47 protein-coding genes (2 of these 47 cut by a window edge) are annotated in these 57671 nt (G+C 54.6%); 37 read left to right on the top strand and 10 right to left on the bottom strand.

From position 1 onward, the window contains the following. Positions 1 to 2886 carry the 5' end (the start) of a beta strand repeat-containing protein gene (locus AC4IE8_RS09595; protein ID WP_490790895.1) on the bottom strand. 3021 nt of this gene lie to the left of the window's left edge, so only the first 2886 of its 5907 coding nucleotides appear in the window; the start codon lies at positions 2884 to 2886; its stop codon lies off the left edge, out of view. 356 nt (positions 2887 to 3242) lie between these two features. On the opposite strand from AC4IE8_RS09595, the gene xrtH reads away from it, so the two are divergent. From xrtH to AC4IE8_RS09555, 8 genes are all read left to right on the top strand, one after another. Continuing rightward, on the top strand, positions 3243 to 3755 hold the full coding sequence (gene xrtH, locus AC4IE8_RS09590; RefSeq protein ID WP_068994650.1) for an exosortase H: 513 nt from the start codon (positions 3243 to 3245) through the stop codon (positions 3753 to 3755). Beyond that, entirely contained in the window at positions 3742 to 4365 is a 624-nt protein-coding gene (locus tag AC4IE8_RS09585) for an exosortase H-associated membrane protein (RefSeq protein WP_083226198.1), read from the top strand. The genes xrtH and AC4IE8_RS09585 overlap by 14 nt, the downstream gene beginning before the upstream one ends. Before the next feature lie 97 nt (positions 4366 to 4462). Continuing rightward, complete coding sequence (locus tag AC4IE8_RS09580; RefSeq protein WP_490790894.1) at positions 4463 to 5545, top strand: TolB family protein; 1083 nt, start codon at positions 4463 to 4465, stop codon at positions 5543 to 5545. Positions 5546 to 5721: 176 nt separating this feature from the next. Further along, positions 5722 to 6072, top strand: coding sequence for a hypothetical protein (locus AC4IE8_RS09575; protein WP_490790893.1), 351 nt, complete (start codon positions 5722 to 5724; stop codon positions 6070 to 6072). 78 nt (positions 6073 to 6150) lie between these two features. Then, complete coding sequence (locus AC4IE8_RS09570) at positions 6151 to 7410, top strand: TolC family protein (protein WP_490790892.1); 1260 nt, start codon at positions 6151 to 6153, stop codon at positions 7408 to 7410. Continuing rightward, on the top strand, positions 7407 to 9020 hold the full coding sequence (locus tag AC4IE8_RS09565) for an efflux RND transporter periplasmic adaptor subunit (RefSeq protein ID WP_490790891.1): 1614 nt from the start codon (positions 7407 to 7409) through the stop codon (positions 9018 to 9020). Before AC4IE8_RS09570 ends, AC4IE8_RS09565 begins: the two co-directional genes overlap by 4 nt. A 30-nt stretch (positions 9021 to 9050) precedes the next feature. Further along, positions 9051 to 12251, top strand: a complete 3201-nt coding sequence (locus AC4IE8_RS09560; protein ID WP_490790890.1) for an efflux RND transporter permease subunit — start codon at positions 9051 to 9053, stop codon at positions 12249 to 12251. Positions 12252 to 12259: 8 nt separating this feature from the next. Then, a complete protein-coding gene (locus AC4IE8_RS09555; protein WP_490790889.1) occupies positions 12260 to 12592 on the top strand; it encodes a copper-binding protein in 333 nt (110 codons plus the stop codon). A gap of 95 nt (positions 12593 to 12687) precedes the next feature. Here the strand turns inward: AC4IE8_RS09555 and AC4IE8_RS09550 are convergent, their stop codons facing one another. The 4 genes from AC4IE8_RS09550 to AC4IE8_RS09535 form a co-directional block, all read right to left on the bottom strand. After that, on the bottom strand, positions 12688 to 15648 hold the full coding sequence (locus AC4IE8_RS09550; protein WP_490790888.1) for a bifunctional diguanylate cyclase/phosphodiesterase: 2961 nt from the start codon (positions 15646 to 15648) through the stop codon (positions 12688 to 12690). Positions 15649 to 15842: 194 nt separating this feature from the next. Continuing rightward, positions 15843 to 16367, bottom strand: coding sequence for a PAS domain-containing protein (locus AC4IE8_RS09545; protein WP_068994643.1), 525 nt, complete (start codon positions 16365 to 16367; stop codon positions 15843 to 15845). Between the two features lie 70 nt (positions 16368 to 16437). Next, a complete protein-coding gene (locus AC4IE8_RS09540) occupies positions 16438 to 17889 on the bottom strand; it encodes a methyl-accepting chemotaxis protein (RefSeq protein ID WP_490790887.1) in 1452 nt (483 codons plus the stop codon). Continuing rightward, the gene (locus AC4IE8_RS09535) at positions 17858 to 18385 is read right to left on the bottom strand and encodes a PAS domain-containing protein (protein ID WP_068994641.1); all 528 of its coding nucleotides are present in this window, start codon (positions 18383 to 18385) and stop codon (positions 17858 to 17860) included. Before AC4IE8_RS09535 ends, AC4IE8_RS09540 begins: the two co-directional genes overlap by 32 nt. A gap of 294 nt (positions 18386 to 18679) precedes the next feature. On the opposite strand from AC4IE8_RS09535, the gene AC4IE8_RS09530 reads away from it, so the two are divergent. Further along, positions 18680 to 20248 (top strand): methyl-accepting chemotaxis protein, encoded by a 1569-nt coding sequence (locus AC4IE8_RS09530; protein WP_068994640.1) that lies wholly within the window; start codon positions 18680 to 18682, stop codon positions 20246 to 20248. On the opposite strand, the gene AC4IE8_RS09525 is transcribed toward AC4IE8_RS09530, so the two are convergent. Beyond that, positions 20238 to 22145, bottom strand: coding sequence for a polysaccharide biosynthesis protein (locus AC4IE8_RS09525; RefSeq protein ID WP_490790886.1), 1908 nt, complete (start codon positions 22143 to 22145; stop codon positions 20238 to 20240). The two genes, AC4IE8_RS09530 and AC4IE8_RS09525, sit on opposite strands and share 11 nt — an antisense overlap. A gap of 627 nt (positions 22146 to 22772) precedes the next feature. On the opposite strand from AC4IE8_RS09525, the gene gspE reads away from it, so the two are divergent. The 16 genes from gspE to AC4IE8_RS09445 all read left to right on the top strand — a co-directional run bounded on the left by gspE (position 22773) and on the right by AC4IE8_RS09445 (position 39038). Further along, a complete protein-coding gene (gene gspE / locus AC4IE8_RS09520) occupies positions 22773 to 24500 on the top strand; it encodes a type II secretion system ATPase GspE (protein WP_490790885.1) in 1728 nt (575 codons plus the stop codon). Beyond that, entirely contained in the window at positions 24500 to 25714 is a 1215-nt protein-coding gene (locus AC4IE8_RS09515) for a type II secretion system F family protein (RefSeq protein ID WP_068994637.1), read from the top strand. Before gspE ends, AC4IE8_RS09515 begins: the two co-directional genes overlap by 1 nt. 113 nt (positions 25715 to 25827) lie before the next feature. Continuing rightward, positions 25828 to 26262 carry a type II secretion system major pseudopilin GspG gene (gspG, locus tag AC4IE8_RS09510; protein ID WP_490790884.1) on the top strand — a complete coding sequence of 145 codons (435 nt, stop codon included), beginning with the start codon at positions 25828 to 25830 and terminating at the stop codon, positions 26260 to 26262. Continuing rightward, the gene (locus AC4IE8_RS09505; RefSeq protein WP_068994636.1) at positions 26249 to 26716 is read left to right on the top strand and encodes a GspH/FimT family pseudopilin; all 468 of its coding nucleotides are present in this window, start codon (positions 26249 to 26251) and stop codon (positions 26714 to 26716) included. Before gspG ends, AC4IE8_RS09505 begins: the two co-directional genes overlap by 14 nt. Then, the gene (locus AC4IE8_RS09500; RefSeq protein WP_068994635.1) at positions 26706 to 27080 is read left to right on the top strand and encodes a type IV pilus modification PilV family protein; all 375 of its coding nucleotides are present in this window, start codon (positions 26706 to 26708) and stop codon (positions 27078 to 27080) included. Before AC4IE8_RS09505 ends, AC4IE8_RS09500 begins: the two co-directional genes overlap by 11 nt. Beyond that, positions 27055 to 27768 (top strand): prepilin-type N-terminal cleavage/methylation domain-containing protein, encoded by a 714-nt coding sequence (locus AC4IE8_RS09495; protein WP_068994634.1) that lies wholly within the window; start codon positions 27055 to 27057, stop codon positions 27766 to 27768. Before AC4IE8_RS09500 ends, AC4IE8_RS09495 begins: the two co-directional genes overlap by 26 nt. Then, positions 27765 to 28553, top strand: a complete 789-nt coding sequence (locus tag AC4IE8_RS09490) for a type II secretion system minor pseudopilin (protein ID WP_490790883.1) — start codon at positions 27765 to 27767, stop codon at positions 28551 to 28553. Before AC4IE8_RS09495 ends, AC4IE8_RS09490 begins: the two co-directional genes overlap by 4 nt. Before the next feature lie 12 nt (positions 28554 to 28565). Beyond that, a complete protein-coding gene (locus AC4IE8_RS09485; RefSeq protein ID WP_490790882.1) occupies positions 28566 to 29615 on the top strand; it encodes a PilN domain-containing protein in 1050 nt (349 codons plus the stop codon). Further along, entirely contained in the window at positions 29612 to 30187 is a 576-nt protein-coding gene (gene gspM, locus AC4IE8_RS09480) for a type II secretion system protein GspM (RefSeq protein WP_068994631.1), read from the top strand. The genes AC4IE8_RS09485 and gspM overlap by 4 nt, the downstream gene beginning before the upstream one ends. After that, positions 30184 to 30660, top strand: a complete 477-nt coding sequence (locus AC4IE8_RS09475) for a type II secretion system protein N (RefSeq protein ID WP_490790881.1) — start codon at positions 30184 to 30186, stop codon at positions 30658 to 30660. The genes gspM and AC4IE8_RS09475 overlap by 4 nt, the downstream gene beginning before the upstream one ends. Positions 30661 to 30687: 27 nt before the next feature. After that, a complete protein-coding gene (locus AC4IE8_RS09470) occupies positions 30688 to 32598 on the top strand; it encodes an ATP-binding cassette domain-containing protein (protein WP_490790880.1) in 1911 nt (636 codons plus the stop codon). Positions 32599 to 32750: 152 nt separating this feature from the next. Next, a complete protein-coding gene (gene rbp, locus AC4IE8_RS09465; RefSeq protein ID WP_068994628.1) occupies positions 32751 to 33026 on the top strand; it encodes an RNA-binding regulator in 276 nt (91 codons plus the stop codon). Between the two features lie 344 nt (positions 33027 to 33370). Next, positions 33371 to 33841, top strand: a complete 471-nt coding sequence (locus tag AC4IE8_RS09460; RefSeq protein ID WP_068994627.1) for a DUF2939 domain-containing protein — start codon at positions 33371 to 33373, stop codon at positions 33839 to 33841. A 315-nt stretch (positions 33842 to 34156) separates the two neighbouring features. Next, positions 34157 to 34954 (top strand): sensor domain-containing diguanylate cyclase, encoded by a 798-nt coding sequence (locus AC4IE8_RS09455; RefSeq protein WP_068994626.1) that lies wholly within the window; start codon positions 34157 to 34159, stop codon positions 34952 to 34954. 64 nt (positions 34955 to 35018) lie between these two features. Beyond that, positions 35019 to 37829, top strand: a complete 2811-nt coding sequence (locus AC4IE8_RS09450; RefSeq protein ID WP_490790879.1) for a class I adenylate cyclase domain-containing protein — start codon at positions 35019 to 35021, stop codon at positions 37827 to 37829. Positions 37830 to 38033: 204 nt separating this feature from the next. Then, positions 38034 to 39038 (top strand): SRPBCC family protein, encoded by a 1005-nt coding sequence (locus AC4IE8_RS09445; RefSeq protein ID WP_490790878.1) that lies wholly within the window; start codon positions 38034 to 38036, stop codon positions 39036 to 39038. A 144-nt stretch (positions 39039 to 39182) separates the two neighbouring features. On the opposite strand, the gene AC4IE8_RS09440 is transcribed toward AC4IE8_RS09445, so the two are convergent. From AC4IE8_RS09440 to AC4IE8_RS09425, 4 genes are all read right to left on the bottom strand, one after another. Continuing rightward, positions 39183 to 39878 (bottom strand): FKBP-type peptidyl-prolyl cis-trans isomerase, encoded by a 696-nt coding sequence (locus AC4IE8_RS09440; RefSeq protein ID WP_068994623.1) that lies wholly within the window; start codon positions 39876 to 39878, stop codon positions 39183 to 39185. A gap of 187 nt (positions 39879 to 40065) precedes the next feature. Continuing rightward, a complete protein-coding gene (locus AC4IE8_RS09435) occupies positions 40066 to 41025 on the bottom strand; it encodes a glycosyltransferase family 2 protein (protein ID WP_083226191.1) in 960 nt (319 codons plus the stop codon). Between the two features lies 1 nt (position 41026). Next, positions 41027 to 41455, bottom strand: a complete 429-nt coding sequence (locus AC4IE8_RS09430; protein WP_068994622.1) for a GtrA family protein — start codon at positions 41453 to 41455, stop codon at positions 41027 to 41029. Beyond that, entirely contained in the window at positions 41452 to 43224 is a 1773-nt protein-coding gene (locus AC4IE8_RS09425; protein ID WP_490790877.1) for a hypothetical protein, read from the bottom strand. Before AC4IE8_RS09425 ends, AC4IE8_RS09430 begins: the two co-directional genes overlap by 4 nt. A 297-nt stretch (positions 43225 to 43521) precedes the next feature. On the opposite strand from AC4IE8_RS09425, the gene AC4IE8_RS09420 reads away from it, so the two are divergent. The 12 genes from AC4IE8_RS09420 to AC4IE8_RS09365 form a co-directional block, all read left to right on the top strand. Next, positions 43522 to 44313: an ABC transporter permease gene (locus tag AC4IE8_RS09420; RefSeq protein ID WP_068994620.1), complete on the top strand. Its 792-nt coding sequence runs from the start codon at positions 43522 to 43524 to the stop codon at positions 44311 to 44313. Continuing rightward, positions 44310 to 45506, top strand: a complete 1197-nt coding sequence (locus AC4IE8_RS09415; protein ID WP_490790876.1) for an ABC transporter ATP-binding protein — start codon at positions 44310 to 44312, stop codon at positions 45504 to 45506. The genes AC4IE8_RS09420 and AC4IE8_RS09415 overlap by 4 nt, the downstream gene beginning before the upstream one ends. Positions 45507 to 45623: 117 nt before the next feature. Then, the gene (locus AC4IE8_RS09410; RefSeq protein WP_490790875.1) at positions 45624 to 46541 is read left to right on the top strand and encodes a lysophospholipid acyltransferase family protein; all 918 of its coding nucleotides are present in this window, start codon (positions 45624 to 45626) and stop codon (positions 46539 to 46541) included. A 98-nt stretch (positions 46542 to 46639) separates the two neighbouring features. After that, positions 46640 to 47050 (top strand): hypothetical protein, encoded by a 411-nt coding sequence (locus AC4IE8_RS09405; RefSeq protein ID WP_069003098.1) that lies wholly within the window; start codon positions 46640 to 46642, stop codon positions 47048 to 47050. 462 nt (positions 47051 to 47512) lie between these two features. Further along, positions 47513 to 49333, top strand: coding sequence for a hypothetical protein (locus AC4IE8_RS09400; RefSeq protein WP_490790874.1), 1821 nt, complete (start codon positions 47513 to 47515; stop codon positions 49331 to 49333). 247 nt (positions 49334 to 49580) lie between these two features. After that, positions 49581 to 50498, top strand: coding sequence for a peptidylprolyl isomerase (locus AC4IE8_RS09395; protein WP_490790873.1), 918 nt, complete (start codon positions 49581 to 49583; stop codon positions 50496 to 50498). 16 nt (positions 50499 to 50514) lie between these two features. Then, positions 50515 to 53502 (top strand): glycosyltransferase, encoded by a 2988-nt coding sequence (locus AC4IE8_RS09390; protein ID WP_069015338.1) that lies wholly within the window; start codon positions 50515 to 50517, stop codon positions 53500 to 53502. 5 nt (positions 53503 to 53507) lie between these two features. Continuing rightward, the gene (locus AC4IE8_RS09385) at positions 53508 to 53771 is read left to right on the top strand and encodes a DUF3144 domain-containing protein (protein WP_069003093.1); all 264 of its coding nucleotides are present in this window, start codon (positions 53508 to 53510) and stop codon (positions 53769 to 53771) included. Positions 53772 to 53843: 72 nt separating this feature from the next. Further along, positions 53844 to 54659: a glycosyltransferase family 2 protein gene (locus AC4IE8_RS09380; protein WP_069015339.1), complete on the top strand. Its 816-nt coding sequence runs from the start codon at positions 53844 to 53846 to the stop codon at positions 54657 to 54659. 16 nt (positions 54660 to 54675) lie between these two features. After that, positions 54676 to 55617 carry a class I SAM-dependent methyltransferase gene (locus tag AC4IE8_RS09375; protein WP_490790872.1) on the top strand — a complete coding sequence of 314 codons (942 nt, stop codon included), beginning with the start codon at positions 54676 to 54678 and terminating at the stop codon, positions 55615 to 55617. Between the two features lie 73 nt (positions 55618 to 55690). Next, positions 55691 to 57211 (top strand): flippase, encoded by a 1521-nt coding sequence (locus tag AC4IE8_RS09370; protein ID WP_490790871.1) that lies wholly within the window; start codon positions 55691 to 55693, stop codon positions 57209 to 57211. Next, positions 57208 to 57671, top strand: partial view of a glycosyltransferase family 4 protein gene (locus tag AC4IE8_RS09365; protein WP_490790870.1) — the 5' end (the start) only. 601 nt of this gene lie beyond the right edge of the window; only the first 464 of its 1065 coding nucleotides appear in the window; it begins with the start codon at positions 57208 to 57210; its stop codon lies off the right edge, out of view. Before AC4IE8_RS09370 ends, AC4IE8_RS09365 begins: the two co-directional genes overlap by 4 nt.

The following is a 57671-nucleotide window of genomic DNA, read 5'->3' as shown; positions in this document are numbered from 1 at the left end:
TACCGCGGTGACCGTTCCGCCAAGGCAGTTGGTGCTGGCGTCCGGTACCGGATAGACCACAATCCCTTCCGGAAAGATATCGGTGAAGGCCGCATCATGGATGGTGGCGCCAGAGCTGTTGATCACGTCGATGGTCAATAGAGAGGGCTGGCCACCGGTGACGATAATCGGATTGAAGGCCTTGTTGATGCCGATGTCGGCGGAGGCGGCGTTGAGGGTGGCGGTGACCGGTGTACTGTTGGAGGCCCCTTCAGCGCTGCTGATATTACCTGCAGGGATGGTGTTGCTCCAGGGGCCGGCTCCGCTGGTGGTAACATCGAAGGCGAAATCACAATTGGCGCCGGCCGGCAGAGTAACCCCCTGCAACTGGGCACTGGTTGCACCGGGATTGACCACCAGGGTGGTGGCGCCACCACAAGAGGTGCTGGCATTGGCCGGATTGGCGACGCTCAGGCCGGCGGAGAAGGTGCTGTCATCGATGGTGACATTGGACAATTCACCGGAAGAGAGATTGGCCACATTGATGGTGACCCGTGCGGTTCCGCCAGAGGTCACACTGGTGGGGTTGAAGCTCTTGCTGCCGGTGATCCCCGCACTGATGGTCAGGGTGTCGGAAACCGCAGATGGAATGGTCCCGCCACTGCTGCTGAAATTGATCGGATTGATGGTGTTCAGGTAGCTGCCCGGTGTATTACCGGTGACCTGAACCGTGATCGTACAGGTGGTCTGGACAGAACCATTGGGTCGAGGATTGACCGTGCCCCCGCTGAGGACGACCGAGGTATCCCCGGGAAAGGCCTGCAGCGTGCCGCCGCAGTTATTGGTGGCTGCCGGATTCGCCGCCAGTGTGAGCCCCGCTGGCAGGGTATCGGTGAGGTTGACAGCGGTCAACGCATTCAGTGTGCGATTGCGGATAAGCAATCTCAGGGTCGAGGTCTGACCCTGGGCAATGGGATCTTGCAGGAAGGACTTGGTGACGGCCACAGAATCCACCGTGGTGACATTGACCGCCGGGCTTGGTGAGGGGTTGACCACGTTGCCACCGGGACCATTGCCCGTGCCGCCGACACCGTTAACACCGTCCCAACTGGGAATCTGGTTGCTGAATACCAGTCCGGTGGAGGCGGTACCCGGCAGACGGGCGCGGAACACCAAGGTACAGGTTCCCGCTGTAGCGCCAACACCCGCCGGCACGGTACCGCCGGTCCACAGCAGTTCGGCGTCCCCATCCACACCGGTATAGACGCCACCGGCGCAGCTGTTGGATACGGGAATGCCGGCGGAGTCGTCCAGCACCATCTGGTTGCCACCTGAGTTAGGCAGGCTGTCGCGAAAGCTGACATTGGTCACATCCGCACCGGACCAGTTGTTGATGGTGACACTGAATTGAGTCCACTGCCCCGGTGCTACCTGATTGACACTGACCGTTTTGTCGATGGTCAGCTGCGCATTCACGTTGAGCACGTCACTGGCGGTGGGGCTGGCGTGACCGACAGGATTCACCACCGCATTCGCGGCTACGGTGTTGGTGTGGGCGCCATCGGTGGTGGAAGTCACATAGGCGGTGATTGTACATTTGCCGTTGGCTCCGGAGCGGGCACCCGCCACGGCGCCGCTCAGCAGAATGCCGGTGTCGCCCTGATCCAGCGGGTTACTGCCCGCATCGGTCAAGCTGCCATTGGCGGAGCCAGCCCCATCACAGACCACCGCTGGATCGGCCGGTGCCACGGTTGAGGTGTCGACGATCGACAGAGTGGTGGCCGTGAGGTCGTCGAGAAAACTGGTGATCGGCAGTGTGTTGTCGGTGCTGTTGTTGTTGATGACAAGGGTCAGCAGTGCGGGTTGCCCGGCTGGAATGGTATCCGGATTGAAGGTCTTGGAGACCGAAATCGGTGTGTTGACGGTTAGGTTGCGGTTGAATGCGGGGCTGGTCAGGCCTCGGGTGTTGCCGATAGCGCCCAGAGGCAGGGCATTGTCGAACAGCTGGCTGGTGCCGGCAATGGTGGGCACCACCACATCCACGCCGATGGTGCAGTTACCCGATTCACCGATGATACCGCCGGTCAGGGTTACCGTGTCTGTGCCGGGGGTTGCGGTAACCGCGCCATTGGATGCGCCGGTGCCGCTGCAGGCGATCGAGCTGTTGGCTGGTGTAGCCACCACCATGCCGGCAGGCAGGGAGTCGGTGAAGGTGGTCAGCGGCAGGGTTGCACCGGCATTGGGATTGCTCAACACAATACTCAGGGTGGTGGCATCCCCGGCGATGGCCGGCGACGGGCTGAAGGTCTTGTTGCCAGTGGGGTTGAGCAGGGTGCTGACGACCAGGGTGGCATTCGCAGGAGTCGCATTCGAGACTCGTACCCCATTTTCCAGGGCCGAGTAACCGGCGGTCACCGCATCGGGTCTGGCCGGTGGCACCAGCGCAGGAATATTATTGATGTAGGTGCCTGGTGTGGTGGAGGTGACAGAGAGCTCGAAAAAGCACTGGCCATCGGTCAGCCCCACCCGCGCCGGGATGGTGCCGTTGGTCAGCACGATGCTTGAGGTTCCGGGTGCGGCTGTGACTCCGGTAAAACCACAGGTGTTGGTGATGTTGGCCGGATTGGCGATGGTGATCTGGGGCAGCAACAGCGAAGTGACTTCTGCCTCGGTCAGGCTGACCAGAGCGTCGTTGGCAATCTCGATACGGTAAGTCGGCGTGTCACCCGGATTGATGGTCGCCGGACTGAACAGGTGGTTGATGGTGGTGGTAGCGAATGCCAGGCCCGGTAGCAGCAACAGACCGAGTGTCAGGTAGACTTTGACAGTATGGAGGCGGTGTCTGTTACGGGAGGTTCTGAGACTGGATACGGGGGCTTTGGCGAAACTCGGGATGTCGAAGTTCATTCAGGATACTCAATTTGAACATCCCTGCTTCAGGCCGTTGTTTAATATTGATGCTTGAGAGTGTCACAGTCCCTCGATTAACCGAACAAGCAGCGTTCTATTCGATCGATATTAAACATCGTATTGATGGTTTACAAAAGCTTAAAATTGTAAATTTTATTTTTGATTTCCAGTATCTGCGCGCTTGCGTTGATGTTTTGGTTGATCGAAACTGAGCAGATTGTCATTCAGTCCTTTAATTCGTTTGTTAAGCGGCCCGGTAAATGACAAGATCTGAACGCACAGCATGTTTCCTGTAAAACCGGCCCGCCATTTGAGAGACGTAATTGCCTTCCTTCGTTGAAGGTATTTGTAAGATGCTACGATTTGCACTGCTTTTTACCGCCATACTAATCGGCCTATTCACTCTGGAGCTGATGCCTTTCGGCCAGCAGTGGGTGGTGATTCCGTTCACCGCCTTTATTGCCAAGGTCAGCGCCTGGCTGGTTCAGCTGTTCGATCACGGGGTGCACGCCTACGGGATTGTTCTGCTGGACAAAGCGAGTGGTTTTGCGGTCTCCATAGAGGCGGGATGCAATGGTATCGAGGCGAGTATCGTACTGATTGCAGCCATGCTCGCCTTCCCGGCAAGCTGGCGGATGAAACTGATCGGTATCACCATCGGTATCCTGGCAATCCAGGCCATGAACCTGCTCAGGATTATCAGCCTTTTCTACCTGGGGCAGTGGAATCAGACTGCTTTCGAGTGGGCCCATCTCTACATCTGGCAGTCACTGATCATTCTCGATGTGCTGGTGGTGTTTCTGATCTGGTTGCGTTACCTGCCAAGAATGAAACCGCATAGTCGGCCTGAGCATGCTTCGGCTTAGCTCGATCAACCCGGTCGCCGCCTTCGTGCTGAAGGTGGTGTTCTGGCTGCCGGTCTGCCTGGCGGTTTGGTACTACCTGGCGCCGAGTCTGGTCTGGCCTGTCGGTCTGCTCAGTGATTGGATTCTGACCGCACTGTTTCCACAGATCTTCCAGGGGGTGGACCAGCAGGGGGACCGTCTCGACTTCGTCACTCTGCTGGCGATGCCGGCTGAGCTGTTGAGAGGTCAGCAACCCGGGGTCAGCGGTGATCTGGTCTTTACCGTTAATCCACTCCTCTACAGCTACGGTCTGCCCCTTTATACCGCGCTTTCGATTGCCTCGCCCGGAGATGCGAAGGATGAGGATTTAAAATGGAACAAGTGGCTGTGGGGTTTGCCGCTGCTGTTTCTGTTTCAGGTCTGGGGTGTCTGTTTCGATGGCCTGAAGACCTTGCTCTTCACCCTGGGGCCGGCGGTCTCGGCCCAGATGGCATTTACCCCCCTGGCGATGGATGGCGTCGCGCTTGGTTATCAGCTGGGCTATCTGATTTTGCCCTCCGTACTGCCGCTGGTAATCTGGGTGGTTCAATACCGGGCCTATCTGACCGAGATGGTCTGGGCCACAGACTGAATGGGCGGTTTATTCAACCTTTTCTCACCAGCAGGGTTAAATCCGATACACCGCCTAGCTCAACATGGAACTGTTCAACTGAAAAAAGGAATTTGCCATGCCAGGTATCAGATGGGCTTCACGACTCTTTCGTTTGTTACTCATTCTCACCGCCTGTGGTTGCGGGGATGGATCGGGATCTGACAACCAACAATTGAATCCCGGTCTTGTGGGAAAGTTTCTTGTGATGGATGGTAGTGCCGTCTCGTTAATGGATGCAGCGACTGGGCAATACACAGGTGTGCCGAACACTGGTCATGACTATTTCATTGATAAGTATCCCCAGGCAACCGACTTTGATGTGGTGTCTCTGCCCTATCACGGCGATAGATTTCTCGTCGTAGCCCGTGGTGAGACCTCGCTTGTCAGTGGGCAGACATTCCAGGGCCAGAGCCTGTTTGATCTGCAGTTGCCATTCCAGCTGGAAGGCGTCAGCCTCTCCCAGGATGGGCGCTATCTCTCTCTCATCAGAATCCTGGATGATGACTTTTTCAGCCGACAGCTGGAGATCTTGACCACCGATGGAGTCCCGTTAGGCCATACTGTTGTAGGGGCGGGTCGGATACACCTTCATCCTATGCACTGGCTGTCTGACTACAGGCTTGTCTACAGTGCCGAAACAAGCTTCCATATCACAAGCCCGCTATCCGCCGAGTTGGAATACTCCATTGACTTGAATGACTATGCGCAACTGGCTGACCCGGAGATGACCATCAGTGCCTGGGCAATCAGCCCTGATGAGACCCGTTTGGTATTTGCTTTAGAGCATGAAGAGTTCACCTGGAGCCCGCAACAGCTGCAGATCTACATCATGGACCTGGATGGCAGTAACCTGAACTTACTGGCAAGTGCCGCGCTGGGGGCGGAAGGACCTGTTGCCTTCAATCCGGAATGGTCACCCGATGGTAAATGGCTGTTTGCTGAAGTGGGAAACAATCTGATCTACAGAGCGGCTAAAATGACCCACCTCTATCTGATCCCGATCAACGAGTCCGGTAGGCCATTTCATCTGAGTGATGAGGATCAGGAGCGGTCACCGGAAGTCAGACCGTTGTGGCGATATGACTACCACGATGTTGAAGCTGATATCAGCTCCAGAGGAATGCTGTTCGATTATCTGTACTGGCTGCCTGAAAATTGAATCTATTATCCCGCTGACCCCGGTTAGGGGGGCAATGGGAAAACGGCATTAAGTTGATCAAATCAGGTCAGTCTGCTACAAATCATTGAACATACGGTAGAGTTTGCACTCTATTAGTGGAAGATCGTTTTTTGATGATGTTTACAACAACCTGATTGCACTTCCCTAGTCTCCTTATGGCTCAAAGACATAGCACAGTCAGCATCGTGATACTGGTCCTGCTCCTGATGCAGGCGCCACTGGTAATGGCCTGGTCGAAGGCCTGTGCCATGTCGACTGACATCCAGATGAGTTCGATGAGTGGGTCGATGGAGCACCACTGCCACGATATGGAGGTTGCTGTCGAGCTGGCTGACTGTGAGTCGATGCACTGTCTCTTCTGTGGTTTCACCGTGCAGTTGCAGATGCAACCGGTCACTTTTAGCGTCGCTCACATCCTCTATATCAGCGAGGGTCGTGTGCCGGCCCCACCGCGGCCTGAACAGCCCGTTGAATTACAACCTCCCAAAAACTCCCCGTTCGCTTAGGCCTGTTCGGGCCTGATTAAGGTTTCTGTCTGTTTCGGCCACGGTTTGGGCCGTTGATATGGCTATGGGAGTATTTTCATGCTTCGCCGACTGTTTGGAAGCGTCCGCTTTGTTGTTGGACGATATTTGCCGTTGTGGTTTTTAGCGGCAGGGCAGACCGCTGCGACTGAGCCGGTCAGTTCAGCCGCTTTTCAGAGTCTGCTGCTTCGTCTGCAGCACCATCCAGCCCTTAGGGTTTCGTTGGCGGAACGTGCCCATTGGCAGGCCAATGCGGACGGCTCTATGGGACTGCCCGATCCCAAATTCACCCTGGGCTTGAACAACCTTCCGGTGAATGAGCCGACAAACTTCGACCGCTATCTGCCGAGCAGCCGCAGCTTGGAGTTCATGCAGATGATACCCGGTTTAACCGGTCGGGAGACTCTCAGGGATAGCCACCTTGCGCGGGCGGATCTGGCCGATCTGCAGCGTCAGCTGGCGTTGGCCGAGTTGCAGTTGAGACTGGTCACCGCACTGGCGGAGCGGCGCAGAATCCACGCATCCAATGAAGCACTCGAGCAGCAGATGGAATTGTTGGCGGAGCGGGAGCGCTGGCTGAGGGGGGAGATGGCCTCAGGCGCGTCGGTCTACGGCCGTTTTGATGAACTGGATGTGAAGCGGGCGGTGATCGATGAGAAGAAGATCACCCTGGCGGGCGAGGCTGAGCGCTGGCAGGCTGAACTGAGGTCGTTGCTCGACCTGGTCCCACCCGACGGGGTTCTGCCGGAGATTCAACCGAGGAGCTGGACAGGTAATCCCCAATCACTCCTGAAGATCCGAATTGAGCTGGGCAGACTGGCCGTGGCCAGAGCCGAGGTGGCGGAACGGAACGCCGCTTTCGATTCGGATTACACGATCAGCGCCGCCTGGCAACAGCGGGAAGCAGGCGAGAATTTCGATGGGGATGACTGGTTCACCCTGAAATTCACCGCCAGCCTGCCGCTCTGGTCCGCGTCCAACCAGACCCCGAAACTGAAAGCCGCCGAGGCCAGGGTCACCAAACTGATGGCCCAGCAGGAGCAGCAGCTGCGGGAGCTCACCAGTGACTATCAAACTGCTCTCGCCAGCTATCGAACCGCCGACCAGTTACTGACGGCGATGGCGATGCGTCAACAGCGGCTCAAGGCATTGGAGGCCACTAACCGGCGTCGCTATGAGGCGGGGGATCTGGATCTGGACGGGGTAATCCGTCCAGCCCTGCAGCTGGCTGAAGTTGGGCTCGATCTGGCTCAGGCGAAGAAGCAGCGAACCATCGCCGCAGCGCGCATCAACGCGATGTTAGTGGAGGAGAACCCATGAGTTCCATCCGAATAAAAGCAATTTTCTCATTACTGCTGTTGATTCTTTTCAACAGTCAATTACGGGCAGAAGAGGTCACTCAATACACCTGTCCGATGCACCCCCACTACATTTCCACGGACATGGGCAGCTGCCCGATATGCGGTATGGATCTGGTCGCACTGGAAAGTGGCGGCGCCATGCAGTCGGCGGACACCGGGTCGGGGGAGCGGGCGGTGGTCAGCATAGCTCCGGAGACGATCCAGAACATGGGGGTGCGTTACGGCCGGGCAGAGATGACCTCATTTGGCAGCCGGGTACGGGCCTATGGGGTGGTGGCTGAGAATGAGCGATTACGCAGTGAAGTCTCCAGCCGGGTGGCCGGTTGGGTGGAGCGGCTGTCGGTGACGGCAGTCGGCGATCCGATCAAGCGGGGTGATCTGCTATACCAGTTGTTCAGTCCTGATCTGGTAGCCGCCCAGCGGGACTATGTCAGCGCCCTGCAGGGTGGCAATCAACAACGTATCCGTTCCGCCGCCGTCCGGCTTGAAGCTTTGGGAGTATCCAAAGGATTTATTAAAACTCTGCGCAAGCAGGGCAAGTTGGTCGATCGGGTACCGTTTTATGCGGTAAGCGGCGGTACTTTGAGCGAGCTGCAGGTCAGGGAGGGGGCCTATGTGCAGCCGGGGGAGACCCTGGCGGTGATTCAGGACTACAGCTCCGTGTGGATCAATGCGGCGGTGGCGGAAAAGGATCTGTCGGAGGTCCGCATGGATACTCCGGTGCAGGTAATTCTGCCCAATCTGCCGGGCCAGGCGATCGACAGTCGTATCGATTACATTCATCCGACCGTCGATCCAGACAGCCGCACCGGCCGGGTTCGGTTGGCCCTGGCGAATCAGTCCGGAAGGCTGCGTCCCGGTGCCTATGCGGATGTGCTGTTCGAGATCGACCTGGCGCGGCGCTTGGCTGTCGCCGACAGCGCCCTGCTGATCGGTGAGACAGGGCCCTATCTGGTTGTGGCCCTGGGTGAAGGACGGTTTCAGCCCCGCTCGGTTCGAACCGGGCGCAGTAGCGGGGGATTTACTGAGATCCTCGAGGGTGTCGACAGTGAGGACCTGATCGTCGTCTCGGGGCAGTTTCTGATCGATTCGGAGAGCGCCCTCAGGGAGTCGTTTCAAAAGCTGCAGCGTATCAAGCTCGGGCTGGATGAGTTACCCCTGAGTCAGCAGCAGCTGGCGATGTTGGATCACATGATCGATGCGGCGCTCTACATCCATGAGGCGCTGGTGGATGGCTACGACATCAGCCCGGATCAGCTGCAGCCGGCGCGTGAGATCCGAGATCTGTTATGGCCGGGTTTCGGCACCACCCGTCTGGGGCCAATCATGCAGGGCGCCGCTGAGGCGATTGAACTGGCCCAACAGGCACGCACCGAGAGTGCCCTGCAACAGGCGCTGCATCAGCTGGTGAGTGAGCTGCAACCCTGGGTACTCAACGGTCGCCGGGGTCACTATCAACAGCAGGGAGTGCAGCTCTATCAGGATCAACAGGCGCAACAGCTCTGGTTGCAGCTGGCGGGTGAACCGGTCAACCCCTACGGTGCTGCAACCGCCGTGTTGGTCGAGTGAGGTTGTTGAAGATGAACAGAGGAGATACCGATGTCTGAACAGCAACCCATTGTCGGGGATGATCCGGCCCGTTCGTTTGTTGCCCGGGTGATCGCCTGGTCGGTACAGAATCAGTTGATCGTGCTGATCTTTACCGCCGGCCTGGCGGTGGCCGGACTGCTTGCACTACAACGCACCCCGCTCGATGCGATACCCGATCTGTCGGATACCCAGGTGATCATTCGCACCGACTTTGCAGGTCAGGCGCCGCAGATCGTTGAGGATCTGGTCACCTACCCCCTCTCGGCCACCCTTCTGGGTCTGCCGAAAACTGAGGCGGTGAGGGGGTTCTCCATGTTCGGCACCAGTTTCGTCTATGTGATTTTTCAGGATGGGGTCGATGACTACTGGGCCCGGAGCCGGGTGGCCGAAGCACTGGCCACGGTGCAGAAGGATCTGCCGCAGAACGCCACCCCAAGACTGGGCCCGGACGCCACCGGGGTGGGCTGGGTTTATCAATATGCATTGCTGGATCGCACTGGCCAGCATGACCTGGCGGAACTGCGCGCCCTGCAGGACTGGTTTCTGCGTTTCGAGCTGGCCACGGTGCCTGGGGTCTCCGAGGTGGCCTCGGTGGGTGGTTTCGTGCGTGAGTATCAGGTGTTGATCGATCCCAACCGATTGCGTGCCTTTGATATTCCCCTGGTAAGGGTAAGAGAGGCGGTTCGGGCGGCCAGCATGGAGGTTGGCGGCCGGGTGATTGAGCGGGCTGAGACTGAGCTGATGATACGTTCCAGGGGGTACATCACCTCGTTAGAGGATCTGCAGCGGGTGGTGGTGCAGGCAAGAAACGGCACCCCGGTGCTGCTCACCGATCTGGCGCGGGTGATCGAGGGGCCGGAGTTGCGCCGGGGCCTTGTGGAGCTGAATGGTGAGGGGGAGGTGGTCGGCGGTATCGTGGTGATGCGTTCCGGTGAGAATGCCTTGAATGTGATCGAGGCGCTGGAGCGGAAGCTGCTGGCACTGCGTCAGGGGTTACCGGATGGGGTGGAGATTCAGACCGTTTATGATCGTGCGCCGTTGATCCGGGGTGCGGTGGACTATCTGAACCATAAACTGCTGGAAGAAGGGCTGGTGGTCGCATTGGTCTGTTTCATCTTTCTGCTGCATGTACGTTCGGCGTTTGTGGCGATCATCACCTTGCCACTGGGTGTACTGGGGGCGTTCATGGTGATGTCGGCACAGGGGATCACCGCCAACATCATGTCCCTCGGTGGTATCGCGATCGCCATCGGCGCGATGGTGGATGCCTCCATCGTGATGGTGGAGAATGCTCACCGGCGCTTGAGCGATATGCCCGACTCGGTTGGACGCAAAGCCTATAATGCCGCCATATTGCAGTCGGCCAAGGAGGTGGGACCCGGGCTGTTTTTCAGTCTGCTGATCATCACCGTATCCTTCCTGCCGGTGTTCGCCCTCACCGGTGAGAGTTACCGGCTTTTCTCACCGCTGGCCTACACCAAGACCTATGCCATGGCCTTCGCCTCACTGCTCTCGGTCACCCTGGTGCCGATCCTGATGCTGTGGCTGATCCGTGGTCGTATCTTCCGTGAGGAGAGTAATCCGCTCAACCGCTTCTTTGTCGCGCTCTACAAGCCGATCCTGAACTTCTCCATGAAGCGACGTGGTTTTACCCTGGCGGTCGCCATCGTTGGTATCGCGAGCCTCTGGTATCCCTACAGCAAACTGGGTACGGAGTTCATGCCGGCGCTTTATGAAGGTGAGCTGCTCTATATGCCCACCACCCTACCAGGGGTCTCGATCACCAAGGCAAAGGAGATTCTGGCGCAGACCAACCGGCTGATCCTTACCTTACCGGAGGTCGATCAGGTATTTGGCAAAGTGGGTCGGGCCGACACAGCGACCGATCCGGCGCCGATCTCCATGATTGAGAGCTGGATACGTCTGAAGCCAAAATCGGAGTGGCGGCCGGGTATGAGCGTGCAGAGCCTGACCCGGCAGCTCGACGAGCGGGTTAAGCTGCCGGGTCTGGTCAACAGCTGGGGTTACCCGATCAAGATCCGTATGGATATGATCTCGACCGGTATCCGCACCCCGGTGGGGATCAAAATCTCCGGTCAGGATCTTAATGAGATCGGTCGTATTGCGCTGGATGTGGAAGGGGTGGTGAAGCAGGTACCGGGAACCCGCAGCGCCTTTGCCGACCGGGTCACCGGAGGCAAGTATCTGGAGATCATACCCAACCGGGACGAACTGGCGCGACGCAACATTGATCTCGGCCTGTTCCAGTCGATCATCCAGACCGCACTCGGGGGGATGAAAGTCGCGGAGAGTGTGCAGGGCCGGGAGCGTTACAACATCATGCTGCGTTACGACCGACCCTTCCGGGAGTCGGTGCACCAGCTCCCCGATATACTGGTGCCGACACCGGGTGGTATGCACATTCCGCTGGGGGAGGTGGCAACCATCGAATATGCCCCGGGACCGCCGATGATCAAATCCGAGGATGCCCGGTTGACCGGCTGGGTGTTTGTCGATATTGACGAGCGGGATATCGGCAGTTATGTGGATGACGCCAGGAGGCAGGTGTCTGAACAGGTCAACCTGCCACCAGGTTATGCCGTCACCTGGTCCGGACAGTATGAGCAGATGCTCGAAGCGCGCGAACGACTGCAGCTTGCGATACCCGCTGCGGTGGCGATCATCCTGGTGCTGCTGATGATCCATTTCGGCCGTACGGACCGCACCGTGATGGTAATGACAGCACTGCCATTCGGCCTGGTGGGTGGTCTCTGGGCGGTCTATCTGGCCGGATACAATCTCTCCGTCGCCGTTGCCGTGGGTTTTATCGCACTGGGTGGCATTGCGGTGGAGACCGCGGTGGTGATGTTGATCTATATCGATCAGCAGGTACGCCATCTTCCCCCGGTCGATCACAAAACCCTGTTTGCCGCCATCATGGCGGGCGCTGTGAGGCGGGTGCGTCCGAAACTGATGACCGTGTCGGTGATCATCGCCGGTCTGTTACCCATCTTCTTTACCGAGGGTCCTGGTTCGGATGTGATGCGACGCATTGCCTTGCCGATGGTGGGAGGGATGCTGAGTACCACCATCATGACCCTGATCGTGATTCCGGTCATCTATCTGATCTGGGAGTCCAGGAGGTTGCCCCTCCTGGCTGAAAATTCCACCGGGGATAGTGATCTATCCCAACAACCACAAGAGGTATGAAAATGTCGATGAAAAGTATAACTCTATTGATTGCCGGGCTGTTGTTTCATGTGGTGGTCTATGCAGCAAACCATGCCATGCATGACCATTCGATGATGGCTGGCAATAACAATCAGGCGATGGGTATGGGGATTCTTCATCATGTGAATGTGGATAAAAAAACGGTCAATCTCACTCACGAGCCTATCCCGTCACTGAATTGGCCGGAAATGACCATGGATCTGCCGGTGACCAAACGAGTTGACCTGACCCGGTTCAAGGCCGGTGACCAGGTCCATTTCACCCTGAAAAAGGGGCGGGACAACCATTTCAGGATTATCTCGATGGAGCCTCATCAGTAGATCTGACGGTTAGTCGCTCAGCCAAGTTGAGGTTTGTTCCCGCATCGCCCACCAGGGTTTGTTAAGACTGATCCAATCGGCCCTGGGATCAGTCATTATGTGGGGATGCCGTTGAGGACCAGTTTGGGTATCTGTTCAGCCGTCACGGGTCTGCTGAACAGATAGCCTTGTGCCGTGTCGCAGCTCAGCTGCTTGAGTAACTCCAGCTGTGCTCTGGTTTCGATACCTTCGGCGACGATGGTGTGGCCGAGATTGTGGCCCATCTCGATCATCGTATTGACCAGGTACTGGGTCTTCTTATCCAGCAGCATATCGTTGATGAAATATTTGTCGATTTTCAGGCTGTCCACCTTCAGATGTTTGAGTGAAGCGATGGAGGAGTAGCCTGTGCCAAAGTCATCGATGGCGATCTGAATGCCCGACTCCTTCAGGTGGCCGAAGATGGCGGTATTCTTCTGGTCGGTCTGAACCGCGGTTTCCGTAACCTCTAGCTCAAGCAGGGTCGGATCCATGTTGGTCTCAACCAGTACCTGATCGATCAGGGTCACCAGGTGTTCGTCGAGAAAGTGGGAGGGGGAGATGTTGACCGACATGCGCATCAGGGGCAGCCCCTGCTTTTGCCAGCTGACAGCCTGTCTGCAGGCATTGCAGAGAATGGTTTTGGTCAGCGGCTTGATCATGCCGATCTGCTCGGCAACCTGGATGAACTCGGTGGGTGGAATCTGCCCCATCTCCGGGTGATGCCAGCGGGAGAGGGCCTCCACACCAATGATCTGTCCGGTGGTCAGATGGATTTGTGGCTGATAGACCAGGGTCAGCTGCTCGTTATCGATGGCTTCGCGCAGATACTGTTCAAACTGAAACCGGTACTCGGCCTTGCGTGTCAGCTCCTGGTTATAGAATGCAAAGCGGTTTTTGCCGTGTTCCTTGGCCGCATACAGGGAAGTGTCTGCCGCCTTCAGCAACATCGAGGCATCTGTGCCGTCATCGGGATAATGGGCGATGCCGATACTGCAGGCTGGGGTATGCCAGCGGGAAGAGAGCTGCAGCGGTTGGGCGATCCGTTCCAGGCAGCGTTTCGCCAGGTTGGCGGATGTGTAATCATCGAACACGTCATCCAGCAGGATACAGAATTCATCGCCACTCAGGCGGGCTACGAAATCCACATCCCGGCCGAATGACTTGAGCCTTTGTGCAATCACCTTGAGTAGCTCGTCACCCACGTCATGTCCCAGGCTATCATTCACATTCTTGAAGTTGTCCAGGTCGATATAGAGCAGACTGAAACGACGCTGATGCCGTTTCGAGGTTTTGATCATCTCATCCAGGGATTGAAAAAAGTGAGGCCGGCTGGCCAGGCCTGTCAGCTCATCGGTGTAGGCCAGTTGATGAATCCTCTTCTGATTCTGATCCCGCTCCATGACGATACTTGCCAGCCGAGCGGCGGCTTTCAGATCGTTGGACTCCTCCTTATCGGGGGTCGCAATGTGGTCATAGTACATACCGAAAGCGCCCAGCACCTTTCCGGCAGAGCTTTTGATCGGTTCGGACCAGCAGCAGCGCATCCCATGGGGCAGCGCCGCATCCCGAATGGTTACCCACTTCGGATCGGTTGCAATGTCCTTGACAATGACCCGATGGCCGGTGTAGGTCGAGGTACCGCAGGAGCCGATGTCCGGGCCGAATTCCAGACCGTGTACCGCCTCACAGTAGGCCTTTGGCAGGCTCGGTGCGCCACCATGCAGAAGTCTGCCCTTGTGCAGTTCCAGCAGTGAGCAGCGCATCCCCGGATGCCGCGATTCGTACATCAGGGCGATGGCATCGTAGATTTCTACAGCTGGCTTGCCGATGGCGATCATCTCGAGGATTTCAGCGTTTTTCTCGTCATGGCTTTCGGCACGCTTGCGCTCGGTGATGTCAACATGGGTGCCGACCAGTCGCACCGGCTTGCCATCCGCTTCCTGGTAGAGACGAATGGCACGGGACAGCACATGCACGTCACGCCCTGTCTTGTGGTGCATGCGCATCTCAATCTCCAGAGCTTCTGTGTCACCGGCGATAAAGCTGGCGATCTCATTCAGAACGCGATCCTTATCCGCCGAATGTACCAGACGCTTCCAGGTATCCAGGTGGTTTGGCAGTTCATCGTCTTGATAACCGAGCATCTCTTTCCAGCGTGGCGAATAGTAGATCTCGTTGTTGAGCAGGTTCCAGTCCCAAAGCCCATCATTGGCGCCACGCATGGCGAGTGACAGACGCTCCTCGGATTCTCTGAGGCGCTCTTCAGCAGCCCTTCGCTCGGTGATGTTGTGACCGATGCCGAGGATGCCGATGAGTTTCTTGCGGTGGTCGTAGAGGGGGGTCTTGGTTGTTTCAAGCAGCTCTTTGTGGCCGTCATTGGCGAAGGTTATCCACTCCTCATTGGTGGAAGGGCCACCCTTTTCCATGGCTAATCTGTCGTGCTGACGAAAAAAATCGGCCAACGCCTTCTCGACAAAGTTATAATCGCTTTTGCCAACAATCTCGATCTCCTTGGCGCCGAAAAAATCCTCGAATCTGTCATTACAGGCGAGGTAGACACCCTGGGTATCCTTCAGCCAGATCAGATCGGGCAGGGTGTTCAGAATGGCTATCCGGAAACTGGTCTCTCTATAGAGCTCTTTTTGCACCCGCTCAGTGAGGGTTAAATCCCGGAAGCTCCAGATCCGGGCTACGACCTCCCCATCGCTGCACATGGGTTGGCTGAACTGTTCATAGACTCGACCATCCTTCAGATAAAGGCTGTCAAAGGCTTTGAGTTTCGGTTGATTTTGGTAGAGCGATAAATTGTCGAGAAATCTCTGCTGATTGGTTAGCTGGTCTAGCAGTTGATCCTGAATGTCGTCCAGGGTGGTCTCGTCAGTGAGCTCTCCAGATAAGCGCCACAATTCGCTAAAGCGGGTGTTGTGCCTAAGGACTAGACCCGAGTTGTCAGTGATCAGGATACCATCTTCTGTCGTGTGCAGAATGGCGTCAGCCAAAGCAGTACTGAAATTGTCGTTTGTCCGGCTGTCCATAGTGATTGCCTGCTGGGTAAGGCCAGGCTGGTCTACACCCGATAAAATTTGTCGCTCAGTCCGGATTAGCGACTGAAATCGTGGAATCTTGATGGCCTGAAGTGGTTCCGAGGCAGCACTCTACTCACTAAATTGCTGTTTTATAGGCTAAATTTAATTAAATATTGTTCAGTTGTGTCTCTGGATGTCTGCTTTCAGCCACCTAGGGTATGGATGAACTCTTCATAGCTCGTCCCCTTGCTCTGCAATACCCCCTGCAGCCACTCCAGCGAGGCATCGGGGGCCCTCCCAGGGCCGGCCTGCTGCTCGATTCGCATCATCTCCTGGTAGATTGGGGTGATGGCTTCGACGCCGGAACGGCTGGGTTTGCGGCGTACCGAAAAATAGCCGATGGGTTTGCCATTTTGGTCATAGTCGGCTGTAACATTGGCAAACACCCAATAGTAGTCGCCGCTCTTGGCCATGTTCTTGACATAGGCGAAGCACTCCTGGCCCGTTTCTATGACGTTCCAGAGCAGCCGGAATACCCCGCGCGGCATGTCGGGATGGCGGATGATATTGTGTTGAACATTCAACAGCTCATGTTCGGCATAACCGGCGATCTTCATAAAGATCCGGTTGGCGTAGGTGATCCGTCCCTTGAGGTCTGTCTTTGAGACGATGAAATCGTTCTCATCCATGATGATTTCCCTGTTCGTCGGTGTGACATTGGGTTTCATGGAAACTCCCCGCGCCTAGTCAGGCGCTTTTTCAGACACAGCGGGGTTATCGGCTTAGTGAACTCTGGCCCTAGCTATGTTTTTCAGTGATCATGGCGTCGATGCGGTCCATCACGCGGTCACTGGCGTCCTCCATATGCCGGTAATTTTCGAGAATATTCTTTAACAGTGTGCGGTCTTTCTCCCAGTCTTTGGAAAGGAGTTCCAGTGCTTTATGGCCAGCGTTGTGAACCTGGCTGTGGGGCTCTTCCAGCTCTCTGAATGCGATCAGATGGCCGAACGACTCTTTACCAAAGCCTTCATAATACCATTTACCCAAACGGCAGCTATGGTGATCGACCTTGACAGCCCTGGCATCGTCGTTGTCGGTGCCGGCATGGAAGGATTTGTAGGCCTTCTGTTTATAGATCATATGGTCGACCTTGATCAACGAGGCGTAGCAGATGTCATGGGCAAAATCGACGGAGGTGAAGGTGTCCTGTGCGTGTTGAGCAAATTGATTGAAGTTGCTGCTCATCGCTTCCACTGAGGTCTGAACGTCATTCGCCATGTCGAGCATTTCGTTGGAGTTGCTCTGCATCACCGTGGTCTCCTTCTGGAAGGTATTGACCACATCGCGGATCTCATCGGTGGCTTTTTTGGTGCTTTCCGCCAGTTTCTTCACCTCATCCGCCACCACTGCGAAGCCTCTGCCATGTTCCCCTGCCCGGGCGGCTTCGATCGAAGCGTTGAGTGCCAGCAGATTGGTTTTGTCTGCGATCTCGCTGATCATCCCCAGGATGCCGGTGATCTCATCGCTCATGGTGTTGAGCTGCCTCATGGTCTGGTGGCTCTGTTCGATCATCCCCAGGGTGCGGTTTTGCGCTTCTACCACTTGCGATACGGACACCTGACTGCTCTTGGCCTTCTCCATATTGTCGGTGGCGATATGGGAGACCTTCTGCATTTCGTCGGTGATGCGGGTCAGGTCGTGCTGGCTGAGCAGCAGGTTGCTCATGGTCTGGCTGGTATTGAGTGCTTGCAGCTCGGCCGCCTTTTCGTTGCGCATGATATAGGCGGCGTTGTCTGCCATCGCATCCAGCGATTTATTGATCCGCTCCAGGGTTTTCGCCAGTTCGCCATGCAGGCCGGTGGGCATGGTGCGCCGATAGTAGCGGCCACGGGATACCAGTTCGAAACTGGTTTTGACCTCGCGAAAGAAGGTCTCAAGCTGGTCCAGTGATTCATTCAGATTCCAGGCGATGTGCCCGGCTTCCCCCATCCAGGGGACTTGGGTGATGCGTGAGGAGAACTGGCCGTCGAGCATTTCGTCGAGTACTTGTTCGGTCTGTTTCATCACCCGGAATGGCATTTTCATGCGCTGAGAGATGATGCCGGCAACGATCAGGGTGCCCAGGGGGAACAGCCACTGCCAGTGGTGATAACCCTCGCTCAACCATGAGGAGAAGACAGATGCGATGCTCAGCAGGACAAAGATCAGAACATAGATCTTAAGTCTGGTGGCCAAATACAAACGTTTCATAATTCTCGAACCCTTGGTCGTTTATGGCTTGGTTCAAAAGCTCAGTTGAGGCGGTAACTGCGTTTTTCGGTCCGGCACGGGTCTCTGTGCTCAGCATCTGCTGATAGAGTCCGTTGAAATAATCCACCGCCTCTCTGCTCGGTTTACGTCTTACCGAAAAATACCCGATGATCTGATCCATCGGATCGTAGTCCGGTGTGACGTTGGCCAGTACCCAGTAGTGATCGCCGTTTTTGCAGAGATTCTTTATATAGGCAAAACACTCATGGCCCTGCATGATTTTGCGCCACAACAGATGGAACACACCGCGGGGCATATCCGGGTGACGCAACAGATTGTGTTGCTTGCCAAGCAACTCTGCTTCCCGATAGCCACTGATCTTCATGAACAGCCTGTTCGCGTAGACGATTCTCCCCTTGGTATCGGTTTTTGAGACGATAAAATCGCGCTCGCTGACCAATATCTCCCTGTTCGTCGGTTGTATCCCGTTTTTCATAACCACCCTGCCTCCATCAGATTCCCTGGTTGTCTCTACTGTTGATCGACAGAGGGGGCTATTTCTTTACAGCTGATTGTACAGCTTGTAATCAAATAATAAGTATTACTTTTTGTTTCATATCTCTATTCGATATGGCTGGTATATTTAAGCGTGTCTATTTTCTGTCTTTGGTTTATTCTGATTCAGAAATTATGAATTCAGTCGATGTAGTGAGCTTTAAAGCCTTTATTGTTAAGTGAAAATCCCGTCCCAATAACCCAACTTCGCAGAGATTTTGAGGGCCTCAACGTAATGAAGATCAACCACCCTGTGACCAACCGGGAAAAGGAAGTTCAGCAACATCAAAACATTCTCTCGACCACCGACCTGAAAGGCGCCATCACCTACGTCAATCAGGATTTTATAGAGATCAGCGGCTTCGATAATGGTGAGCTGTGTGGTCACAATCATAATGTCGTGCGTCACCCCGATATGCCTCCTGTGGCCTTTGAGAGCCTTTGGGATACGGTTAAACAGGGCAACCCCTGGATGGGAATCGTTAAAAACCGTTGTAAGAATGGGGATCATTACTGGGTGGATGCCTTTGTGATGCCGATTCTGAAAGGCGGTGAGACCTTCGAGTATCAATCGGTCAGATATAAGCCGAAGCGTGAGTGGATCGAGCGGGCCGAGCGGATCTATCAGCGACTGCAGCAGGGTAAGGGGTTCAAGACCAGCCTGTTGGCACGTATTGGGGTGCGTCAGAAATTGATTCTGGGCAATCTGCTGGCGCTGCTGCCTGCCCTGTTGCTTGGCCTTTCGGCCAATTCGGAAACGCTCGGCTTGCTCGGTTTTGCCGTCACCGGGCTGTTGATGATCGGGGTGAACTCGCTACTTTTAAGTCCCCTGCAGAAACTGACGAGCCTGGCAGCCGAGGTCTATGACCAGCCGGCCATGCGCCAGATCTATACCGGCCGGGATGATGAATTCGGTCAGATTCAGCTGGCGCTGAAAATGCAGTCATCACAGATCAATGCGATTGTCGGTCGCCTATCGGACACCACTTCCAAACTGTCGGACCTGGCCCAGGTGAACTACGGTACCTCGGTGCAGGCCAATCAGGGCGTCGAGCAGCAGCAACAGGAACTCTCCATGGTGGCCACCGCCATGACCCAGATGGTCGCAACCGTACAGGAGATTGCGCGCAATACCGTGCTCGCTGCAGAAGCCACCCGCTCAGGCCAGACGAAGACCGTATCAGGGCAGGATGTCGTGCAGCAGACGGTGGATTCGATCAATGCGCTCTCCGGGGATGTTCAGCAGGCGGCGGGTGTGATCGATCAGCTCTCCAAACAGAGTGCGGATATCGTACATGTGCTTGAAGTGATCAAAGATATTGCGGAGCAGACCAATCTGCTGGCGCTGAATGCCGCGATCGAGGCTGCCCGGGCGGGAGAGAACGGGCGGGGTTTCGCTGTCGTCGCCGATGAGGTGCGCAATTTGGCCAGCAGAACCACCCAGTCAGCCAAGGAGATCGAGGAGATGATCGAGAGCCTGCAGTCCGGCAGCAGTCAGGCTGTCGGGGTGATGGAGCAGAGTCGTTCGCAGGCTGACTCCTGCGTCACGCTGGCGGCCAAGGCGGGTGATGCGCTGCAGAGCATCTCCGGTGTGATCGATAGCATTACCGATATGAATCACCATATCGCCACCGCTTCAGAGGAGCAGAGTTCGGTGGCAGAAGAGATCAATCAGAATATCGTCAATATCAATCAGGTGGCGGACAGCACCTCTGAGGGTGCGCATCGCAGTGTGCAGGCCACGGAAGAGATGGCGGAGGCGATTGAGCGTCTCGATAATCTGGTGATGCAGTTCAAACGTTAGATGGATGTTCGGCTGGTAAGCGTCTGGCGCTGGCCTTATTCGACGTTTCCTGCGCAGTCTGAATTTCGTGCTCCGGAACCAGCTGACCCAGTAATGCCCGCAACTGCTGACTGTCGAGCTCTTCGGTGGCGGCGCTCATCTGTTGCATGACACCGTTCAGCCACTGCCAGTCGACTTGACGGTGGTGGGCCAGCAGGACCTTTTCGTGGCTGGTCTTTGCCAGCTCTTCCTTCTCGTGAAACAGCTCCTCATAGAGCTTTTCACCAGGTCGCAGGCCAATATACTCAATTTGAATATCCTCTCCCAGGGTACGCCCGGAGAGGTGGATCATCTGCTCGGCCAGGTAGCTGATTTTGATCGGCTCTCCCATGTCGAGAACAAAGATCTCGCCGCCTTCTCCCATCACCACGGTCTGCATGATCAGCTGGCAGGCCTCTGGGATGGTCATGAAATAGCGCTCCATTCTGGGATCGGTGACGGTCACCGGGCCGCCCTCTTCAATCTGCTTGCGAAATAGCGGAATCACGCTGCCGGCGGATCCCAGTACGTTGCCGAAACGGACCGTAATGAAGTGGGTATCGGAATGGGCATTGAGGTTCTGGCAAAAGATCTCCGCACCGCGCTTGCTGGCGCCCATCACATTGGCCGGATTGACCGCTTTGTCGGTGGAGACCAGGACAAACACGCCGGTCGCGTATCGGTTTGCCATTTCCGCCACCACCCGGGTACCGAGCACATTGTTGCGCACCGCCTGTCGAATCCGGTTTTCCAGCATCGGCACATGTTTGTAGGCCGCTGCGTGAAACACCACTTCAGGCCGATATTCACTGAACAGGTTCTCCACATAGACCTGATCGGTGATGTCGCCGAGATGACAGTCCAGACTCAGCTCCGGATAGCTGTTCAACAGCTCCATCTCGATGGAGTAGAGGTTGAATTCACTGTTTTCCAACAGTACCAGCTTGGCGGGATTGAGCTTGGCAAGTTGTCTGCAGAGCTCTGAACCGATCGAACCACCGGCGCCGGTGACCAGGATCACCTTACCGGCCAGCGTGGCATCGATCGCCTGCCAGTCGAGGGAGACCGGGTTACGGCCCAGCAGATCCTCGATCGAGACCTGCCTCAGATGGTTGATCTGAACATTCCCCGACATCAGGTCATTGAGCTGGGGTACAGAGCGGAAAGGCACGCCGGAGGATTCACAAAACTCGACCACCCGTCGCATCTGCGAGGATGAGGCGGAAGGGATCGCCAGCATGATGATGTCGATACTCAGCTCTTCACAGAGTGCCGGGATATCCTCGCTGGTGCCGGCCACCGGCAGGCCGTGAATCTCCCGTCCCTGGCGACGCTGCTTGTCATCCACGAAGGCCACCGGCCTGAAGTCGCCACGCCGGTTGCGCAGGATGTCTCTGGCCAGCATCTCACCGGCTTTGCCTGAGCCGACGATCAGAACCCGTTTGCCCGGCGCCAGATCCAGGTGTCTGTCCTTGAGTAGACGATAGATCAAGCGTGGTCCGCTCAGCAGCATCACCAGCAGAATGGCATGGATCACCGGGACCGAACGGGGTACCCCGCCGGCCCGGGTAAAGACGAACAGTAACGCTACCCCGACCACGGTGCCGACCAGTACCGCTTTCAGGATCCGCATGATGTCGGGGAGGGAGGCAAATCGCCAGATGCCCCGGTAGAGACCGAACAGCAGAAACGCCGCCAGTTGAACCGGCAGAATGTAGAGCAGAGCCTGCAGCGCATCCTGATAGAAAGAGACAGGCACAACCTCCAGGTTGTAGCGGAACCAGAAGGCCAGAAACCAGGCGATTGGCACCATCAGCACGTCATGGGCCAGGGCAACCCCCTGGGATCGTAAATGACGCGGTAAGATCTGTCGGCTCATGCAACCACTCCTGGGGCCCTCTGCACAAATTGCTGGTTTAGGGCCTGTTAACACGAATCCAATACGCCCTGCTGGGTCTGTATTTGTACCCAGCAAGGCACAACAGGGCGTATTGGATTCGTGTTAACAGGCCCTAGTTCGCCGGGCATTCTAACCCATTCTGCCGGCCGTGCTGAGGTTGGTGATTGAAGGAAGTTGGCAGATTTGGCGATTACTTCCTTTGCAAGTGCCTGCCTGATCAGGCTGGAAGGTGTGTAACTGGTTGAATTGGCGGGGTAAAGTGCTTGTTTCAGCATTTCAGTCGGCAACGACAGAGCCAATTGTGGCGGGTAACAGGCGGATTCGCTGTCGGCCGTTTGAAGCCTCCCCAGGTGTTTGATTCGCTTTGGCTATTATTCCTGTTACGGTTTCTTTAGAATGCGCCAACCGCATTGCTAAGCAAGGTGTGTACAGGCCCTGGATTGGATCTCAGTCAATACCGATAAACACCGGAAGTCTGCTTTTATAAATCGATTGTTCCGGGCCGTGGTAGAGTATCGATCACCGGGTGGAGCTCAAATCAGAATAGCGGTGACTATTGGTGAGTAACAGAGAATTTTTCAAGTTTGATTCGGTCTCATAGAGTCAATGTCGTCACTACCCACAATCGATCAAGCGTTTCAACCGGGTGAAACCGGCGTTTTAAGCTACCTCAGGGGGACCGGTCGCCTCACTCCGCAGGACCATGGCCGAGGCGAAAATTTTTCCCGGGAGACCGGTGAGAGTGAAGCTGAGACACTGGTCCATCTGGGATTGATCTCTGAGAGCGACCTGGTGCAGGTGCTGACAGAGCTCTATGAGCTGCCGGCCGTCATGGATGCCGCTGAATACCCCGAAGAGCCGGTTCATACCCAGGCGATCACTTTTCGCTTTCTCAAAGAGGCCAAAGCCATACCCCTCGCCGTGGAGGCGGAGCGGATGGTGGTGGCAGTGGCTGATCCCGGACAGAGCTACATCAGTCAAGGTCTGCAGCTGATTATCGAGTGTCCGGTCACGCTGAAAGTGGGGCGCTTGTCGGAGATCGAGTCGGCCCTGGAGCGGGCCTATGGGGCCGGGCGTAGCGCGATGGGCGAGATCGTCGATGACCTGGACGATGAGCAGGAGTCGGAAGAGAGCATCGAGCATTTGAAGGATCTGGCCAGTGAGGCGCCGATCATCCGCCTGGTGAACCATATCCTGCAACGGGCGGTGGAGGCGGATGCCTCGGATATCCATATCGAGCCGTTCGAGGAGACCCTGATGGTGCGCTATCGGATCGATGGCATTCTCTCCGAGGCCGAATCCCCGCCGGCCCACTCCACGGCGGCGATCATCTCCCGCATCAAGATCATGGCCAAGCTCAACATCGCCGAACAGCGGGTGCCTCAGGATGGGCGAATTTCGGTAAAGATCCAGGGCAATGAGCTGGAGTTGCGTGTTTCAACCGTACCCACCCTTTACGGCGAGAGTCTGGTGATCCGGCTACTCAACAAAAAGAGTATCAGTTTCGAGTTCGACCGGCTCGGTTTTGGAAACACCTCATTGACCAGGCTGCAGCAATCCCTGCAGCAACCGAATGGCATCATTCTGGTTACCGGCCCCACCGGCAGCGGCAAGAGCACTACCCTGTATACCGCCCTCAGTCAGCTCAACCGCCCCGGGGTGAAGATCATCACCGTAGAGGATCCGGTGGAGTACAAGCTGGAGGGGATCAATCAGATTCAGGTCAAACCACAGGTGGGGATGGACTTTGCCAATGCCCTGCGGGCTATCGTGCGGCAGGATCCGGACATCATCATGGTGGGTGAGATGCGTGATGCGGAGACGGTGCGCATTGCAGTTCAAGCCGCGCTGACCGGGCATTTGGTGCTTTCCACCCTGCATACCAATGACGCGGCTGGAACCGTCAGCCGGTTGTTGGACATGGGGGTCGAGCCCTACCTGCTGGCCTCGACGGTGAATGCCATCGTCGCACAGCGCCTTGCCCGGCGACTCTGTGACCGATGTAAAAAATCCTATCCGGCCGATCAGACCCTGGCTCAACGATTTGTCCAGGCCGGACTGGTCAATCAGGGGCAGCCGGTCACTCTCTATCAGCCGACAGGTTGTGAAAGCTGTGCGCAGACCGGTTACAGCGGTCGGATTAATATTGCCGAGGTGCTGTTGATCAGTGAGCAGGTGCGGCACCTGGTGACTCAACGGGCGATCGCATCCACCATTCAGCAGCAGGGGATCAAGGAGGGGATGGATACCATGTATCGTGACGGTCTGGCCAAGGTGCTGCAGGGGCTGACCTCCTATGAAGAGTTGATGCGGGTCAGCGAAGAGGATGAGTAATGGCGCTGTTCAGCTATCGGGCGAGTAATTCGCTGGGAGAAACCCTGCAAGGGGAGATGGAGGCTGAAGACAGCCGCCGGGTGATCATCGAGCTGCAGCGTGATCAGCTGATACCGATAGAGGTGAAGCGTGTCACCGGTTTGCGTGGATTGCTTGGTTACCGCAGCGGCCGGGAGAAGAAGGTCGGCCGAAAACAGATTCTCGCCTTTGCCAAAGAGCTGGCAACCCTGCTCAAGGCGGGTATGCCACTGGAGGGGGCGCTCTCCCTGATGGCCCGCTTGAACAGTGACGAGAACATGGCCAATATGATCGACGAGCTGAACGATTCGATCAAAGGTGGCGCCACCTTCTCCCGGGCGTTGGAAAAACAGCGCGATATCTTTCCCCGGCTGTTTGTCAGTATGATCAAAGCCGGCGAGGCCGGCGGCATGCTGGGGGAGGCCCTGGAACGCATCACCGACTATATGGAGCGCTCTCAGGCACTGCGTGAAAGTGTCCGCTCGGCGCTGATCTACCCGACCATACTGCTGCTGGTGGCGGCCGTCTCCATCATGGTGCTGCTGGTGTTTGTGGTTCCCCAGTTCAGTCAGATGTTCGAGGACATGGGGCGGGAACTCCCGGTGGCCACTCAAATCATATTAGCTGCAGGAGAGTTTTTGACCAACTACTGGTGGCTGCTGTTGGCCATGGTTTTCCTCGGCATCGCCCTGTTCCGCATCTGGCTGGAGAAGGGGGATAACCAATACCGTCTGGATCACTGGCTGCTCGGCCTGCCCCTGTTTGGCGATCTGCTGCTGAAGGTGGAGACCGCGCGTCTCTCCCGGACTCTGGCCTCCCTGCTGAACAATGGTCTGACCCTGCTGAATGCGGTTAAGCTCTCCCAGGAGGTGCTGAACAACAGCTATATTGCCCGAGGTATCGATCAGGCGGCGCAGCAGCTGAAGCAGGGTAAGGGACTTTCGGCGCCGCTGATCGAGCAGAAGCTGCTGCCGGAGTTGGCGATAAGAATGCTCCAGGTTGGTGAGGAGTCCGGTGAAATCGATGCCATGCTGGCCGATGTGGCGGATGTCTATGATCGCGAGGTGCGCGAGACCGTGCAGCGTTTGCTGACTCTGGTCGAACCTGTGCTGATTGTCGGCCTGGGATTGATTGTCGCGGGTATTATCATCTCCATCCTGCTGGCGATGCTGAGCGTCAACGATCTGGCCTTCTGATCGATCTGATGCGGCAAATGGTTGTACTACCCGTGGATAGTGATTAACGTGGGGGGTTCAGAGCAACTCAACCCCTCTGCCCAAAAATGTTAACAGGCCCCAAGAGAAACTGAATGATGAATGATAAGAATCAACGCGCTTGCGTAAGAGGCTTTACCCTGATCGAACTGCTGGTGGTGATGGCGATTCTTGCCATGTTGGCCGGTCTGGTTGGGCCCAGGGTAATGAGTGCGCTCGGTGAGTCGAAGAGTAAAACTGCCCGGATTCAGATCGAAGAGCTTTCGGCGGCCCTCGATATCTATCGTCTCGACACGGGCAACTATCCCCGCGGTGAGCAGGGGCTGGAAGCGCTGGTGCAGCGTGTGGACGGTCTGGATAACTGGAACGGCCCTTACCTGAAGAAAACCAAACTGCCGAAAGATCCCTGGGGTACTGCCTACATCTATCGCTATCCCGGTGAGCACGGTGACTATGACCTCTACTCCCTCGGCGCGGATGGGGTTGAAGGGGGAGAAGGAGAAGCCAAGGATATCAATGGTTGGGAGTGAGCTGGCCCGGTCATCCCTGAAACCGGCAGGCTTTACCCTGCTGGAGTTGCTGATCGTGCTGGTTATCGCTGCCACTCTGGTGGCGCTGGTTCCCCCGGCGATCAATCGGGTACTGCCGGGAGTGAAGCTGAAAGGCGCCAGTCAGGAGATGGCCTCGGCGATCAGATTTCTACGTGGCTGGTCTGTGTCGCAGGGTGAGCAGGGCGTGTTTCTACTCGACCTGGAGCATAAGCACTACACCATCACGCCCAGAGAGAAGGTCTACGAGATTCCTCAGGGAGCCGAGCTGAAACTGGTTGCTGCCAGTGATGAGGGAGATGGCGAGCAGCAGGGCGGGATACGTTTTTTCCCCGATGGCAGCTCCAGCGGTGGCCGGATCACGCTCAGCGATGGTGGTCGATCCCATCGTATCGATGTGGACTGGCTGACTGGTAGGGTCTCTCTTGTCCACTAATATTCAGCAGCGGGGCTTTTCACTGCTGGAGGTTCTGGTCGCCTTCACCCTGCTGGCGGTCACCCTGGGGGTGATGATGCAAGCCCTCTCCAGCAACAGCCGCGGTCTGGCGATCGCGGCACAACACTCCCATGCCGCCACCCTGGCGGAGTCGCTGATCGCGCAAGCGGGAGTAACGATCCCGTTGCAGGTCTCCAGCACCGAAGGTGTCTCCGAGAGCGGTTACGAGTGGCAATTGAGGATTGAAGAGAATTCATTGGAGACGGGTGTCTACCAGGAGTCCTCCTTTCTGGTTACAGCTGAGGTCTCCTGGGGGGAGGCCGCAACCGGCAGACGCTATGTGTTGTCCAGCTTGCGTTACTGAACGGCCCACCGCGGGTTTTCCCAGTCGCGGTTTCACCCTGGTTGAATTGCTCATCGCCCTGGTGCTGATGAGTCTGATCATGGTGCTGCTCTTCTCCGGTCTGGATCTGGGGCGACGCAGCTGGCATTCAGCCGCGGAAGCCACCACCCGGCAATCTGACCAAAGATTGGCATTCGACTACCTGAAACAGAGTCTCGGCGGCATGTCCAATGAACGCTTCGATACGGAGGATGGGTCGCTGCCGCTCTTTTATGGTGATCAAAAGCTGATTCGCTGGGTGGCTCCCACCGCCTCCCAGGCCGGCCTGGGTGGGGCCTCCCTGTTTCGCCTGGAGCTGCTGGGGGAGGCTGAGCAAAAGGTGTTGCTGTTGAAACGCTGGCTCTACCATCCGGAGGTGATGCAGCAGGAGCCCGAGGCGGGGCGGGACTGGCGTGCTCCTTTGTCCGAGGTGTGGCAACCGGCTGATCAGGATGTTGATCCGATCCGTTACAGTGAGCATCTGCTGTTGCCTGAGCTGAGTGATCTGCAGCTCTCCTACTATGGCTCGCTTCAACGCGGGGTGCCGGATGAGTGGCACAGCGAGTGGCAGGAGAGTGAAAAACTGCCACAGATGATCCGTTTGGTTCTGCACAGCAAGCAACAGAACTACCCACCGTTGATCGTGATGATCCGGGGGGCGGTGCGATGAGGCGCAGACAACGGGGGTTGGTCCTGGTGCTGGTGCTTTGGGCTCTGGTGCTGTTGCTGGTGATCGTCTCAGCGGTCTCATCTTCAGTGCATACCGAGACCACGCTGGCTCACCATCAACTGGATCAGGCGCGTTTGCGGGCCTTGGCCGATGCAGCCTTCCACTATGGTGCGGCACGGGGATACGACCCAGATGCGGAGACCGCCTGGCTCACTGATGGGATTACCTATGAGTGGCAGTTTGAAGGGGTCGATATGGAGATCCGTCTGGTCAAGGAGCGGATCAGACTCGATCTGAACAGTGCTACCGGCGAGCAGCTGAAGTCGGTTCTGGAGGCGGTCGATGTGGATGCTGAACGGCAAAGCCGTGTCGTCGATGCAATCCTCGACTGGCGGGACAGGGATTCACTGCATCGGCTCAATGGTGCGGAAGATGAGCACTATGCGCGAGCCGGGATGTCTTACGGGGCAAAAGACGCCCCCTTCACCACGGTGGATGAGATCGGCCTGGTGCTGGGAGTCAGTGCCGAGTTGAGGAGAAGCCTGCTGCCATACCTAAGCGTCGGCTACTCTCGACGTGGGACATCCGCCTCCCCTTTGTCCGCTGGCTTCGGCGGCTCATCCGGGGCAGGTCTTGGTCGGGGGCTCTGGGTGTTGGTGAAAGTGTTGAGCGAGAAGCAGCCTCTCTATGCAGAAGCATTGGTCAGACAATCTAAGGACAGACTGAGGCTGGATAAGATAAACTATGGGGTTTCGTCGGCCGCATGGCCGCTTGATGATGAGTGAGGAGTAAGCGACTTGGCGGCACTGGCTGGGGTGGATGTTTTCAGGCTTTTGCAGGATCAATTCTTAGATCCCGTGAAATCCTGTCTTGCTGCCCGTTTCGGCGGGGCTGCCCGGAGCAGCGGTAAGCTCAGGTTGACGCCCGCTGGCGCCGAGTTCTTTGCGGCGGATGGTGAATTGGCCATCGAACTCACTTCGCCACAACAGGGCAGAGCCAAGCTCAATCCCTTCCTGCATCATGACAACCGTGGTGATAAACCCGAGCTGCAAATCGAAATCGATCCCCGGCTGGCGATGATACGCCAGGTTCGATTGCCGTCGGCGGCGAAGCGCAATCTTGTTGACGTGCTTGGTTATGAAATGGACCGTCTGTCACCCTTTGAGGCGGATCAGGTCTATTACCATTTCACCCCAGACACAGAGCAGCAGGGGACAGAATGGCTGGCAGGGCGGCTGACGGTGGTGCAAAAGCAGCGGCTGGACCCCTGGTATCAGATGCTCTCAGAGCTGGGCTTGACGATTGGCCAGGTGACCCTGGTCGATGAGAGTCTGCCGTTGATGCTGAAACCGCGCCAGAGCGGAGTCTCCCGTAGCGGTAGAAGCGCCAGTACGCTTCTCTGGGTCGCTGTATTGCTGTTATCGGTGGTGACGTCAGGCGGTCTGGTTTGGCAGCAGCGACAGATTGCCATCGATCTGCAGCATAAAATGCAGGCAGCCCGGGAACAGGCTGCTGAGAGTATGCGTCTTGAAGAACAACTGACCGCCCGGCGCAAGGCGATCGGAATGGTCTCTGCCCAGCGTCAGGATTACCTGGCGGTATCTGACATTCTGCTGGAGCTGACCCGCCTGATCCCGGATGGAAGCTGGCTGCAGCGAGTCAATCTCAACTCAGACAGCCTGATCGTCAGTGGTGTGTCGGACCAGGCTTCGGCTCTGATTGCCCTGCTTGAAGCCTCACCGATGTTTGTCTCCGTGCGCTTCAAATCACCGGTGGTGAGGGACAGAAGATCGGGTAACGAGAAGTTCGATCTCACCATGACCCTGATACAAGGGCCTGAGTCATGACCCCGCCGGTGTGGACAAACAGGCAGTGCAACCTGGTGTTGCTGGGCAGCTTTCTGCTGTTGCTGCTGTTACTGCTGACGCTCTATCTGAGCTGGCAGGGTCTGATGAGCGGCTACCAGGAGGTGGCGGAGGATGCCCGCCATCGAACGGCGCACTATCTGCGGGTGGCTGAACGCAAGACAAAGGCACGATCCGAGTTGGGGTCCGCCAAGCTGACGGCACTGATCAAGCAGAACTATCTGACTGCAAAGGCGCCGGGAATCGCCTATGCGGAGTTACAGCAGCAGATCAAAGAGATTATCGGTTCGGCAGGCGGTGTCGCCCTCAGCACCCAGTTGGTTCAGGAGCCCCAGTCAGAACAGGAGTCGGCGGAGAAAATCATTGTTAGAGTGCGTATGCAGGGTGACAGCTACAGCCTGCAGAAACTGGTGCAGACCATCGAGCAACGACAACCACTGCTGTTTTTTGAGCGCTTGACCATTGCTGCGCCGGCCAAATCCAAGCCCAATACGGCAGAACAGCTGGACATCCGTTTTGACGTTTACGGCTACTTCTGGAAAGAGACGTCATGAAAATGTTGGCCAGCACTCTGGGGTTGTTTCTGATCGGATCGATTGCTTACACATGGCTGAGTTGGCCTGAGCGTCATCAACAGGCGCTCAGTGTAACTGCGGCTGAAGGCAAGCAGAATCAGCCGGGTGTCGACGGTGACGACGGACCGGTATTGAAGCAGCAGGCGGAACAGTACCGGCTGATCGCACAGCGTACCCTGTTCCGTTCCGACCGGCAGGGTTTTGCAGACCAGGCGTCGGAGGCAACCAATCAGCGCAGCCGTCCTGGGGTGCCGAAAATCAGGCTGCTGGGGGTGATCCTCACGCAAGGCCAGCCAGCATCCGCGATGATCATGGAAGAGAAGAGCAAAAAGAGCCGGCTGTTGAAACTCGGTGATGAGCTGGGGCAGTGGAAAATTCAGGATATCGCCTCCGACCATCTGCTTTTGAGCTGGGAAGATCAGCAGCAGAAGATTCAACTGCGGAAATATTAAATACCAGACTAGGGCCTGTAACACGAGATGCTGCGTTTTAACCAACTTGCGATGAGGCGGGGCAGCAAGCTGCTGTTTGAGGGTGCTGATTTTATTCTGCATGCTGGCTGGAAGGTTGGTGTCACCGGTGGAAACGGTACCGGCAAATCGAGTCTTTTCAGTCTGATCATCGGTGATCTACAGGCCGATCACGGTGATCTGACCCAGCCGCCAGGCCTGGCCATCGCCCATGTGGCCCAGGAGACCCCGGCGCTCTCACGCAGCGCCATCGACTATGTCATCGATGGGGATTTCGAATACCGAAAACTTGAAGCTGAGCTGAATCAGGCCGAGGCCGATGGTGACGGCGTGGCGGTCGCCAGGCTACACGATGCGATGCATGCGGTGGATGGCTACCGGGCCAACTCCAGGGCCGGTGAGCTGATGCATGGCCTGGGCTTTTCCAGTGATGATTTCGAACTGCCGGTGAGCCAGTTTTCCGGTGGTTGGCGAATACGACTCAATCTTGCTCAGGCCTTGATGTGTCGCTCCGATCTGTTGCTGCTCGATGAGCCGACCAATCACCTGGATCTTGATGCGGTGATCTGGCTGGAGAGCTGGTTGCGCAACTACCAGGGTACCTTGTTGATGATCTCCCATGATCGGGATTTTCTCGATCAGGTGACCGACCATATCGTCCATCTGGAACAGCAGAAGGCCGAGCTCTACAACGGCAACTACAGCGGCTTCGAGCAGATTCGGGCGGCCCGACTGGCGAATCAGCAGCAGGCCTATGAAAAGCAGCAGCGTGAGATTGCCCACATCGAGAGTTATGTGAACCGGTTTCGCGCCAAGGCGACCAAGGCGAGACAGGCCCAGAGTCGCTTGAAGGCACTGCAGCGTATGGTTCAGATCGGCCCGGCCCATGTGGACTCGCCATTCCATTTCGAGTTCGCCGAGCCTGAGAAGAATCCCCATCCGCTACTCAAGCTGAACCAGGTTGCTGCTGGTTATGCGGATAAACCGATTCTGGATAGTGTCACGTTGGCACTGGAACCCGGTCATCGCATCGGTTTGTTGGGGCCGAATGGCGCGGGAAAGTCGACCCTGATTAAACTCCTCGCGGGCAGCTTGAAACCACTCAATGGCGAATACGATCAGGCACAGGGGCTGCGAATCGGTTACTTCGCGCAGCACCAGTTGGAACAACTGGATGCGCAAGCCAGTCCACTGCTGCATCTGCAGCGACTGGATCCGACGGCGAGCGAACAGGCACTGCGCAACCATCTGGGCGGTTTCGGTTTTCATGGTGATCAGGCGCTCGATCCTGTGGCCCCCTTCTCCGGAGGGGAGAAGGCGCGTCTGGTGTTGGCTCTGCTGGTCTATCAAAAGCCGAATCTGCTGCTCTTGGATGAGCCCACCAACCATCTCGATCTGGAGATGCGTCATGCGGTCGGGCAGGCGTTGCAGGATTTTCAGGGGGCGATGGTGATCGTCTCTCATGACCGCCATCTGTTGCGAATTACCACAGATGAGCTCTGGCTGGTACATCAGAATCGGGTCGGATTGTTTGATGGTGACCTGGATGCATACCCGAACTGGTTGGCTTCTGAGCGGCGGGAAGTCAGCAGTCGAGCGCAACAAACCCCATCCAGTGACCATAGCGCCGCCACCCGAAAAGAGCGCAAACGGCAGGAGGCCGAGCAACGCAAGCGGCTGCAGCCACTCAGGCAAGCCTTGGTAAAATATGAACAACAAATTGAACAACTGCAACAAAAGCAAAAGGATATCGAACTCATGTTGAGCGATAATTCGCTCTACGATGAGTCACGTAAAGAGGAATTGAAACGTTGGCTTGCGGAAAAGCGCGATGTAGACAGTAATTTGAACGATTGTGAAGAACGCTGGCTTGAGACCAGTGAGCAATTAGAGACTGTACAAAGCGAAGAAAAGGACTAAAGTGACACTCAGTAAGGAAGGGTTTCTGTTCAAATGCTCGGTTTTTTGACAGAAACATGGTCAGTGATTGACCGCACGCCCCGGATGTTTTAGTGCATGGTATGGCCGGTGCGCGTAGATTTAGATACATGCACGTTTTTTGAGAGTTGATGATGAACATCTATGTTGGAAATCTGCCTTGGAGCGTTAAGGATGACGAATTGAGAACGCTGTTCTCAGAGTTTGGTGATGTTTCAGCCGCCAATGTCATTATGGATAAGTTTTCAGGCCGCTCCAGAGGGTTTGGTTTTGTGGAAATGCCAAATACAGACCATGCGGAAACAGCGATCAAATCGCTGAACGATAAAGAGATAGGGGGACGCAGTCTGCGCGTCAATGAGGCGAAGCCTCGTGAGGAACGTCCTCAGCGCAGTCATCAGAAGCATTAGTTCTGCATAGCGCCTGATGTCTGATCTTGTCAGGCTCAGGCCGGGTTCGTGGATTCGGTGAATGACACCGGTTGATGTGACACTGATTCGACCCTGACAGATGCGGGTCGATCCACTGAGACCGGTAGATCCGCTGACTTTTGGGCAAAGTGTCTGTGGCTTTGCTCCTAGTGGATGCTGTGCCTGTTTTCATGGGCGTTCATGCCGACTCTGATCAATTTCCGGGTTGATTATCCAGCAGCAGGTTGAGTTGGGTTTGAGCCCCGTCCTTGCCAGATGCTTATCCGTATGCACTATAATTAGCCGGCTGCGGTTTTTAGTGCAGGATTTGGATCTGTCATATCATGAAAGCATTACTTCTATTTTTTACCTTGATTCTGGGTGCCTTCCTGGCCTGGCCATACACGGCGGTCTATCGTCTGGAGCAGGCATTGCTTCATGATGACCATCAGGCGCTGCAGCAGATGATCGATGTGCAGGCGGTACGGGAGCAGATCAAGCGGAAGCTCAACAAGAATGTTGAAAGTAATATCGGGGATGTCTCCAACGGCTTCATCGATTGGTTGCAGAGCGGGATTCAGCGTCTGGGTTCAAACGCTGTGGATGAGATGGTCGATCTGAATTGGGTTGTCAGGCAGTTACGGGCCCACAATCCCCGATATGACAGGGGAGGAGTCTACGATAGGCTGACTTACGCTTTTTTTGACGGCCCCGACAGATTGCTTCTGCGTATCGGTGAGCTGGATGAGAGCCCGGTTCATGCCCACTTGAGCCTGCAGGGTACCAACTGGCGTATCACCGCGGTCTATAACTGATCATCGCACTCCATCAGCTGCCGCCCCCGTTGCGGCAGGATTGATCCCTGGTGGTCTCCGTAGTGGTTCGCTATCTCGTTGATTATTAGTCTATATATTGAGGCTTTTTCAGTTCTGTCTTGGGCTGCCGACGATCCCTCTGTTGCCGGTCGCTGCCAACCCCCCTTCGAATTGCAAAATCACTAAAGAAATTGTGAAACCGGTCGCTGTTACAGGCTGTAGCATGGCTCTGCCATCGTAAACATCAAAGAGACCGATAATAATGGTATGTCGCTGCATAGAGCGTCTATCATGGAGAAACTAGGGAATCGAAACATGGCTGAAATCAGTTTCAATCAAGCCCTTTTTGAAGCTTGTCCGACCGGGATGTTGGCAATCGATGAGGATGTCTGTATACGCTGGATAAATCCGGCGTTGGAGACGATGCTTAACCTCTCGGTTGATGAGCTCGTGGGAAAGGATAAAAACACGCTGCCCGAGGGGCTACATGCCCTGTTTGATGAGACAGATATGCTACATCTCTCTCTCAACGGTGACGGGGAACGCTGGTTACGACGGGATGTCCGGCAGGTGGAAGATGGCTCACAAGCGACCCTCTGGCTGCATTTCTATCAGGATGTCAGTCAGCAGGTCAAGGCCCAGCGTGAGAGTGAAGAGCTGCGGAAGCAGGTCGAGGATCTCACCATCACTGACGAACTGACCCGGATGTCCAACCGCAGAGCCATCATTCAGGCTCTGGATGCACAGGTGACCCGAAGCCGGCGCTATGGCAATCTCCTGACCCTCAGTGCGATGCGTTTGACTCATCCGGATGGTGCGGATCAGTCTCTGCCGGATCAATCGATACTGGTGATGTCACAATATCTGCGCGAGCGGCTGAGATGGGCCGACGTGATCGGTCGTTTTGAGAACCAGTTGTTCCTGCTGGTGATGCCTGAAACCAGTATCGAAGATGCCGAAAACCTACTTCAGCAGATCGTCCAGGAGTGTCAGGAAGGCGCGCTCAAGGATCTGGCCGATAATCCTGTGCCGGTTTTGCAGTTCGGTGTTGCCGAATGGATGAAGGGTGATGATCCGCAACGCCTGATAACCCGTACGATTGAATCGATCTGACAGTACACTAACGGGCCTAAGAGGGTTTGAGGGTTCAGGCAGGGTAGGTTGCAACGGAGGTCGAATGCCTGATACTCAAGCAATCAGTTTCGACAACGGCATTAGCCGAAAAGAGCTCAACGAGGTGCGGCAACGTTTCATGCGTCTGCACCGGGCGCGTCTGAGACGGATTCATCTTGAGTTGCGACCCAGTCAGCAGGAGTTTCTCGATCTGCTGCCGCTGCTGTTCCACATCAATCATCCCATGCTGCCGGGTTTTGTCAGCAGTGACACGGTAACCGGCATACCCGACTACAGTCCCTCGAAAAAATCCCTGGATGCGGCGGCCAAACTGAGTCGCAGTTTTCAATACAAAAGGCGGGCCCAGCGGGTCTACCATATTCACGGGCTCTATCTGATGGGCAGTACCGGGACCATTGGCCAATCGTTTGGCAGTGATTTCGATCTCTGGCTCTGTCACAATCCGAGCTTGAACCAACATCAGCGGGATCAGCTGCAACAGAAGGTCAAGCTGATCGAAAAGGCAGCGGCTGAACTGAGCCTGGAGCTGCATATCTTTCTCATCGATCCGGAGCGTTTCCGGCGTGGGGAGAAGTCCCGTTTGTCCCGGGAGAGCACTGGCACCACCCAACACCATCTGTTACTGGAAGAGTTCTATCGCAGTGCTGTTCTATTGGCTGGACGTTACCCTCTTTGGTGGCTGGTGCCGCCTGAACAGGAGGACGATTATCAAACCTATGTCGAGTATCTGCTGTCCCATCGTTTCATCAAAGCCAGTGAGGTGTTTGACCTGGGAGGCTTGAATCGGGTTCAGGCGGGGGAGTTCTTCGGTGCTGCCTTGTGGCAGCTCTATAAAGGCATCGATTCACCCTACAAATCGATCCTGAAGATTTTTCTCATGGAGGCGTACAGCCACCAATATCCCCATCCGAAATGGTTGGCCCAGCAGGCGAAGGAGGCGATTTATGCCGGTGAGACCGACATCGATATGTTGGATGCCTATATCCTGCTCTATCAGAAAGTTGAAGAATTTTTAGAGGCTAACAAAGATACTGACAGACTTGAGCTGGCCCGTCGCTGTTTCTATTTCAAGGTTGGCGAACATTTGAGTCAGGTCAGAAAGGGGCAGGGTAACTGGCGCGGCCGAATGATGCTCAAACTGACCCGGCAGTGGGGCTGGAGTCAGACTCAACTGCAGATGCTCGACACCCGCTCGGAATGGAAAATTGACCGGGTGATCAAAGAGCGGAATGCACTGGTCAGTGTATTGACCCGCAGTTATCGGTTGCTCACCGACTTCGCCAGAAAATTTGCCAAAGAGAGTCATATCGATCCCCACGAACTCAATCTGCTGGGGCGAAAACTCTATACAGCCCTGGATCATAGACCCGGTAAAGTTGACCATATCAATCCGGGTATCTCAAAGAACCTCTCAGAGGATCATCTTACTCTCAGTTATCGGCCTGCCCGGGATGGCAGTACGGCCTGGATGCTGTATCGCGGCAACATCGAAGATGAACATCTGTACGAACAGCGGCCGATCAAGATCTCCACCAATCTGATTGAAATACTGGTATGGAGTCATGTCAATCAGGTCTGGTCCAGGCATACCCGCATTACTCTGGTATCCGGTGATTCCGAGCTGACGAGAAAAGAGCTGCTCTCTCTGCAGCGCAGTATTGCAAAACTGTTCCCTGATCTGATGCCCCCTTCTGCGGGGATGAAGACCTTAGCGATGCCAGCCTATGCGGTTACCGTAGGGCTGTTTCTCAATATCGGCACAGATCCCATGGAGTTTTTGACCAGAGAGGGCAAACAGCTGACCAGCGAACGTCACGACCCTCTGAGTTTTGCCGCTGCCAGATCCAATCTGGTGATCAATCTGGAAAAGCTGGTTTTGACCAGTTGGGGTGAAATTCTGGTGACCCGGCATGAGGGACCGGAAGGATTGATGGATGCGCTGTGCAGTGTCTTGAATATGCCGAGTGATGAGCGTGATAAGCAGCCAATAATAAGCGCCTTCAGTTTTTCTGGTGTGCGTGGCAGTCAGATCGGTTATCGGGTCAATGAGCTGTTTGAACATGTCATAAAAAAATTCAAGCAGGAGTCATTCAGCTATGGTCGCTATCTGTTCAGGATGGGAGCGGATTTCTATATAGTTCAGAAAAAACAGCAAGAGTTTGTCTGGCGTAGTGTTGAGTCGTTTGAAAGCCTGTTGGAGGAGTTGATGCAGTCACAACAGGTATTCCGTCCACTGGAGTTCGATGCAGAAGTGCTTGAGGAGAGTCCCTATCCGCTCCTCTATTTATATAATAAACCGGATGTGATTCAGCTGTTTTTCCAGGTCACACCCCATGGTATCGATATCCATATTCTCGATGAACAAGGTTCACTGTTTAGACAATCCCTGAAAGCTGATAGCCCACGCTTTTTGATGTTGCAGCAACGGCGTTTTCTGAATAGCCTGCAACAGCTCAGAAACCTGGTGCTGAGTAGTGAGAGTGACCTGCTGGCTGAGCCGGAATTCTATGAGTTGATGCTGGGGAAAAACAGTCAGTGGCGGATCAAACAACGCCGTGTGCCGCTGAAGAGCTCCGATGATTATATGGAAGTTGTATTGGTTGCTGACGGTACTGATGCGGATGCCAGGCTGGTCTCGCTGGTTTGTGGTGAACGGGAGTTCACGCATATGGAGTATGGTGATGCGCTCTATTCGGTAGTCGCCGAGTACATAAACAGTTTAAGAAAAAGCGATAGTAAATATCCAATCTACATGACGTCAATCCGTCTCAGTGGTTTGCAGATCATGCCGACCTTGGAGACAGTCAATCTTCTCAATCTGAAGAAGCGGGTTGAAAAAAGAATCAATCAATAACCCGGCATCTTCTGTCAGGTTCCTGGAGTACGAGCTTTAGGATTACTCTACTGAGTGACTTTCGTCGTTTTAACCCGTCAACTGACTCTCTCCCCTATTCGCCGGAAAGAGTATACAAACAACCCCTAATTCAGGATTGCTACTGGAGCATATGCTTAACTGGTAGTAGTTTGTCACTCAAGATGACCACTGATGGAGAGAGCCATGACCACGATATTGATTGTTCTATTTGTCGTTATACTCGCTGTTCCCCTGATCTATCTGTCAACCTTGAAAGGTGAATTCGTGGTGAGTCGAAGTCTGACGATCGGGGTTGCTCGGGAGCAGGTTTTTGAAAAAATAAAAGATTTCAGAAGTTGGCCGGAATGGAGTCCCTGGTTGATGCATGAACCGGAGGCACATCTCGAATATTCAGATGCACCGGATCAGCAGGGTGGCTGGTACAGCTGGGATGGGGAGACGGTTGGCGCCGGGCGTTTGACCCATATGAAGTTTTCAGGATCAGACAAAATAGAGCAGAAGATTGAATTCCTGCGCCCATTCAAGTCGGTCAGTCAGGTCTGGTGGGAACTGGAACGGCTGGATGAGGGCAATACACAGGTAAGTTGGAATATGTCTGGCAGCATGCCTTTTCTGTTTCGCTTCATGACAAAAAAAATCGCTGAATATGTGGGCAAGGATTACGATACCGGTTTGGCCATGTTACGTGGCGTACTTGAGCCTGGTGCGGAGTACCCCCGTTTCAGTTTTGCAGGCGTTGTCGAGATGCCTGCGCAAACTGCCTTGACGATTCCATTTGAGGGTGACCTGGAGACGATGAAAACCGCGATGGCGGAAGGGTTCTCGAAGCTGGGTGAATTTGCCGCGGAGAATCAGCAGTTGACCAGCGGCTGTCCCTTCACCTGTTACCATGACGTTGACTTGCAGACGATGTATTTCAAGTGTGATATGTGCCTGCCGGTCAATCAGGAAGTGACGCAATCCGGATTCAAGCAGAAGCAGTTCCCTGCTGGCCGCTATTACAAAGTCACCATGCAAGGGAGTTATCAGTTTCTGGAATTGGCTTGGTATCAAGTCTATAGCCATCTGCAGATGCAGAAGATCAAGCCACGAAAGAAGGCGGCCTCTTTCGAATTCTATGAGAATGATCCGAACGAAGTCGGTCATACAAATGAAATAAAAACTTCGCTCTATGTGCCGGTTAAGTAAGAGGATGGCTTGGCTTAATCGGCCAGGTTGAACTCAGTGGTGTATTGTCCGTGAATTAAAGCGCTCTATTAGTTTTTAGCAGGCCCTAGTGGCCTACTAGATGATCACGACCCACTGAGTACAACCCGATGATTCATGACTGTGTCATTTCTTCGCCGGAGCTGCAGCAACCGGCCCGATATACTCGATCTCGAAAGTCAGGGTTTCATTGGGGCCAATCTTTTTACCGGCACCTTTCTCGCCATAAGCCAGTTCAGGTGGCATCACAACAACCCACTTACCGCCAGGCTGCATTCTGGTGATGGCTTCACGGAATCCTGGCACGACACTGTTGAGATTGAATTGTGTCGGTTTACCTCTTGAGTGGGAGCTGTCAAAGACAGTGCCATCGATCAGTTTACCTGTGTAGTGAACCTCGACCCGTTGATCCGCTTTCGGATGCTCCCCATTGCCCGGGGACATCACCTCATACTGGAGGCCGTTTTTAAGCACGGTCACGCCCGTTTGTTTGGCATGCTCCTCACGATACTTGGTGCCTTTGGCAAGGTTCTCTTTGGCCAGTTCCGCTCGGGCCGCTTTAGCATCCCCATAGAATTTCCTGAGTGCGGCCTGCATCTCTTCCTGGCTCAGTTGAGGCTGCTTTTTTGCCAGAAAGTCGGATACCGCCGCGGCAAAAGCATCCGCATCCACTTCGCGGATATCCTGGGCAACCAGCATCTGGCCGATTTGAAGTCCAATCGCATAACTGTACTTCTGTTTGTGGGTGTTCAGTTCAACCGCAAAGCCAGTCTGTGCAAAGCCGAGGAGTAAACTGAAGAAGATCAGAAACTTGTTTTTCATAGTCTTGAATTAATACCTGTTTGGATTTAAGGAGCCTCTGATAAGTCCGTCATTGTGGCGAATGCCGGAATCCATCTGCTGGACCCCGGCATTCGCCGGAATGACGAAAAGTGAAATACTCAGAGGTTCGTTGGTTACAAAGCGTCTACTCAGACAGTCTGATGATACCAATAGTTCGATCGTGCCATCACCCCTGTTTACTGTCTGTGTCGTCGAAGTCCCGAGGGGATGGGAGCGATTGAGCAATGATGTAGATAGGCCGTCGCTTAACCTCTCTATAGATCTCTGCAATGTACTCTCCAATCAGCCCGAGCCCGAGTAGAATCATACTACCCATCACCAGTATCAGCAGTATGACTGTTGGAAAACCGGCTTCGGCATAGCCCTGCCATTTATACCATAAGGTCTGAATTGTCAGTCCCAAACTGAAAACCAGGCCGGCAAATCCAAACCAGGTCACAATCCTGAGAGGTAGTGAGGAGAAGCTGATAATGGTGGAACGGGCCAGCCGCAGCAAGTGCCCCGCACCCCAATGACTCTCTCCGGCATTGCGGGATGGAGGATCGAATTCGACAGCGATCGCCTCAAAGCCGAGCCAGGTTGTCAGGCCGCGAAAGTAACGGCCGACTTCCGGCAGTGCGATGTATTGATCGATTGCTGCCCGGTCGAGCAGTTTGAAATCACTGGCTCCATCCAGTTTCATGCCGCTGGAGAGATTGAACAGCCGATAGTAGAGTCGTGCACCCAGGCGTCTTAGGGCTGATTCATCCTGGCGCTTGCGTTTCACTGCCTCAACCACTTTGGTTTTTCCACTCTGCCAGTGTTCAATCATTTGCGGGATGAGGGCGGGGGGATGCTGCAAATCCGCATCCATCACGACGGCAGCCTGACCGCTTGTTGCGCGAAGTCCAGCCAGTATCGCCGCCTCCTTGCCAAAGTTTCGGCTGAATCGTATCGCTTTGATCGGGATGGTGCTGTCGTTCGCCAGACTTTTGATCGCCTCCCAACTGCTGTCTGTCGATCCGTCATCGATCAACACGGCCTCAAATTGTGTGTCACTGCCAGCCAGGCACTGTTCCAGGTTTTGCCAGAATCCCGACAGAGCGGATTGCTCGTTATAGATGGGAACAACCAAGGAGATCAACATGTCAGGCTCCGGCTTTTGAGGCGAATATGTAGCGTCTCATCGTAACAAAGTTAATGACTATGATAATAGCCTCGGTGATCAGCTTGGCGGCCACGGGGTGGAGCTGCAGCAGATTGATAAAAGCCAATAACAGGATGATGCTGAGAGTGTACGAGACAAGCCACAGAATCAGATATTGAATGAGTTGCTGGCGTAGCGCCTGAGGGGTGAATTGCCGATCCTCGAAAACAATGAGCTTGTGTCCGGCAAATGCGACCAGGGCGCCGACAACCCGTGCGATTGTCTGCGCAGGTACGATGCCGATATGGGAATAGGTCAGAAGGAAAACCAGGAAGTCCACCACCCAGGAGGCGCCACCCACCAGCAGGTATCTCAGAAACTGTCGGCTCAGTACCTTGTTGAGCAGGGTTTTGGTGAGACGGGTGTTCATGGTTTTAATGACAGTAAGTCGTTGCAGACGCTAGCCTGTTGATTGGGCAACAGACGGATTGGTGAATAGGCGGAACGGATCAGCAGGCAGCTCTGTTTGGCCGCCAGATCCCGGCTGTCGCGATCCGCATAATCGAGTGTCAGGGTAAAGCGGTATTCCCCTGCCGACTCTGCTTTGACTGGTGCAAGTTTGCTTTTGATACGTTTCGGCTGCCGCGGGGTGATCAGAATGATCTCATGCTCAAAGTCATCGGCCGGGTGAACAGAGTGCCCTTGAAACTGCAATCTTTGCTCGTTTTGCATGCTCATGCTGAGTGATCCAGGGCCTGCTTCGAACAGTGGGGGATAGGGGGGCGAGATGGCAACAGTGAGGATTTTCGGCGCTTTTGGCTTGGGCTTTTTTCCACTTTTTATCCGATCTGAAATATTGATTATACATTGGCAATCGGTGTCATAACGCCAGATGCTTTTCTGTTCGGTATCGATTGACCTCAGGTTGCGGGAATCCATGAAGAGGGGAAGCTTCTCGGTCGATTTTTCCGATACTCTGGCCTGGGCGTATCTGGCGCCGTTGAGTACCGTGTCCAGATAGTAAGCGTCCTTGATCTCCTTGGCGTAAAATATCCCGCCGGTCGGCGGCTGCAGAAAGAACCCATACACAGCGTCGAACCGACTGATTCTGGATTGCATGGCCTGTTGTGCCTGCCATGCCTGAGTTCCCGCCGCAGCCATGAAGATCAGCAGGATCACAGATTTCAAACCAATGTTCAGGGAGTCCGTGTTTGCCAGGGCGATGATCAGTGTCATCGTGAAAAGCCACCAGGGAAGCAGCAGATAGCGGTTGGCCTCGGTGATCCCGGGGTGCTGGGTCAGGGGAAGCAGTGGCAGCAGTACCGCAAGCAGCGCAACGACCATCAGTGGAATATTGAGTCGTTTTCTGAGTGCCAGGGTGACGATCAATGCAATGAAAATCAGACTCAGTAACCAAGGCAGGTAGGGTGTGGCAAACAGCAGTTCCGGAATGGCGCCATAGGATTGCACCGCCTTGCTCAATGAAAATGCCTGACCACCTGCATCGTATCCACCGACAAATGATCCCAGCACGGCAAGTCGCCAGAACATATAGGCGGCAGACCAGATCAGCATCGGCAGCGCCAGCTTGAGTCGGACTGAGAGTGATTGGCCCGGCAGCAGCAACAACACGAAAGGCAGGGGGAAATAGACTTCCTTGCAGGTGGTGGCAATCACATAGAACAGAGTTGTCAGGGGTGTCAGTAACCAGTGCCTTCTATTCAGATTGAGCTGAAACGCATAGATCGCAAGTATGCTAAACAGCAGTCCGCTGACATAGTGGCCGACCATCAGTTGCTGGGCAACGAATTGTGTCGGTGCGCCAATTAAAAAAAGAACCCCGCCAAGAAAGGCAAACAGAGGGCTAACCCAGCAACGTAACAGGAAGTAACTGGCAATCGCGCAAGCGGCAAGGGTGGTCAGGTGCTGAATATAGAAACCTTTTGGATCAAACCCGAACAGCCATAGGTTGAGATCGAAAATCAGTGGGTTTGTCGGGGTCAGGTTATTCAGCGAGTAGCCCCGGGTGATTGCCGGATTGAAAAAATAGTCGAAGGGGGAAAAACGGCTGGCATAATCGAGAAGCCAACCGTCATCGAAACGCCAGTTTCCCGAGAGAGCGTTCTGGTTGAGTAAAAAAGTCAGTGCCACCAGGCCGAACAGTAGGGCCGCGGTGATCAGGTTTTGTCGAACCGGCACAAATCAACCTTGCAAGCTGTTGTGGATAGTATTGACACGGACAAGCGATGTTCCCGATCAATAGATTTCTGGAACGGTAGCATGAACCGAACTGCGAAATCGACAGGTCCTGGAGGACCATGCGGTAAATTCTGTTTTGTCATTGGCGAGCATTTGCGGTGATGAGCCTCCATTCGCGGTCGATCGCTCGCTGCTCTCAATCGAGTTGTTTCAGGCTGTTGTGGGCCTGGCTCGGCAATCATCGGGTTCTGATGTATCATAGCGCCTTTTACCCTCTAGACTGGAAACTGAAGGCGCTTGTTCAAGATCTATCGAGACCTCTACCGGCATCGCCAGAGCGTCATGCTGATGGTGCGGCGCGATACCCTGCTCAGAATAAAAGGTACCCTGTTGGGGCCCTTGTGGCTGCTGGCGCAGCCCCTGTTCCTGCTGCTGGTCTACAGTTTTGTCTTTTCGGGGATTCTGAAAATCAGCTTCCGGCCTGATGGTGGCAGTGGGGATTTTGCGCTCTATCTGTTTGCCGCGTTGATGCCCTTCAGCGCATTGCAGGATGGTCTGCAGCAGGCAAGCAGCAGCCTCTCCAACAACCGTGATCTGTTGCTGAAGACCCAGATGCCGGCGATTGTGTTTCCGGCAATTGCCGCCTTTGGCACTTTGATCCAGGAAGTCCTGGGGTTGGTGATTCTGGTGTTTGCTGCCTGGGTTATGGGCTATCCTCCCGGCAAAACCCTGATACTGCTTCCTGCACTGATCGCCCTCCGGTTGTTGTTGACCTTCTCCCTGGCGCCCCTGGTGGCGATACTGTCGGTCTTCATCAAGGATGTTAGTCAAGTATTGCCGATGATCATGATGGCGCTCTTTTTCACCACTCCGATCATCTATCCGGTGGAGATGATCCCGCAGAGTTTTCGTCCGTTGATTGAGGGTAATCCCCTGACCTGGCTGGTCGAGGCATATCGCTCAGTCATACTTGAGCAGTCCTGGCCAGTGGATAATCTTTTGATTGTCGGACTCTCGGCGCTGATCATCATGGTGGTCACGGGGGCACTGTTCAGTCGCCTGCAGCATCGGGCGAAGGACTTCCTTTGACCGCGATCGAAGCCCGACAGCTGTCGAAGAGCTACCGACAGTACGCCAAGCCGATCGATCTCTTCAAGGAGTGGTTGCTGCGTAAGCCGTTTCACAATCAGGTCGACGCTTTGGCACCCATCGATCTGACCATCCCCAAGGGCACCACCTTTGGTGTGATCGGCGATAACGGAGCAGGAAAATCTACGCTGCTTAAATTACTTGCGGGGACGCTGACACCAACCACCGGCAGCCTGCATATAGAAGGCAGAAAATCCGCCATACTCGAACTAGGCTCAGGTTTTCATCCGGAGTTTTCCGGGCTGGAGAACATTCAACTGGCCTGCTCCCTGTTGGGACTCTCTGCGGCGGAAACCGCTGAGAGAACACCGCAGATTATTGAATTCTCCGAGTTGGGCGTCGCCATCCATCGCCCGGTTAAATCCTATTCGTCCGGCATGTTCGTACGCTTGGCGTTTTCCGTCATCACTTCGATCGATCCCGATGTACTGATCGTGGATGAAGCCCTCTCCGTCGGAGATGCCCTGTTTCAGAAAAAGAGCATGGACAGGATGATGAGGTTTCGGGATGAGGGCAGAACGCTGGTATTCTGCTCGCATAATCTCTATCAGGTGAAGGAGCTGTGTGAGCAGGCTGTCTGGTTGGAGAACGGTGTGGTCATGGGTATGGGCGAGTCAGCCAAGGTGGTGGATGACTACCAGGACTCTGTCAGGCAGCGGCAAAAAGCGGGTAGCAGAGATCGTGCCGCACCGGATGCTGAGGCGGCCGGCGATGTCTATCTGACCGAGGTGGTGTTGGAGGGTGGTATCGACACGCCGGAAAACATACCGCTCTATCAAACCGGCGATCATTTTGCGATTCGGGTCGAGGCCGATATCGGTTCCCGGCCAGCGGATGATGTGCATATCGGTTTGGTATTGATTCGTAACGATGGACTTCAGGTGTATGGTGTATCAACCTTGATCGATCAATTGGGTCTCTACCCGATCGCTGACAAGCGTTACGGGGTCAGGCTGGTATTTGATCCGATCAATCTGATGTCCGGGGATTACGCCCTTGAGGCCTGGCTGATTGACCGCAGCGGACTGCATGTTTACGATTCCCGTCCGGTTTGTTGTCAATTTCGTGTCCGACATGAGACCAGTGAGGTCGGAATGGTTAAAATGAGCCATCAGTGGGAACCTATTGCCTGAACCGTAATCACACCATGACCGGTCAATTGAACTGGTGTGAATATTACCGATTCACCCGGCCGGTGAGTTGCTATGATGTGATGGCATCTGATGATATGAATGTTGAGGATGAATGAGGTGGCTGAGAGATTGAACCTGTGGGATCTCCGGCTCAAATACAGGGTGCTTTTTCCCGCTCTGTCCCATCTGCCCCGGTATGTCTCGTATCGTCTGGCCAGTTTGTATGGCCGAGGTGAGTTTCGCCGCAATCAAGAGATGGCCACTCAGATCGCCCATCAGATGCGACGGGGAATACCCGGTCTGGCGGATCAGGCCTACGAGGAGTGGACCCGCTATTTCTATGCCATGCAACAGCGTGAAATATTGGATACCTGGTACTATCCCGGCCTGATGAGTGCGGAACAGGTCGGCCGCTTCATCGAAGTGGAGAATTTTGAATCGGTGCTCTCCTATCGTCGGGAGGGGCGGCCGATCATCTTTGCCGGGGCCCATTTGGGGCGGTTCTGGATGCTGGGCGTCACCACTGCGGCGTATGGTATTCCGACCAGTGCGCTGGCCCGGGATGATGAAGAGAGCAATACATGGGGGCTGCCGGAAGCGGAGTTCCAGTACCGCAGACTGAAACTCTCCCGCTTGCGGGATTGCTATCGCAGTGAATTTGTCACCCCGGGGGTCTCCAATATGCGGCCCCTGCTGGAGGCCCTGCGGGAGAGGCCGATCGCGATTCTTCTCGATGTGCCGTACGGAAAGGGGAGTCCCGGTCTGGTATCGGTACCTTTTTTCGGACAGGATGGCTATTTTCCGGAAGGGCCGATCAAGATTGCGAAGCGGGTCGGTGCGGTGATTCAGCCATTCAGTGTGGATGAGCATCGTCGTGGGGTTAAGTTGAATTTCCACAAACCTGTGGAGGTGGAGGGTCGATCCAGCGAAGCGCTGTTGGCTCTCCTGGTGAGTGATATCGAGCAGCGAATTCGCCAAAATCCGGGAAACTGGTGGCAGTGGCAGGCACTGCCCATGTACTGGGGAGAGGTCTGATCGGTCGCCGACCATCGATCTGTCAATTGATGGCTGTCAGCTGATTGCGTAGAATTTGGACTTTTAATGAACATAAGTTGTGTCAGGAGCCTGTAATTGTGAGAAAAAGCGTTCTGCTTGTGCTGGTGATGTTATTGAGCGCATGCGCCACCAATCCGGAAATTCAGGCTCAGAAGGACGAGGAGATTGTCGCAACACGCGCCCAGGAGCGATGGAATCTGCTGGTTGATGGGCGTGTGGAGTCCGCTTACGACTATCTTTCCGCTGGATATCGGCTGGTCACACCCTATTCCCACTACATGAAGACGGTAAAAGGGGTGGGTTTGTGGAAATCTGCCGAGGTTCAGAAAGTTAATTGTAAAGAAGATGTCTGTAAGGCCGATATCAAGATTCAGATGGAGATTCGTCATCCGATGATGCGATCGCCGGCTCGTACCGAAAGTGTTGTTATTGAACAATGGCTTAGGGATAAGGACGGAGTTTGGGGATTTCTTCCCACGGTAAAGTGATAAACAAAAATGTTTCTGTTGTTTTTATGATACATTTTTAAATAATCCCTATAATTACAGAATGTTATGGTGGGTTATTCTTGAGTTGTCTACTATTTTGCATTAAAGCAAGCACTTAACAGGAAAATTAATGCTTGTGGGCAACCTGGACTGTGCAGGCGTTTCGAATTTTGTGACAAAATTGGAAATAATTTTTTGTAGTATTTACAACATGTTATTGCTGTCATTTGTAAATATGCAACATTTTTTCATTTTTTTGCTACAATTCTGCTTGTTAGCTTGCAGATTTATGGTAGACTTCTGGCGTGAGATTGGACTTATGGGTTGTTTGTGGCCTGAGACTTTCCTCACAAAGGAATGATCATTCCCTTGAAAGGTCATGGGTTTGAGTCAATAATCCTCTGCGGAGTGCCTGGACTCATGGCTTATAGCTGGCCGCATAACAGGCTCAGTTAGTTTTTAGTGTTAACACGCAAGAAAATAGGAGACACAACTGTGTTGAGAAAATCTAAGATCGCTGCAGCCATGCTGATGGCTACTGCTACAGCCGGAGTCAATGCGGCTTACGTCAATACTGACGGTACTGGCCAGGTTGCGCTGCTTCCTTACTACAATGTAAACAACAATATCCTCACCAACATCAATATCACCAACACCACTGATCTTTACAAGGTGGTCAAGGTTCGTTTCCGTGAGTCTCGCATCTCTGCTGACGTGCTCGACTTCAACATCTACATGTCTCCTTATGACGTGTGGAACGGTACTATTCGTCTGAATGCTGCTTCTGGTGTTGCCAACATCATCACCGAAGACGAGTCTTGTACTTTCCCTGACAAAGCTCTGCTTCAGGCTGGTGTTGACTTCCGTAACATCTACGATGCTACTACCGACGAAGACCTGACCGAAGGTTACGTTGAGGTTATCGAGATGGGTACCATCGCTGATGGTGCTGGTCCTGCTTCCGACGGTGGTGAGACTGCTGAAATCGACGGTGGTGCTGTTGACGCTGACGGTACTATTACCGCTGCTACCAACGACCGTTCCATCCCTGCAGGTCTTCTGCATGATGCGACCGGCATGCCTGCTGACTGCTCTGTTGTAAGCGACGCCTGGACTGCTGGCGCTGCTGGCATCAACGGTTTCACCCCTGGTTCTATGACCACTGAAGGTGTTGCTGCTGACGCTAACGTGGCTGACCCTTATGAAGCTGGCGGCATCAACGCCGGTCTGGTCTACACTGCACCTGATCGCGGCGGCATCAATGCTTACGCAATCATGATCAACGCGTCTGACGGTGCGGCTTTCGTTGAGCAGGGCACCCACATTGATGGATACGCCACTGTTCCTCAGCACTATCGTTCAAACGATGCGGCTAACTACCTGCTGCCTTCGCTGGCCTCTGGTGATGTACAGACCGCTGAAATGCTGAACGCTGATGCGACTGCTGTTAAAGCTACCGGCGCTCTGAGTCTGACTGAGTTCGATACCGGTGCTGTCAACGACATCACTCCTAACCCTTCAATCCCAATGGGCTCCAACCCATTCCCGATTGCTGTGGCTCTGAGTGCTGACGCTGTTGCTGCTCCTTACTTCACTGAAGCTGGCATCAACGGCGGTACCGACATCGTTGTGACCTTCCCAATGCGTAAGCATGGTGTCTACAACGGCGGTATCCTGACCAACCAGCTGGACGCTACTGCTGCAGCTTGTGTCGGCACCCTGAATGACGGTGTTGACGATGGTGCATCTGTTGCCATTCCTAACGTTGGTACTACCGGTAACGACTATCCAAATGACGGTGCTGGCACCATTTGTACCAACGCTGGTTTTGCTAGCAGCACTCCTGACGTTCAGGTTAGCCTGACCTACTACGACTACGAAGAGCAGACTGCTGCTGTAGTTGCTGGTAGCGATGACTTCTCTCCTGTACCGATCGACGCACCTACCGTCATCGCTCTGGAGCGTGAAGTAAACGTGATTAGTGTTCAGCGTAACGACGGTTCCAGTGCTTCTGTACTGGGTACACCTGCCGCGAACGTCTTCAACTGGACTCTCGATCCTGGTTTCGAGGCTGGTTGGGTCATGATCGGTATGTCTAACTACGACTACAACACCGACACCCGCATCGCCAACCTGACTGAAGCTGTTGGTGGCATCAACGCTGCTGGCGCTGGCGTCTTCACTGGTGTTCCTGCCATCGGCTTCTCCGCCATGGCTGCTGATGTCGGTCCTGCTCAGATCGGTGAGACTGTTGACCTGATCCGTAGCGTAAACCGCAACTAATACAAATCGCTTAGGCGATCTTGTAGAGAGGCAGGCCTTCGGGCCTGCCTTTTTTTTTGATCGATTTTTTCCACTGGGTCTACTTCTGATACTTGGATAGAGAACTTTAACGGCAGTTAAATACTCTATGTTTGAAGATTTGTTCTGGTGAGTCACTCAGATTGTCTGGTATGTACAGAAAACCTGACGGATGAGTATAATTGCCTCCTTTTTATTGATGATAGCTTGATGTTACTCGAGGTGTGTAATGCGTTTGTTCCTTGTTGGTCTGTTGGGCGTTCTTTTGGCGCCAGCACTCTCCGCTGAGGAGGATGTTTTAATGTTTGGTGGTGATATCAAGGTTGAACGAATTGATCTGGACGCCTTGCTTGTCGATGGACCGGCTAAAGCGCAGAAGGATGTCCTGGCGAGCAAGAAACAGATTCTGCAACTACTCCGCCAAACCTATCTGATCAGGGCACTGGCTGATGAGTACAAACAGCAGGGATTGGCTGACAATAAACTATTACAGGCGAAAATCAGACGTCAGCAGGAGAGAATGCTCTATTTGGAGCGGTTGAAACAGATTGACGAACAGCCGATTCCCGATTTCGCAGATGCGGCCAAGGAGCAGTATCTTGGGAATCCGGATGAGTACAGTATTCCTGAAAAAGTGGATGCTAAACATATTATGATCTCGACCACAGACCGGCTGGCTCAGCACCATACTCGGGAAGAGGCTCTGAAGATTATCAAGAAGGTCAAGGCCGAGCTCGATGCGGGGCGAACTTTTGAAGATCTGGTGCCGATCTATTCAGAAGATCCCAGATCCAAGGACAACCAGGGTACCCTGGGTGTTTTCAAGCGGGGCGCCATGGTCAAGCCTGTGGTGCAGGCGGCTTTCAATATGAATAAGCCGGGTGAGATCAGTGATATAGTTGAGAGTGAATTTGGCTTTCATATTGTCAAGCTGGTTAAGAAGTTCCCACCGCAAAAGCAGAACTTCGAACAGGTGAAATTGGGCATTATTGAGAAGTTGACGAAAGACTATATTCGCAACAGACGTGAAGCCTACTTCGATCAGCTGTTGGAGAGCAACGATGCGGCAATCTATGAGGATCTGGTAGAAGAGTATATTGCCAAGCGTCTCGATGATCTGGATAAGCAGCAACCTGTCAAAGAGTAATTGAGTTAAAAATTCTGTGGCCGAGTACGATTTCAAGCTTGATCTGAATGTGGAGAACAACTCCCATACTCAGCTGGTCAAGCGAATTCCAAAGGGTAGTCGAGTTCTGGAACTGGGTTGTGCGACCGGCTATATGTCTGAATACCTGCGCCGGGAACTCGACTGTTATGTGGTCGGTGTGGAGTATGATCGCGCCATGGCGCAGAAGGCGAAGCAGCACTGCGACCAGGTGATCGTTGGTGATGTGCAGAAGGATAACTGGTTGAAGTCACTGGGTGACGAACCCTTCGACATCATCACCTGTGCGGATATTCTGGAGCATCTGAGAGACCCGATCTCTCTGCTTAAAAAACTACCGAAATATCTGAAAGAGGATGGCCGACTGCTCGCTTCTCTGCCGAATGGTGCTCATGCGGCGTTGCGACTTGAGTTACTCGAGGGGCGTTTCAGTTACGAGGATACCGGTCTTCTCGACCGGACCCATCTTCATCTCTTCAACTACCATTCATTGCGAGAGCTGTTCGTTCGCAGCGGTTTCCGGGTGGATGAACTTTCGTACACATTTCATGACATGGCGGATACGGAGATCGTTCGTCGCCTTGAGAATCTGGGACTGAGCGCTTCAGACAAAGCGCTGGGGATGTTTCATACGCCTGAGGCGGCGGCGTTTCAGTTCATCGTCACGGCTCATCCGGACGAATTGGTATCCATCGAGGATTTTCCGGCTTTGACTGACAAACCGATGGAGTCCTCGATCGAGGTCTACCGGAATCTCTACGATCAACTGCATCAGACCGGAGAGACGGCGGCGACCCGTCTTGAGATGGTGAATGAGCGCGATCAGCTGTTGCAGCAGCAGCGAGATGAGATGCATGGGTTGATCGAGGTGCGTGATCAGCTGGTGAATCAACAACAGGAGCTGAACAGGGTTCTTCATGAAACCCAGGCCAAACTGACTGACGAACAGGCGAAAAACGATGAGCTATCCCATCAATATAAAATGAGTGAGCGGGCCGTTCGCTCGATGGGTCACGAAAAGGATGCGGTGGAACATCGGTTGAAGAGCGCTAAGCAGCATCTACACGATGTGACCAACAGTACCGGCTGGCGTGTCTATACAAAACTGATGTTGCCGCTGAGTCTGTTCCGGCGCTTCAAGCCGGCCATTGGCGGCTTGATCAAAAACCCAAAAATGCTGGCAACCTGGGTCAAAGAGGGCAAGCGTCTCTACAAAGCCGGCGGGCTCACCGCGATCCGCAATCGGCTGACCGATCATGCCTCGCCTACCTATACCTACTCCCTATGGATCAAGGATGTGGAGCCGGTTGGGCTGCCAAAACTTGAATCGATCGAAGCGCTGAACGAGTGGGAGGGTCGTCCTCTGATCTCGATTGTCATGCCGGTCTACAATGTGGAAGAGGCCTGGTTACGTGAAGCGATCGATTCCGTATTGGCACAGACCTACGATGACTGGGAGCTCTGTATTGCGGATGACGCTTCGACGAAAACCCATATCAAACGGGTATTGAAGGAGTATGAAACCCGTTTCAAGCGAATCAAGGTAGTCTATCGGGAAGAGAATGGGCATATCTCAGCGGCGACCAACTCTGCGCTTGAGCTGGCAACCGGCCAGTTCGTTGGTTTGATGGATCACGACGATGTATTGGCACCGCACGCCCTGTTTTTTGTTGCCCAGGAGATCATCCTTCATCCGGATGCCTCCGTCTTCTATTCGGATGAGGATAAGCTGAATAGTGAAGATGTGAGATACGACCACTATTTCAAACCCGATTTCAATCCGGACCTGATGCGCTCGCATAACATGATCTGCCATTTCGGAGTCTACCGACGTTCACTGCTGGAGAAGGTGGGTGGTATTCGGGAAGGTTATGAAGGGGCCCAGGACTACGATCTTGCGCTGCGTTGCCTGCGTGAGTTGGATACCCGCAAAGAGGTGCGGCACATACCCTGGATTCTCTACCATTGGCGTGCCATTCCTGAGAGCACCGCATCCGGTGCCGATGCAAAATCCTATGCCATGAAGGCGGCGATCAATGCGGTCAAGGATGATCTTGAGAGTCGTGGTATCGAGGCCAAGGTCAGCGAGTCAAAACTGATCGCCGGCATGATAAGAGTTGAGTATCCGTTGCCGGAAGTTCAGCCGTTGGTGTCGATTATCATCCCGACACGCAATGGTGAAGCACTGGTTCGCCAGTGTATCGAAAGCATCAAAAATCGCACCGATTACAAAAACTATGAAATTGTGATCGTCGATAATCAGAGTGATGATCCCAAGACCCTGGAATATTTCTCCCAACTGGCGTCGGTCGATAGAGTGAAGGTGATTCGATACGATCATCCCTTCAACTTTTCAGCGATCAACAATTTTGCGGTAAAACAGACAACAGGCGAACTGCTCTGTTTTATGAATGATGATATCGAAGTGATTTCCTCCGGTTGGCTGGATGAGATGGTCAGTCAGGGTGTGCGTCCTGAGATCGGCGCCGTCGGTGCCCGCTTGTGGTATCCGGATGGCCGCCTGCAGCATGGTGGTGTGGTGCTGGGTCTGGGTGGCGTGGCGGGCCATGCCATGAAATACACCTTTGAGGAGAATCGTGGCTATATGGGGCGTTCTGTGCTGGTGCAGAACTACACCGCGGTTACCGCAGCCTGCATGCTGGTCAGAAGAGAGGTTTTCGAATCCGTTGACGGTTTCGATGAGGAGAACCTTGCGGTTGCCTTCAACGATGTGGATATCTGTATCCGTATCTATCAGCAGGGGTACAACAACCTCTGGACACCCTATGCTGAGTTTTACCACCATGAGTCAGCCTCCCGTGGTGCGGAGGATACGCCGGAGAAACAGCGCCGCTTCTCCGGAGAAGCGCAATACATGTTGGATAAGTACGGTCCCTTGCTTGAGCGGGATCCAGCCTATAACCCGAACCTGACCCGCTGTGGAGAGGATTTCTCTCTGAACTGGAAAGGGGTCGAAGAGGATTGAACGAGATGTCTGAAAAAGCCGATATCGAAGAGTTTACAGCACTGGCCAGCCGTTTTGTCGAGCTCGCCAATAAGATGAAGGATGAAGGCAAACCGGTGCAAATGGTCAATGCGGCCTTGATGTCTGCTTCAGCAACTTATGCTACCTATATCCATGCGGGTAACGAGGGTTATCTGAAGCCCAGTGGGGTGAAAAAGCTGGTCGATACTTACAGCAATCAGGTTGAAAATATACAGAAGATAAAGAAGCAAGCGACAGATCAGGGGTAGGCCGGCTTTTGTCGGTATAAATGTTTCCCCTGTCGTCGGGTAAATGATGCAACTCTACTGAACGATTCATATATGAAACTGGTTATCTCCATTGTTTATTATGACAGTAGACTGGATATCTTAAGGGATACCCTGCAGAGCATCGTCAGCGCCCTCGATTACACCCTGGCTGAAAGAAGCGATCTTGAAGCGACGGTGGTGGTGGTCGATAACGGTAGTATCCTCAGCAAGGTCAAACAGCTGGTTGGGCAGGTTGTCGGAGCACGTAAGTATCAATGGATGGTAATCGGTACCGGTGGCAATATCGGCTATGGGGCAGCGCATAATCTGGTGATCCTCAACCAGGAGAGTGACTACCATCTGATCATCAATCCGGATGTGGAGGTTGTGCAGGATGCCTTCAGTGAAGCCCTCAATTATATGGAAAAACACCCGGAAGTGGGTTTGTTGTCTCCCTACTCGGAAGATCCGGATGGGCATAAGCAATATCTTTGCAAGCGCTATCCCGCGGTGCTTGATCTTTTCCTGCGCGGTTTTGCACCACGAACCGTGAAGCGCTATTTTTCAGAGCGTCTGCAGGAGTATGAGATGCGCTATGAAATGGATCAGCATGCGCTGAGTAAGGAGGTTATGGCCAGCGGTTGCTTCATGTTTGTGCGCCACAGTGTGCTCGATAAGGTGAGAGGTTTTTCACCCGATTTCTTTGTCTACTTCGAGGACTTTGATCTTTCGATCAGGATCGCCAAACAATCGATCATCGCCTATGTGCCCGAAGTACGGATCGTGCACGGTGGTGGCAATGCCTCGAAGAAGGGGCTGAAGCATATCCTGATGTTTGCCAAATCGGCTTTCATTTTCTACCACATACATGGCTGGCGATGGGCTTAGGCCCGGATAGACTCAGGTGGCCAATAACACAATCGAACTGGAGTCCAGACCCTGTCCGCTGGGGTGTCCTTCGGCTGATCAGCCGGTGTTGACCGGACATGACCGGATCAACAATCTGCCCGGCGAGTTTCAGGTGGTGCGTTGTGACAGCTGCGGCCTGTTGAGAACGGATCCCCGACCGACACCAGCCAGCATGGGTTTCTACTATCCGGACGATTATCCTCCCTATCTGGGCACGCAGGTAAAATCCCGCAATGGCTCCGGAGGGCTTAAGTGCTGGATAAAATCCCTGCTCGATACCAAGGCTCAGGCAATCCCTGAATTGCAACCGGGCAGAATGCTCGAGGTGGGCTGCGCTTCCGGTAACTATCTGCATAAAATGGCCAATCAGGGCTGGCAGGTAAAAGGCATCGAGTATTCACCACAGGCAGCGGCATCCACCAGAGAGAACGGTTATCAGGTCCATACCGGATCCCTGGAATCGGTCGACCTCGACGCGTCAGAACTTGACCTGATCACCGGCTGGATGGTGCTCGAACATCTTCATGATCCTCTCATGGGATTGAAAAAACTCTATGGCTGGGCAAAACCCGGCGCCTATCTTGCCCTCTCGGTACCGAATGCGGCATCCCTCGAATTCAAGCTGTTTCAATCCCGCTGGTTTGCCTTGCAGCTGCCCAACCATCTCTACCACTTCACCCCTGAGACCATAACCAAACTGCTCCAGCAGGCTGGCTGGGAAGTTGAGGCCGTGCACCATCAGCGGGTGCTCAGCAGTCTCTTCTCCAGCTTGGGCTATCTGCTGCAGGAGCGCGGCTGGCATCGGCTGGAGCGCTGGGTTGTCGGTCGTCCCTCTGATAAAGTGCGTTTGTATCAGTTGCTCTATCCGTTTGCCTGTGTTGCGGCCATCTTCGGTCAGACCGGGCGTATGACGGTGTGGGCGAAAAAGCCGGATTGAGCGAGTACGCTCGGTTTGCCCTGTGGTTGATGAGCAGATCAGCCGGGGCAATGAAAAAATCGACAAGCGCCCTATGAACGATAGACAGAAAGAACTCACAAGCGGTAACCGGTTGGCGAAAAACGTCATCTGGAATCTACTCAGTGTGGCGGTTCCGTTTCTGGTCGCTATCGTTACCATTCCAATCCTCATCGATGAGATCGGTAAGGAGCGCTTTGGTCTGTTGGCCATCAGCTGGATGTTCGTCGGCTATTTCAGCCTGTTCGACTTCGGTCTCGGACGTGCGCTGACGGTACTGGTGGCGAAGTGTCTTGGAGAGGAGCGGGAAGCTGATATCCCGGCCCTGACCTGGACCGCCCTGACCCTGATGGGCATTCTCGGTGTTGCCGGATTCATCATCATCCTGATCATTTCGCCCTGGCTGGTCGGCACGGTATTGAATGTGCCTGTGCAGCTGCAAGATGAAACCCTCAAGGCCTTCTACCTGTTATCGGCATCCATACCCCTGGTGATCACCACGGTTGGTCTGCGCGGGGTGATCGCGGCCTATCAGCGTTTCGATCTGCTTACCGCGATCCGCATTCCGATGGGTATTCTGACCTTTCTTGGCCCAGTCGCGGTATTACCCTTCTCAAACAGCCTCTATCCGATCGTCGGGGTGCTGGTCGTCGGACGACTGCTGGCCACCATTGCCCATCTGCTGTTGATGTTTCGTATCGTGCCCGAGGTTCGGCAGGGTTATCACTACGACGAGACTCAGACCCGCCAATTGCTGGGCTTTGGCGGTTGGATGACGGTCAGCAATATGGTGGTGCCGCTGATGGTCTCGATGGACCGTTTTGTCATCGGTGCGGTGTTGACGGTTACCGCGGTGGCCTTCTATACCACCCCTTATGAGATCGTCTCCCGACTGTTGGTGATACCTGTTGCGGTGGTTTCGGTACTGCTGCCGGCCCAATCGACCACCCTGGCGAGGGGCGGGATCGCCGACCGGGAGCATTCGGCCCGACTCTTCAACAAAGGGCTGAGTTATATCTCCATCGCCCTGTTTCCTCTCATTATCCTGATCATCGCCTTCTCCTATGACGGGTTGAATCTGTGGGTTGGCGGGGAGTTTGCCGAGAACGGCTATCTGGTGATGCAGTGGCTGGCGGTCGGGGTTTTCTTCTACGGCCTCTCCCTGGTGCCGTTCAATCTGGTGCAGTCTGCAGGCCATCCTGATTGGTCTGCCAAGTTACACATGCTGGAGCTGCCCCTCTATCTGGCCGCTCTGTGGTGGGCTCTGTCGGCCTACGGAATTTTGGGTGCCGCTGTTGTCTGGACCGTCCGGGCCTTTGTCGATGCGATCGCCCTGTATGTGATGGCGTTGTTGTTGATTCCGGAGTGTCGCACTTCCATCCGCCGTTTCATGCTCTCCATGGGGGCGGCCTTGATGCTGTTTCTACTCACCGCCCAGCTGGATGGTCTGTTGAACAAATTTCTCTTCAGTTCGCTGTTGCTGTTGTTGTTCGGGCTGTTTGTCTGGCGCTGGGTGCTGCAACAGAATGAGCGCAACTGGCTGCTGCAAATGCTGCATCTGAGGCCGGCCCAATGAAGGTGCTGCTGCTCAGTCGGTATCCGCGGCTTGGCGCCAGCAGTCGTTTGCGGTCCTATCAGTATCTGCCGGGATTGGCCGGGAACGGCATTGAGGTGTCGGTCTCTCCGCTCTTCTCAGAGGCCTATCTGGAAGATTTCTATGCCTCGGGAAGAAAGCGGCCTGCCGCGCTGTTCTCAGCCTATTGGGCGCGTTTGAAACAGCTGTTCAAGGCGAGGGAATTCGACCTGTTGTGGGTGGAAAAGGAGTTGTTCCCCTGGATGCCCGCCTCTGTTGAGCAGCTGCTCAAGCGGTTGGGGTTTCAGCTATTGGTTGACTACGATGATGCGATCTTCCACCGTTACGACCAGTCCGGATCCGCACTGGTGCGAATCCTGCTGGGAAAAAAGATCGATCGGGTGATGGCCAGCGCAACCCTGGTCACGGCCGGCAATGACTATCTTGCGAAGCGGGCGGAAGC

The sequence above is a fragment of the Candidatus Thiodiazotropha sp. AKAK2 genome (genome assembly GCF_058244685.1).
Note: the sequence above shows the minus strand (reverse complement) of the source record. Positions and strands in the feature narration are given on the sequence as shown.

Excerpts from the sequence above, each read along its gene's own strand:
- AC4IE8_RS09530 (WP_068994640.1), top strand. The coding sequence starts at position 18,680 with ATGAAGATCAACCACCCTGTGACCAACCGGGAAAAGGAAGTTCAGCAA.
- AC4IE8_RS09450 (WP_490790879.1), top strand. The coding sequence starts at position 35,019 with ATGCCTGATACTCAAGCAATCAGTTTCGACAACGGCATTAGCCGAAAA.
- AC4IE8_RS09525 (WP_490790886.1), bottom strand. The coding sequence starts at position 22,145 with ATGAGCCGACAGATCTTACCGCGTCATTTACGATCCCAGGGGGTTGCC.
- AC4IE8_RS09475 (WP_490790881.1), top strand. The coding sequence starts at position 30,184 with ATGAAAATGTTGGCCAGCACTCTGGGGTTGTTTCTGATCGGATCGATT.
- AC4IE8_RS09430 (WP_068994622.1), bottom strand. The coding sequence starts at position 41,455 with ATGAACACCCGTCTCACCAAAACCCTGCTCAACAAGGTACTGAGCCGA.
- AC4IE8_RS09575 (WP_490790893.1), top strand. The coding sequence starts at position 5,722 with ATGGCTCAAAGACATAGCACAGTCAGCATCGTGATACTGGTCCTGCTC.
- AC4IE8_RS09555 (WP_490790889.1), top strand. The coding sequence starts at position 12,260 with ATGAAAAGTATAACTCTATTGATTGCCGGGCTGTTGTTTCATGTGGTG.
- AC4IE8_RS09490 (WP_490790883.1), top strand. The coding sequence starts at position 27,765 with ATGAGGCGCAGACAACGGGGGTTGGTCCTGGTGCTGGTGCTTTGGGCT.
- AC4IE8_RS09470 (WP_490790880.1), top strand. The coding sequence starts at position 30,688 with ATGCTGCGTTTTAACCAACTTGCGATGAGGCGGGGCAGCAAGCTGCTG.
- AC4IE8_RS09545 (WP_068994643.1), bottom strand. The coding sequence starts at position 16,367 with ATGAAACCCAATGTCACACCGACGAACAGGGAAATCATCATGGATGAG.
- AC4IE8_RS09395 (WP_490790873.1), top strand. The coding sequence starts at position 49,581 with ATGCGTTTGTTCCTTGTTGGTCTGTTGGGCGTTCTTTTGGCGCCAGCA.
- xrtH (WP_068994650.1), top strand. The coding sequence starts at position 3,243 with ATGCTACGATTTGCACTGCTTTTTACCGCCATACTAATCGGCCTATTC.
- AC4IE8_RS09535 (WP_068994641.1), bottom strand. The coding sequence starts at position 18,385 with ATGAAAAACGGGATACAACCGACGAACAGGGAGATATTGGTCAGCGAG.
- gspE (WP_490790885.1), top strand. The coding sequence starts at position 22,773 with ATGTCGTCACTACCCACAATCGATCAAGCGTTTCAACCGGGTGAAACC.
- AC4IE8_RS09495 (WP_068994634.1), top strand. The coding sequence starts at position 27,055 with ATGTGTTGTCCAGCTTGCGTTACTGAACGGCCCACCGCGGGTTTTCCC.
- AC4IE8_RS09460 (WP_068994627.1), top strand. The coding sequence starts at position 33,371 with ATGAAAGCATTACTTCTATTTTTTACCTTGATTCTGGGTGCCTTCCTG.
- AC4IE8_RS09385 (WP_069003093.1), top strand. The coding sequence starts at position 53,508 with ATGTCTGAAAAAGCCGATATCGAAGAGTTTACAGCACTGGCCAGCCGT.
- rbp (WP_068994628.1), top strand. The coding sequence starts at position 32,751 with ATGAACATCTATGTTGGAAATCTGCCTTGGAGCGTTAAGGATGACGAA.
- AC4IE8_RS09540 (WP_490790887.1), bottom strand. The coding sequence starts at position 17,889 with ATGAAACGTTTGTATTTGGCCACCAGACTTAAGATCTATGTTCTGATC.
- AC4IE8_RS09380 (WP_069015339.1), top strand. The coding sequence starts at position 53,844 with ATGAAACTGGTTATCTCCATTGTTTATTATGACAGTAGACTGGATATC.
- AC4IE8_RS09440 (WP_068994623.1), bottom strand. The coding sequence starts at position 39,878 with ATGAAAAACAAGTTTCTGATCTTCTTCAGTTTACTCCTCGGCTTTGCA.
- AC4IE8_RS09565 (WP_490790891.1), top strand. The coding sequence starts at position 7,407 with ATGAGTTCCATCCGAATAAAAGCAATTTTCTCATTACTGCTGTTGATT.
- AC4IE8_RS09455 (WP_068994626.1), top strand. The coding sequence starts at position 34,157 with ATGGCTGAAATCAGTTTCAATCAAGCCCTTTTTGAAGCTTGTCCGACC.
- AC4IE8_RS09585 (WP_083226198.1), top strand. The coding sequence starts at position 3,742 with ATGCTTCGGCTTAGCTCGATCAACCCGGTCGCCGCCTTCGTGCTGAAG.
- AC4IE8_RS09580 (WP_490790894.1), top strand. The coding sequence starts at position 4,463 with ATGCCAGGTATCAGATGGGCTTCACGACTCTTTCGTTTGTTACTCATT.
- AC4IE8_RS09570 (WP_490790892.1), top strand. The coding sequence starts at position 6,151 with ATGCTTCGCCGACTGTTTGGAAGCGTCCGCTTTGTTGTTGGACGATAT.
- AC4IE8_RS09505 (WP_068994636.1), top strand. The coding sequence starts at position 26,249 with ATGGTTGGGAGTGAGCTGGCCCGGTCATCCCTGAAACCGGCAGGCTTT.
- AC4IE8_RS09370 (WP_490790871.1), top strand. The coding sequence starts at position 55,691 with ATGAACGATAGACAGAAAGAACTCACAAGCGGTAACCGGTTGGCGAAA.
- gspM (WP_068994631.1), top strand. The coding sequence starts at position 29,612 with ATGACCCCGCCGGTGTGGACAAACAGGCAGTGCAACCTGGTGTTGCTG.
- AC4IE8_RS09445 (WP_490790878.1), top strand. The coding sequence starts at position 38,034 with ATGACCACGATATTGATTGTTCTATTTGTCGTTATACTCGCTGTTCCC.
- AC4IE8_RS09515 (WP_068994637.1), top strand. The coding sequence starts at position 24,500 with ATGGCGCTGTTCAGCTATCGGGCGAGTAATTCGCTGGGAGAAACCCTG.
- AC4IE8_RS09550 (WP_490790888.1), bottom strand. The coding sequence starts at position 15,648 with ATGGACAGCCGGACAAACGACAATTTCAGTACTGCTTTGGCTGACGCC.
- AC4IE8_RS09435 (WP_083226191.1), bottom strand. The coding sequence starts at position 41,025 with ATGTTGATCTCCTTGGTTGTTCCCATCTATAACGAGCAATCCGCTCTG.
- AC4IE8_RS09560 (WP_490790890.1), top strand. The coding sequence starts at position 9,051 with ATGTCTGAACAGCAACCCATTGTCGGGGATGATCCGGCCCGTTCGTTT.
- gspG (WP_490790884.1), top strand. The coding sequence starts at position 25,828 with ATGATGAATGATAAGAATCAACGCGCTTGCGTAAGAGGCTTTACCCTG.